A 57671-nucleotide genomic window follows, 5' to 3' on the forward strand; every position below is an offset into this window, starting at 1 on the left:
TTTTTCTATTGGTTTTCATTTGTTGTTAAGCTTTCTTATATTATTTATGCAAAAGATGGTTGTGCGTCTCTTTTAATAAAATTAAAAGCAGAAATAAGTATAATTCAAGGGTAAGGGCTGGTTTAAAATGATTGTCATGCAAGAATAACGAATTGAGGAAATGAATATCTTTAATGAGCGCTTTCTGCCTTTCACATTTTCATGACCATTGCGCCGGGCAACAGGTTTGCAAAGCGGTCAATCTGTCTCGTAATGTTTCACCGTCCGGAAACGCCAGTTCCGGCGCAATCTCAAACAGTGGCCACAGCATAAATCCACGATTCTTCATATCGTAGTGCGGAACTGTCAGACGCTCGGTGTGAATCACTGCATCGCCAAACAGCATGATATCGAGATCGAGTGTGCGTGGCCCCCAGCGTTCCGCTTTACGGACGCGGCCCTGCTGCAGTTCAATACGTTGAGTATGGTCGAGAAGCTCTTCAGGAGTAAGCATGGTTTCCAGCGCCACAGCGGCGTTGAGGTAGTCTGGCTGATCCTGCGGCCCCAACGGCGGGGTACGGTAAAAAGAGGAGAGCGCGACAATCCGGCTTTGTGGGATTTCACCCAGCGCCTGAATTGCCGCATTGACCTGCTCCAGCGGAGAGGCCAGATTGCTGCCGATTGCGATATACGCAAGGGTCATGCGTTGTTGCTCTCGCGACGCGGCGCGCGTTTACGCGGGCGACGGTGGCGACGGCGGGTATCCGGCTCGTCACCCAGATTGGTGAGCATATCTTTCTGTGCCGGCGGCGCGGCCACCTGAAACTCGCCCCACCATTGGGTAAGACGTTGCAGCTCGGTGTTGCGTTCCGCTTCGGCGCGCAGCGCCAGCAGATCGTAGGCAGCACGGAATTTTGGATGCTCCATTAACTTCCACGCGCGTTTGCCCTGACGGCGAGACATGCGCAGTTGTAGTTGCCAGATATCGCGAATCAGCGAGGTAATGCGTTTTGGAATGGCAAGCGATCGGCAGGCTTCATCCAGCACGTCGTTCATCGCCAGTGCGAAAGCATCATGATACGTCAGGCCGCTTTCCTGGGTAATTTTCTGCGCCATCTCCAGCAGTGGATACCAGAACATTGCCGAGAACAGGAACGCCGGGTTCACGCGCATATCGTTACGAATGCGGTTATCGGTGTTTTTAAAGACCTGGCTGATAATCCGTTCCATCGCGCTGTCGCCTTCTTCGGTGAAGTAGCGGGTGATGGTCGGGAAAAGCGGCTGGAACAGGTTGTATTCGCGCAGCAGCTTATAGGTATCGTAACCGTAGCCTGCCTGCAGCAGTTTCAGCGACTCTTCAAACAGGCGTGCTGGCGGGACGTCGTTGATCAGTGTCGCCAGACGAGGAATAGGTTCTGCGGTCTCTTCGCTGATGCGCATGCTTAATTTGGCGGCGAAACGCACGGCGCGCAGCATTCGCACCGGATCTTCGCGATAACGCGTTTCCGGGTCGCCAATCAGACGAATTACGCCTTCTTCGAGGTCCTGCATGCCGCCGACGTAATCACGCACGGTGAAATCGGCCACGCTGTAATACAGGCTGTTAATGGTGAAGTCGCGGCGCTGGGCATCTTCTTCGATAGAGCCGAAGATATTATCGCGCAGCAGCATGCCGTTTTGCCCGCGCTGAGAGGTGGTTCGGTCAGATTGCGCCTCTTCGTGGTGCCCGCGGAAGGTGGCAACTTCTATAATTTCCGGGCCAAACATGACGTGGGCCAGACGGAAGCGACGACCGACCAGACGGCAGTTGCGGAACAGTTTGCGCACTTGTTCCGGCGTCGCGCTGGTGGTGACATCGAAATCTTTTGGTTTTTTGCCCAGCAGCAGGTCGCGAACGCCGCCGCCAACCAGGTAGGCTTCATAACCCGCCTTATTCAGACGATAGAGAACCTTCAGGGCGTTTTCGCTGATATCTTTGCGGGAAATAGCGTGCTGCTCGCGCGGAATGACCGTCATTTGAGGACGGGCGATGGCATTGGCTGCCTCGCTTTCCTCACGGCTTAGCACCTTGCGGCAAAAATTAGCGACTCGGGTAAAAATGGTACACCTCGGTAGTGTCAGTCTTATGGACTAAAAAAATAGCGGCTAATCATAGCTCAGCATCATGCATTTGAGAATGGCGGATTTACAATCGCCCTTTCCGGCACGGTGTCAAGCGTCCAGTTATCTACAGCATTTTTCAGTAATTCGGCAAGCGTAAGATCCTGCCACGGTATCACAACGTCCTGCCCTAAAAAGCGTAGCGCCTGGGTTAATACGGGGCGAGGATCGCCTTGTGGCAAGGCAGGCGCATGATTTTGCTTGGAAAGTTTAGCGCCTTCTGCGTTGAGCGCCAGCGGAAGATGAATATAGCCGGGCTCGGGCCAGGCAAAATGACGATAGAGAGAAATCTGGCGCACCGTCGGTTCGATTAAGTCTGCGCCGCGGACAATTTCCGTTACGCCCTGGAAGTGGTCGTCGACCACAACAGCAAGATTATAGGCAAACAGACCATCACGGCGATGGATAATAAAATCTTCCGTGGCCAGACGTGGGTCGGCAGTAATTTCACCGCGCAGGTTATCGTGGAATGCCAGTACAGGCTCATTCTGGCGAATACGCAGCGCGGCGTTTGCCGCACCAGGGGATAAATCCCGGCAGTGCCCGTCATACATGCCGCCAATACTCTGAATGCGCGCGCGGGTGCAGGTGCAGTAATAGCTGAGCCCTTGTTGATGCAGCCAGGCCAGCGCCTCGCGATAAGCGTCATGACGTTGCGATTGCCACAGCACGTCACCATCCCACTCCAGTCCATAATGTTCCAGCTGGCGCAAAATTGTGGTTGCGGCACCGGGAACTTCACGAGGAGGGTCGATATCTTCAATGCGAACCAGCCAGCGACCCTGCAGAGCGCGAGCCTGGAGATAGCTGCCGAGTGCGGCGACCAGCGAACCAAAATGCAGCTCACCAGAGGGGGAGGGGGCAAATCGCCCGATGTAAGGTTGTGATGACATGATTGACTGATTATAGAAACGGCAAGGCGGGAATCGCTCCCGCCTTGAGAATAGTAATGATCATTGGCGCTTGATTAGCCAGCCATCTGTTTTTCGCGGATTTCCGCCAGCGTCTTGCAATCAATGCACAGATCGGCAGTTGGACGCGCTTCCAGACGACGGATGCCAATTTCGACACCGCACGATTCGCAGAAGCCAAAATCTTCGTCTTCTACTTTCTTCAGCGTTTTCTCGATCTTTTTAATCAGCTTACGCTCGCGATCGCGGTTACGCAGTTCGAGGCTGAACTCTTCTTCCTGGGCTGCACGGTCTACCGGATCCGGGAAGTTGGCCGCTTCATCCTGCATGTGTGTAACGGTGCGATCGACTTCATCCCGAAGTTGATTACGCCATGCTTCCAGAATACGACGGAAGTGTGCCAGCTGGGCTTCGTTCATATACTCTTCGCCCGGCTTCTCCTGGTACGGCTCCACCCCAGCGATGGCGAGAATACTCAGGGACGATGTTTTACGGTTTTGCCCTTCTTGCATGTTGCTTCTCCTTAACACGCACTATCGATCCCCGTGTTCGGGGGAAAAATCAGGCCGCTATAAATAGCAGATGCGATTCCGTATGGCAATTATCTAAACGTAACACTTGACAATGCTGTGAGGAAAAGCGTATTTGCGACGCAGCCCGAACACTAAATATCCAGATCACACCCGTGGTAACGTGACGGGCAACGGTGATCTCAGAGTGATGTTATTGGCAGAAAGTTCCGCTTTATAAGCCAGAATCTCCACCCCCCGTTTATGTGCTTCCGCTAATAATTGTGCGTATTGAGCATCAATATGGTGTGCAGGTGCGAAATATTCAATGGCTGAGTGTAAAACAGTGAACAATAACACCGCCCGATCGCCCGCTGCGACAACGCCCATCAGCTCGCGTAAATGCTTCTGCCCGCGCAAGGTAACTGCATCCGGGAAGTAACCGTACTCCTTTTCCGCCAGCGTGACCGATTTCACTTCAATATAGCATCGCGGGCGATCATCTGCCTGTAACATAAGGTCAATTCTGCTGCCCTCTGCACCATATTTCACTTCACTTTTCAGCGAACTATAGCCTGTAAGGGCTGGGATCGTTTCAGAGAGTATCGCCTCTTTGGCAAGCTGATTAGCGCGTTGGGTGTTCACACAAATGAATGCACCGTTTTGGGTTTGCGTAATTTCCCAAGTGTGCGGATATTTGCGTTTAGTATTTTCTGATGTGGAATACCACACGGTATCGCCAGGCGTGGCACAACCGGTCATCGCACCGGTATTTGGGCAATGAAGGGTGAGGGTTTCACCTTCCGGCGTGACCACATCGGCGAGGAACCGTTTATAGCGTTGAATCAGCGTGGCATGCTGGAGAGCGGGCGTAAAATCCATAAGGCGTCCTTGATTATTCTGAAAGTGTCCAGCGCTGGAGCGGGGTATAACGCGTTCGACCATTGATGAAGTTCGACTCATAGAGCACAAACTCGCTCACCGGAATTTCCCAGTGAAATCCCGGCGCCGGAATTGGCACCGCATGCGCCGTATTGCGCAGCAGCGTTAAATGCGGGTGAAACGGCTGCGGGCTCTGATAACAGCCGCTGCGTGCCGCCTGAGCACGCAGCATATTAGCCAGCTGTAACATCCCGCGCGGCGGTTGACGGGTTCCCAGCCATACTACGCGTGAACGCAACCATTGTCCGGCATCGTCCAGGTGCAGGGTAAAGCCCGGCTGGCGGATGCGCCCCGCGAGTTTTGCCAGCGCGGCCTGCTTTTCAGCGCTCACTTCTCCCAGGAACGCCAGAGTGATGTGCATATTCGCCGCCGCCACCGGCCTTCCGGCATCATCCGGAAAGTTTTCCGCTCGCCAGCGCACAATCTGGCGCTGGATTTTGGTCGGGATCTCAATGGCGAAAAAGACTCTTTTCGACTCAGACATAGTGGGTACTCGGTAATGAATTGTGGCGATGCTACAATGTCCGCCTTTCAATGTTAACCCTTTGGAGCCAAACGTGTCGCAGTTGCCGGTCGCCGCTGTTCTTCCCGATCTTCTTTCTGCCCTGGCGAACGCGCCTGCCGTACTGCTTAACGCGCCGACGGGGGCGGGAAAATCGACGTGGCTACCGCTGCAAATTTTACGCGAAGGCAATATTAGCGGGCGGGTTATCCTGCTTGAGCCGCGCAGGCTGGCGGCGCGTAATGTCGCGCAGCGGCTGGCGGAACTGCTCGGTGAAAAGCCCGGTGAAACCGTTGGTTACCGGATGCGCGCTGAAACCTGCGTCGGGCCGGCTACGCGTCTTGAAGTGGTGACTGAAGGCATTCTGACGCGCATGATCCAGCACGATCCTGAACTGTCGGACGTGGGGCTGGTGATCCTCGATGAGTTCCATGAGCGTAGTTTACAGGCGGACCTCGCGCTGGCATTGCTGCTCGACGTTCAGCAGGGGCTGCGTGACGACCTGAAGCTGCTGATTATGTCTGCCACGCTGGACAACGATAAGTTGCAGCGCTTGCTGCCTGATGCGCCGGTCATCATCTCCGAAGGGCGTGCGTTCCCGGTGGAACGTCGCTATCAGGCGCTGCCCGCCCACCAACGTTTTGATGAAGCTGTGGCTATCGCCACGGCGGAACTACTCCGCGCAGAGCCTGGCTCGCTGCTGCTGTTTTTACCCGGTGTGGGTGAAATCCAGCGTGTTCAGGAACATCTGGCCACGCGTGTAGCGTCTGACGTTCTGCTTTGCCCGCTTTATGGCGCGTTGTCGCTTGGCGAGCAGCGTCAGGCTATTCTTCCTGCGCCTGTCGGCAAGCGTAAAGTCGTGCTCGCCACCAATATCGCTGAAACCAGTCTGACTATCGAAGGTATCCGTCTGGTGGTCGATTGCGCGCAGGAGCGGGTTGCGCGATTTGATGTGCGCTCCGGGTTGACCCGGCTGGTGACTCAACGTGTCAGCCAGGCATCGATGACCCAGCGCGCAGGCCGCGCAGGGCGACTGGAGCCCGGTATCTGTTTACATCTGCTGGGAAAAGAGCAGGCGGAACGCGCGGCGGCGCAAAGCGATGCGGAAATTCTGCAAAGCGATCTCTCTTCGCTTCAACTGGAGCTGTTGCAGTGGGGCTGCTATGACCCACTGCAGTTAAACTGGCTGGATGCGCCACCGCCGGTCAATCTGGCTGCGGCAAGGCGCTTACTGACGCAGCTTCAGGCGCTGGACGGCGAACGTCTGACGGCACAGGGACAGAAAATGGCGGCACTGGGTAACGACCCGCGTCTGGCGGCGATGTTGATTGCCGCGAAAAGTGATGATGAGGCTGCCACGGCGGCCCGGCTGGCGGCGATTCTGGAAGAGCCGCCGCGCGGTGCGGGTAGCGATCTGGGACACGCGTTTTCGCGCAATCAATCGAACTGGCAACAGCGTAGCCAGCAGTTGCTCAGACGTTTGAACCGGCAGGGCGGAAAACCGGATAGCGACGCCATTCCCGCGTTGCTGGCGCAAGGTTTTCCTGACCGTATCGCCCGTCGACGCGGGCTGGATGGGCGCTATCAACTGGTGAACGGCATGGGTGCAATGCTTGATAGCGATGATGCGCTAAGCCGCCATGAGTGGCTGATTGTGCCGCTGCTGTTACAGGGCAATGCATCGCCCGATGCGCGTATTTTACAGGCTTACGCGCTGGATATAGACGCACTGGCGGCGCACTGCCCGCAGTTAATTGAACAGTCCGATACTATCGAATGGGACGACGCGCAGGGTACGCTGAAAGCCTTGCGCCGTAGCCGCGTTGGGCAACTGACGATAAAAGTTCAGCCGCTGGCGAAACCGTCGGAGGACGAGCTGCATCAGGCGATGCTCAACGGTATTCGCGATAAAGGCTTAAACGTTCTGAACTGGACAGAAGACGCTGAGCAGCTACGCTTGCGTCTGCAATGCGCCGCGCGCTGGTTGCCGGAAGAAGCCTGGCCTTCAGTCGATGAGGCGTCGTTGCTGGCGGAGCTCGAAGCCTGGCTGCTGCCGCATATGAGTGGCGTGAAATCGCTACGTGCGCTGAAAAATGTCAATGTCAGGGAGGCGTTACAGGCCTGGCTTCCGTGGTCATTACGACAACGTCTGGATAGTGAGCTACCAACTCATTACACTGTGCCCACCGGCAGCCGAATTGCAATTCGCTACGATGATGAAAACCCGCCCGCGCTGGCGGTGCGAATGCAGGAGATGTTTGGTGAGGCGAGCACGCCAACTATCGCTCAGGGGCGGGTGCCGCTGGTGCTGGAGTTGCTCTCCCCGGCGCAGCGTCCTTTGCAGATTACGCGCGATTTAAGTGCGTTCTGGCAGGGGGCGTACCGGGAGGTGCAAAAAGAGATGAAAGGGCGCTATCCGAAACACGTCTGGCCGGACGACCCGGCGAACACCGCGCCGACGCGGCGGACGAAAAAGTATTCGTGAAAGGTTTTCCCCCTCTCCCGTGGGAGAGGGCCGGGGTGAGGGCATCAGTGCGCATGTTTTCCCCCTCACCCTAACCCTCTCCCTCAAGGGAGAGGGGACAGATTGTGCATATTGCTAAGTTCAGTGCATGTTTTTCCCCTCTCCCTGTGGGAGAGGGGATAGAACGAGCGAAATTTGAGAGATATCTTCTTCTGTTCCAAAACAGAAGAACTGAGAATCAGGCCTTTGCGCCTGAATGTTGCGGAGAGAAAGCATGGCGGGGAATGACCGCGAGCCGATTGGACGTAAAGGCAAGCCTGCGCGTCCGGCGAAACAAAAGGTGAGCCGTCGTCGCCTCAGAGATGAGGATTACGACGACGATTATGATGATGACTATGAGGATGATGAGCCAATGCCACCACGTAAAGGAAAGGGCAAGGGCGGCAAGCCTCGTAGAAAACATGGCTGGTTCTGGCTGCTGGTGAAGCTGGCTATCGTTTTTGCTGTTCTGTTGGCGATTTACGGTGTCTATCTTGACCAGAAAATTCGCAGCCGTATTGATGGCAAAGTCTGGCAACTGCCGGCGGCGGTGTATGGCCGCATGGTTAACCTTGAGCCCGATATGCCCATCAGTAAGAAAGAGATGGTGCAACTGCTGACGGCAACACAGTACCGCCAGGTGACCGCGATGACGCGTCCAGGCGAATTTACCGTGCAGGCCAACAGTATTGAGATGATCCGCCGTCCGTTTGATTTCCCGGACAGTAAAGAAGGGCAGGTGCGCGCGCGTCTGACCTTTGATGGCGATCACCTCGAAACCATAGAGAACATGGAGAACAACCGTCAGTTCGGCTTCTTCCGTCTCGATCCGCGTCTGATCACCATGCTCTCTTCGCCAAATGGCGAACAGCGTCTCTTTGTGCCGCGCAGCGGTTTCCCGGATCTGCTGGTGGATACCCTGCTGGCGACCGAAGACCGTCACTTTTACGAGCATGATGGTGTAAGCCTCTACTCGATCGGTCGTGCGGTGCTGGCAAACCTGACGGCGGGCCGTACGGTGCAGGGGGCGAGTACGCTGACGCAGCAGTTGGTGAAAAACCTGTTCCTCTCCAGCGAACGCTCCTACTGGCGTAAAGCCAATGAAGCGTACATGGCTGTGCTGATGGATGCTCGTTACAGCAAGGATCGCATCCTTGAGCTGTATATGAACGAAGTGTACCTCGGCCAGAGCGGCGATAACGAAATTCGCGGTTTCCCGCTGGCGAGCCTGTACTACTTTGGTCGCCCGGTGGAAGAGCTGAGTCTCGATCAGCAGGCGTTGTTGGTCGGGATGGTGAAAGGCGCCTCTATCTACAACCCGTGGCGTAACCCGAAGCTGGCGCTGGAGCGTCGTAACCTGGTGTTGCGTTTACTGCAACAGCAGAACTTTATCGACCAGGAACTGTACGACATGCTCAGCGCCCGTCCTCTGGGTGTGCAGCCGCGCGGCGGGGTGATTTCACCGCAGCCTGCGTTCATGCAGATGGTGCGCCAGGAGCTGCAGGCAAAACTTGGCGATAAAGTGAAAGATCTCTCCGGTGTGAAGATCTTCACCACCTTCGACTCGGTGGCGCAGGATGCGGCAGAAAAAGCGGCGACGGAAGGTATTCCGGTACTGAAGAAACAGCGTAAGCTGAGCGATCTTGAAACGGCGATGGTGGTTGTCGATCGCTTCAGTGGCGAAGTTCGCGCGATGGTTGGGGGCGCAGAGCCACAGTTTGCCGGGTATAACCGCGCAATGCAGGCACGTCGTTCTATCGGCTCGCTGGCAAAACCGGCGACCTATCTGACCGCGTTAAGCCAGCCGAATCAGTATCGTCTGAACACCTGGATTGCAGATGCGCCGATTTCTCTGCGTCAGCCGAATGGTCAGGTGTGGTCGCCGCAGAACGATGATCGTCGCTTTAGCGGTCAGGTGATGCTGGTTGATGCACTGACACGTTCGATGAACGTGCCGACGGTTAACCTCGGTATGGCGCTGGGCTTGCCGGCAATTACCGATACCTGGCAGAAACTGGGCGTGCCGAAAGATCAGCTGCATCCGGTTCCGGCGATGATCCTGGGCGCACTGAACCTGACGCCGATTGAAGTGGCACAGGCGTTCCAGACTATCTCCAGCGGCGGTAACCGCGCGACGCTCTCTGCATTACGTTCGGTGATCGCGGAAGATGGTACGGTGCTGTATCAAAGCTATCCGCAGGCCGAGCGTGCCGTTCCGGCGCAGGCGGCATACATGACGTTATGGACCATGCAGCAGGTTGTTCAGCGTGGTACCGGTCGTCAGCTGGGAGCGAAATATCCGGGCCTGCATCTGGCGGGTAAAACGGGTACCACCAACAACAACGTCGATACCTGGTTTGCCGGCATTGATGGCCGCGAAGTGGTGATCACCTGGGTCGGCCGTGATAACAACCAACCGACGAAACTGTACGGTGCAAGCGGTGCGATGTCGATTTACCAGCGCTATCTGGCGAACCAGTCGCCGATTCCGCTGGTGCTGACGCCGCCGGAAGATATTGTGGATATGGGCGTCGATTACAACGGAAACTTCGTGTGCTCTGGCGGCTCGCGTATGTTGCCGGTGTGGACGACTGACCCGGATGCACTCTGCCAGCAGGGTGAGATGATGCAGCAGCAACAGGAGCAGCAGTCGGGCAATCCGTTCGACCAGTCCTCTCAGCCGCAGCAACAGCAGCAACCACAAGAGCAACCGAAGAAAGAAGAGAAAGACGGCGACGGTGTCGCTGGCTGGATCAAGGATATGTTTGGCGGTAATTAATACCGTTAACGCGCAAAGCCCGCTGAGTAAAGCGGGCTTTTTTATGTGCGATTGTCAGAATCTCGTAATCACTAAAATCAATCTATTAACCCTCTGTTTTCATCTGGTTATTTCTTGAACCTTTAATCCACAACCACCCCTATATTGCTTGCTATATCGCCGCCGTTTGGCCTATTATTCGGCGGTTATAATAATAATTCTCGTTTACGTTATCATTCATCATTCCATCAGAGATATACCAATGGCGCATCTGAAAACTGCTCAGCCAAACCACTCGCTGCGTAAAATCGCAGTCGTAGTAGCCACAGCGGTTAGCGGCATGTCTGTCTATGCACAGGCGGCGGTTCAACCGAAAGAAGAAACCATCACCGTTACTGCGGCACCTGTTTCCCAGGAAAGCGCGTGGGGGCCGGCTCCGACGATCGCGGCGAAACGTTCAGCGACCGCAACCAAGACCGACACGCCGATTGAAAAGACGCCGCAGTCTGTTTCGGTGATCACGCGTCAGGAAATGGAGATTCGTCAGCCGACGACGGTAAAAGAGGCAATGGCCTATACGCCGAGCGTTTTCTCTACCCGTGGTAGCTCTTCCACTTATGATGTTGTTTCTATTCGCGGATTCACTGCGCCGACGACCGTAAACACCAACCAGTATCTGGATGGTATGAAACTTCAGGGCAATAACTATTCTGAAGTCTCGATGGACCCCTATTTCCTGGAACGCGTTGAAGTTATGCGCGGGCCAACCTCAGTGCTGTACGGCAACAGCAACCCAGGCGGCATCGTGAGCATGGTCAGCAAACGCCCGACCACCGAACCCCTGCGTGAAATTCAGTTTAAAATGGGCACAGATAACCTGTGGCAAACCGGCTTTGACTTCAGCGACGCGATCGACGATGCGGGTGTGTGGTCCTACCGTCTGACCGGTTTAGGCCGCAGCCAGGACACCCAGCAGGAGATGGCGAAATCAACCCGCTACGCGATTGCACCTTCCTTCAGCTGGCGTCCGGATGATAAAACCGACTTCACCTTCCTGAGCAATTTCCAGAGCGATCCGGATGCGGGTTACTATGGCTGGTTGCCGCGCGAAGGTACGGTGGTGCCTTATGTTGATGCTAACGGTAACTCGCATAAGCTGCCGACCGATTTCAACGAAGGTGAGAAAGATAACAAGATGCAGCGTCGCCAGCAGATGGTGGGCTACAACTTCTCTCACGTGTTTAACGATACTTTCACCGTGCGCCAGAACCTGCGCTACGACCAGGTGAAAACGCTTTATAAAGCGGTGTACGGTTTTGGCTACGACGGCGCGGGTAAAATTAACCGCAACTACGTTCGTTCTGACGAAGCGCTGAATGCCTTTACCGTTGATACGCAGCTGCAATCCAACTTTGCCACCGGTGATGTTGACCATACGCTGCTGACGGGCGTCGATTATTCACGTATGCGTAATGACGTTGACGCGCTTTATGGTTCCGCCAGCCCGTTAGACATGAGCAACCCGCAGTATGGTAATGCGAATGTGTCCATCAACTTCCCGTACGCGGTACTCAACCGTATGGAACAGACGGGCCTCTACGCACAGGATCAAATCGAGTGGGATAAGTGGGTGCTGACGCTGGGTGGTCGCTACGACTACGCGAAAACCTCAACTCTGACCCGTTCAAGCAATTCGTTAGCTGAGAAGAACGACCAGCAGTTCACCTGGCGTGGTGGCCTGAACTACCTGTTCGATAACGGCATTTCTCCGTACTTCAGCTACAGTGAATCTTTCGAGCCGACCTCTGGCTCAACGAAAGAAGGCACGCCGTTTGATCCGTCTCGCGGTAAGCAGTACGAAGCGGGCGTGAAGTATGTGCCTAATGACAGACCGATCGTGCTGACGGCGGCGCTGTACCAGTTGACGAAGAATAAAAACCTGACGGCGGATCCGAACGATCCCACCGGTCTTTACAGTGTACAGGCGGGTGAAATTCGTTCTCGCGGCGTGGAGCTGGAAGCAAAAGCGGCGCTGAACGCGAACATCAACCTGACGGCGGCCTACAGCTATACCGATGCAGAATATACGGAAGATACCATCTTCAAAGGTAAGCGTCCGGCGGAAGTTCCGCGTAACCAGGCTTCTCTGTGGACGGACTATACCTTCTACGATACCGTCCTGAGCGGGCTGACCTTCGGTGCGGGTGTTCGTTATACAGGCTCAACGGTGAGCTACTACAAAAACGATACCTCCACAGGCAAGAAAAACGATTCGTTCAACGTCGGTAGCTACACCGTGGCGGACGCGATGGTGAAATACGATCTGGCGCGCTTCGGCCTGCCGGGTTCGTCTGTTGCCGTGAACGTCAACAACCTGTTTGACCGCGAATATGTCTCCAGCTGCTATAGCGAATATGCATGCTACTGGGGTGCGGAACGTCAGGTTGTCGCGACAGCGACCTTCCGCTTCTAATCTCTCCTATCGGGCGCGGTTTATCCGCGCCCTTTGACAAGTTGACGGCTATGCAGGACATCACAACCCCTCCAGATACCACCTTTACACTCGATAACGTCTCGTTTCGGGTTCCTGGTCGCACGCTGCTTCATCCTCTCTCGCTCACCTTCCCGGTGGGAAAAGTGACTGGCCTTATCGGCCACAACGGCTCCGGTAAATCGACGCTTTTGAAAATGCTCGGTCGTCATCAGCCACCGTCGGAAGGCGAGATCCTGTTGGATGGTCAACCGCTCGATAGCTGGAACAGCAAAGCGTTTGCCCGTAAAGTCGCCTATCTGCCGCAGCAGTTGCCGCAGGCGGAAGGGATGACGGTGCGCGAACTGGTGGCGATTGGCCGCTATCCGTGGCACGGGGCGTTGGGGCGTTTTGGCGTTGCCGACCGCGAAAAAGTGGAAGAAGCCATTACCCTGGTTGGGTTAAAACCGCTGGCCAATCGGCTGGTGGATAGCCTCTCCGGCGGCGAGCGTCAACGGGCGTGGATTGCCATGCTGGTGGCGCAGGACAGCCGTTGTTTGCTGCTGGATGAACCGACCTCCGCGCTGGATATCGCGCATCAGGTCGATGTATTGGCGCTGGTGCATCGCTTAAGCCAGCAGCGCGGGCTGACGGTTGTGGCCGTACTGCACGATATCAACATGGCCGCGCGCTACTGTGACTATTTAGTAGCGCTGCGCGGTGGCGAGATGATTGCTCAGGGCACGCCTGCCGAGCTGATGCGCAGCGAAACGCTGGAACATATTTACGGTATTCCGATGGGGATACTGCCACACCCGGCAGGTGCTGCGCCGGTAAGTTTTGTCTATTGATGGGTGCCTCCTCTTTGATTAGCCGTCGACGTTTACTGACGGCGATGGCTCTCTCGCCGCTGCTCTGGCAGATGCGCCACGCGCAGGCGGCGACGGTCGATCCTCACCGTATTGTGGCGCTGGAGTGGCTCCCGGTTGAGCTGCTGCTGGCGCTGGGCGTCACGCCTTATGGTATTGCCGATATCCCAAACTATAAGCTGTGGGTGAATGAACCCGCACTGCCGGATTCGGTGATCGACGTTGGCCTGCGCACCGAACCCAACCTCGAACTGCTTACCCAAATGAAACCCTCGTTTCTGGTCTGGTCGGCGGGCTATGGCCCTTCAGCCGAGACGCTGGCGAAAATTGCGCCAGGGCGCGGCTTTGCCTTCAGCGATGGGAAAAAGCCACTGGCGCAGGCGCGTCACTCGCTTGTTGAAATGGCGCAACTGATTGGTCGCGAGCCACAGGCGCAACAGCACCTGCGGGAATATGATGCCTTTGTTGAAAGCCTGAAGCCGCGTTTCACGATGCGCGGCGATCGCCCGTTATTGATGGTCACCCTGTTGGATGCGCGGCATATGCTGGTTTTCGGGCCGAACTGCCTGTTCCAGGAGATGCTCGATACGCTTGGCGTTAAAAATGCCTGGCAGGGCGAAACTAACTTCTGGGGCAGCGTGGCGGTGGGTATCGACCGACTGGCCGCCTACAAAGATGCGGATGTGCTCTGCTTTGACCACGGCAACGACCCGGAAATGCGTAAGCTGATGGCGACGCCGTTGTGGCAGGCCATGCCCTTTGTGCGCGCCAATCGTTTTCAGCGCGTACCGGCGGTCTGGTTCTACGGCGCGACGCTTTCGGCGATGCACTTTGGCCGCGTGCTGAATAATGCGCTGGGAGGCAAAGCGTGAGGAATAAAATCTCCCCGTTTGCTGCCCTGTTGCTGGCGTTGCTGTTTTTCGTCGCGTTGGCGTTAACCTGGTTTAACTTCAATGTCGCGCTGCCGCGAGGGCAGTGGTTACAGGCGCTTCGTCAGCCAGATATCGATTCTATCGACCAGATGTTGTTCCATTACAGCCTGGCGCCGCGTCTGGTGATTTCACTGCTGGTGGGGGCGGGGCTTGGGTTGGTCGGTGTCCTTTTCCAGCAGGTGCTGCGAAATCCACTCGCGGAACCGACGACGCTTGGCGTGGCGACCGGCGCGCAGTTAGGCATGACTGTCACCACGCTGTGGGCGATCCCTGGTGTGTTGGCCTCGCAGTTTGCCGCATTGGCCGGAGCCTGCATTGTGGGGGCGCTGGTGTTTGGCGTGGCGTGGGGTAAACGACTTTCCCCGGTGACGCTGATTCTGGCGGGGCTGGTGGTCAGCCTCTACTGCGGTGCAATCAACCAGCTTATGGTGATTTTCCATCATGACCAGCTACAAAGCATGTTCCTGTGGAGCACCGGCACGCTGACGCAAACTGACTGGAGTATCGTCGAACGCCTGTGGCCGCAGCTGCTGGGTGGGGTGATGCTCACGCTGTTGCTGCTGCGACCGCTGACGCTGATGGGACTGGATGACGGCGTGGCCCGCAACCTGGGGCTGGCGTTATCGCTGGCGCGCCTGGCGGCGTTGACGCTGGCGATTGTCATCAGCGCTTTCCTCGTTAACGCGGTAGGCATTATCGGCTTTATCGGCCTGTTTGCGCCGCTGCTGGCGAAAATGCTCGGCGCGCGCCGCCTGCTGGCGCGATTGATGCTGGCGCCGCTGATTGGTGCGCTCATTCTCTGGCTTTCTGACCAAATTATTATCTGGCTCACTCGCGTATGGATGGAGGTCTCCACCGGCTCGGTCACCGCGCTGATAGGTGCGCCGCTACTGCTTTGGTTGCTACCGCGTCTGCGAAGCATGACCGCACCCTCGATGAATGCCAGCGATAATGTTGCTGAGGAGCGTTACCACGTGCCTGCGTGGGCCATCGCCGGGCTGGTTGTTCTGCTGGTGGCGATTTTTGCCGCGCTGGCGTTTGGCCGTGATGCCGGGGGCTGGCACTGGGCGAGCGGCACGCTACTGGATGAACTGCTGCAATGGCGCTGGCCGCGCGTGCTCTCTGCATTGATCGCCGGGATGATGCTGGCGGTGGCGGGCTGTATTATTCAGCGACTGACGGGCAATCCGATGGCAAGCCCGGAAGTCCTGGGGATTAGCTCCGGTGCGGCGTTTGGCGTGGTGCTGATGCTGTTTATCGTACCGGGTAATGCTTTTGGCTGGCTGCTGCCCGCGGGGAGCATCGGCGCGGCGGTCACGCTGCTGATTATTCTGATCGCCGCCGGACGCGGTGGCTTTTCGCCGCACCGCATGCTGCTCGCGGGGATGGCGCTCAGCACTGCCTTTACCATGTTGTTGATGATGTTGCAGGCGAGCGGCGATCCGCGCATGGCGCAGATCCTGACATGGATTTCGGGTTCAACCTATAACGCAACCGGGACGCAGGTGCTGCAATCGGCGCTGGTGATGGCGGTGCTATTCTTGCTGGTACCGTTGAGCCGCCGTTGGCTGACCATTCTGCCGCTCGGCGGAGATACCGCGCGGTCTGTGGGCATCGCTCTGACGCCTGCGCGAATTGCGCTGTTGTTGTTGGCAGCCAGCCTGACGGCGGCGGCCACGCTCACCATTGGCCCGCTGAGTTTTGTTGGCCTGATGGCGCCGCATATCGCGCGCATGATGGGCTTCCGCCGCACAATGCCGCATATCGTGATGTCTACGCTGGTGGGGGGATTACTGCTGGTGTTCGCCGACTGGTGCGGGCGCATGATGATGTTCCCGTATCAGATCCCGGCAGGGTTGCTGTCGACCTTTATCGGTGCGCCGTACTTTATTTATTTGCTGAGAAAGCAGAGCCGTTAGAAAAGACCCTCACCCCGGCCCTCTCCCTGAGGGAGAGGGGGAAAACTAGCGCCGGTCGGTTCCCTCTCCCGATGGGAGAGGGTTAGGGTGAGGGTGGTTACAGCTTCGCAAACACCTTACGCGCCGCATCAATCGTCTTATTGATATCCTCCGGCGTGTGCGCCACAGACATAAAGCCCGCTTCAAACGCTGACGGCGCCAGGTAAATACCTTCGTCCAGCATCAGATGGAAGAAACGCTTGAAGCGCTCAACGTCGCACTTCAGGACATCCTGATAGCAGGTTACTGTTTTCGCGTCAGTGAAGAAAATCCCGAACATCCCGCCAACGTGGTTAACCACCAGAGGAATGCCTGTCTCTTCAGCGGCTTCCAGCAAACCTTCTGCCAGTTGAGTGGTGAGTTCGTCTAAGGTTTCGTGAACGCCAGGTTGTGCCACCTGCGTCAGGCATGCGTAGCCTGCAGCCATCGCAATTGGGTTACCGGAAAGCGTACCTGCCTGATACACCGGGCCGGTTGGTGCTAGTGCGTCCATTACGTCCCGGCGTCCGCCGAATGCGCCCACTGGCATACCGCCGCCGATGATTTTGCCAAGGCAGGTCAGGTCTGGGACGACATTATAGTAAGACTGCGCACCCGCCAGGGCGACGCGGAAGCCGGTCATCACTTCATCGATGATCAACAGCGCGCCAAATTCATCGCACAGTGCGCGCAGGCCCGGCAGGAATTCCGGCAGCGGCGGCACACAGTTCATGTTGCCCGCGACCGGTTCCACGATGATGCAGGCGATCTCCTGAGGGAACTGCTCGAACGCCTCGCGCACGGAGGCGAGATCGTTATAGGTACAGGTCAGCGTGTGTTTAGCGAAATCTGCCGGGACGCCTGGGGAATTGGGCTGGCCGAGGGTCAGTGCACCGGAACCGGCTTTTACCAGCAGGTGGTCGGCGTGCCCGTGGTAGCAGCCTTCGAATTTGATGATTTTATCGCGGCCTGTGAAGCCACGCGCCAGGCGAATGGCGCTCATGGTTGCTTCCGTACCGGAATTCACCATGCGTACCATGTCCATGGTCGGCACCAGTTCGGTCACCAGTTCCGCCATTTTCACTTCCATTTCGGTTGGCGCACCGAAGCTCAGGCCTCGCTCGGCGGCTTCAATCACCGCGTTACGAATGGTCGGGTTGTTGTGTCCCAGCACCATCGGCCCCCAGGAACCAACGTAGTCCACATAGGCTTTGCCGTCCGCATCATACAGGTAAGCCCCATCCGCACGTTCGATAAACAGCGGTGTGCCACCTACGCCGGTGAAGGCGCGTACCGGTGAGTTGACGCCGCCGGGAATAAGTTTCCGCGCTGCGTTGTAGAGGTTTTCCGATTTGCTCATGAAACGGCTCCTGATTCGGGGGAGGAAAATGATTAACGGGCTATTCTAATTATTCCAGGAAGGTTATGAAAGTTTTGCCGAAATGAAACACCTGGCGATTCAGGGGAATTTTTACGCGACGAGGGGCGAGAGGCCCGCTAGAATGCCCCCTTCGGATTTGTATTACCAATTAATGATAAGCAGATGAAAGCAGATTCTTCCTCTTTTGAGTCACAGCAAGTCGCGCGCTTACGTCGTGGCGATACGATACGGCAGTTGTTGAACCGCGATAAAACGCCGTTAAAAATTTTGTTGATGGCCGCGCTGGTCGGCACCGTCGCGGGGTTCGTTGGCGTGGCGTTCGAAAAAGCGGTGAATTGGGTGTCGAACCTCCGGATGGCGTCGATTGCCCACGTTGCTGATCACTGGTTTATCGTCTGGCCGCTGGCCTTTATTCTTTCCGGGCTGCTGGCGATGGTGGGCTACCTGTTGGTGAGGCGCTTTGCGCCGGAGGCAGGCGGTTCGGGCATTCCTGAAATTGAGGGCGCGCTGGAAGAGTTGCGTCCGGTGCGCTGGTGGCGCGTGCTGCCGGTGAAATTTATCGGCGGGATGGGGACGCTTGGGGCCGGAATGGTACTCGGGCGCGAAGGGCCGACGGTACAAATCGGCGGTAACATCGGGCGCATGATTGGCGATATCTTCCGTATGCGCAGTGCCGAAGCCCGCCATACGCTATTAGCAACCGGCGCGGCGGCGGGGCTGTCGGCGGCGTTTAATGCCCCGCTGGCGGGCATTCTGTTCATCATTGAAGAGATGCGTTCGCAGTTCCGCTATAACCTGGTCTCTATTAAAGCGGTGTTCACCGGCGTCATCATGTCGAGCATCGTGTTCCGCATCTTTAACGGCGAGACGCCGGTTATTGAGGTGGGCAAACTGACCAACGCGCCAGTGGACACACTGTGGCTTTATCTGGTGCTGGGGATGATTTTTGGCATCGTCGGCCCCATTTTTAATACGCTGGTGCTGAGAACGCAGGATATGTTTCAGCGCATTCACGGCGGCGAAATCAAAAAATGGGTGTTAATTGGGGGCCTGATAGGCGGCCTGTGCGGCGTGCTGGGGTTGATTGAACCTGCGGCGGCGGGCGGTGGTTTTAACCTGATTCCCATTGCGGCGGCAGGCAACTATAGCGTAGGTTTGCTGCTGTTTATCTTCGTCGCGCGCGTGCTGACTACGTTGCTGTGTTTTTCCTCCGGTGCGCCGGGTGGGATTTTCGCCCCGATGCTGGCGCTTGGCACGCTGCTGGGCACCGCGTTTGGTATGGCGGCCATGAATGTTTTTCCGGGCTACCATCTTGAAGCGGGCACGTTTGCTATCGCTGGTATGGGCGCATTGATGGCCGCGTCGGTGCGTGCGCCGCTGACCGGTATTGTGCTGGTGCTGGAGATGACCGACAATTATCAGCTCATTTTGCCAATGATTATTACCTGCTTAGGTGCCACGCTATTAGCGCAGTTCCTGGGTGGAAAGCCGCTCTACGCCACGATCCTGGCGCGAACGCTGGCGAAACAGGAAGCAGAGCAGGCGGCAAAAGCGCAGGCAGCGGCAGGGCAGAATACTTGAACGAATTACCAGGGTATTAGATAATGACCAAAAGAATCGGGTTATTATTTGCCCAGATTACAGTATCAATGGGAGCAAAAAATGAGTGATGACGTAGCGCTGCCGCTGGAGTTTACCGACGCCGCAGCCTCTAAAGTAAAAAACCTGATTGCGGATGAAGACAATCCGAACCTGAAACTGCGTGTCTACATCACCGGTGGTGGTTGCAGCGGCTTCCAGTACGGCTTTACCTTTGACGATCAAATCAACGAAGGCGATATGACCATCGAAAAACAGGGCGTTGGCCTGGTCGTTGACCCGATGAGCCTGCAGTACCTGGTCGGCGGTTCTGTTGATTACACCGAAGGTCTGGAAGGTTCCCGTTTCATCGTGACCAACCCGAACGCGACCAGCACCTGCGGCTGCGGTTCTTCGTTCAGTATCTGATGATTACCGGATGGCGTGCGCGCTATCCGGTTAAATCACATCATTTCCCCGGTTCATCCAGCGCAAAGGTTGGCAGCTTCAGATGCCAGTGAATCGCCGCCAGACGAATCACCAGCGTCACTACCATGCCAATCATACTGGCGCTCTCCAGCGGAACGTTGAACGTATAAAACGCCGTGGCGTGTACGATACCGCCGATGATACAGGCGGTGGCGTAAATTTCCGTTCGCAGGATCATCGGCACTTCGCGCGCCAGCACGTCGCGGATAATCCCGCCGCCGACGCCCGTGATCACCCCCATACAAACGGCGACCAGCGGCCCGGTTTCGGCAAGAAACGCTTTATTCACGCCAATGCCGACAAACACCGCGAGGCCGACGGCATCCAGCACCGGTAATACCCACTTTGGCAGGCGGCGTGGTTGACGCACCAGCACGATAGTGAGCATACAGGTGACCATCGCCACGACCAGATCGGTAGGATCTTTTACCCAAAAGACCGGGCCGTGATCGAGCGCCATATCGCGGATCGTTCCGCCACCGACGGCGGTGACTACGCCCAGCACCAGCACGCCAAACGGGTCCATCCGCAGTTTACCGGCGAGCAGAACGCCGGAAACGGCAAAGACAATTGTGCCAAGAATATCCAGCCAGTAGACGAGCATATTCCGAATTAACCTATCAATTAACCTGCGCGAGGGCAGTACAGAGTTGTTTCGCGGCGAGGATAATACGTGGGCTTGCACGTTCAAACCAGTCGCTATTGAGAGGAATCACCGGGATTGTGAGCTGACTGCCCCAATACTGCTCGATTTTAGGAATTTGACTCGTACCGCCGGCGACCACAATCGCCTGTGGCTGGCGTGTAAGCACCTGCTCTCGGCTCACCTGAGGCCAGGGAACGCGGCTGTCGGCGAAGATGTTTTCACCCCCGCACATTTCCAGCACCTGATTCTGAATCGCGGCTTTGTTGCTGGTAAAGATAGGATTGAAACCGAACTGCAGAAATACCCGTTTTTTGGGCTGATTCGCATAGCGGGATTTGAGTTCGTTGTAGTCGCGCAGCAGCTGGCTGGCGGCCTGTTCCGCTTTTTCGGGGTGTGGGCTCCACTGGGCGATTTCGCGCAGCGTAGCGGCAATGCTTTCCACCGTATGGTTGTCTACCCACACGACTTTAATGCCCAGAGAGCTCAACTGGTTAACCTGTCGCTCGGCGTTCCCTTCACGCCAGGCAAGCACGACATCGGGCTTTAGCGCCACAATACGTTCCAGGTTAATTCCCTGCCATGAAGCGACCTGTTCAATATGCCTGGCCTCGTCAGGATAATCAGAGTAGCTGCTGACGCCAATCGGCGTGATCCCGGCGGCAAAAGCCAGTTCGGTATTGGCAGGGGAGAGAGTAATCACCCGCGGCGCGGCGCAAAGCCACGCCGGGGCAACCAGTGCGAGGGCAAGAAGCCCCGCAAGCCACGGCTTAACCATGCGCCAGCTTCTGCACCAGGGCTTCCACCATCAGGGTGGATTGTTTTGCCGCAACCGCCAGGAACTCATCAAAACTCAGGTGAGACTGCTGGTCAGCGACATCGGAGATGGCGCGAACCACCACGAACGGGACGTTGAAGTTGTGACAAACGTGCGCGATGGCGGTCGCTTCCATCTCAACGGCAACTGCCTGCGGGAAGTTGTGACGGATCTTCGCCAGGCCTACAGAGCCGTTGATGAAGGCGTCGCCGCTGACGATCAGGCCGCGTACCGCATTCAGATTTAATGCCTGAATGCACTCTTGCGCCGCAGAGATCAGTTTTTCGTCAGCTTTAAACCCTGCCGGGCAGCCTGGAAGCTGACCAAACTCGTAGCCGAACGCGGTTACATCTGCGTCGTGATAGCGCGCTTCATCGGAAACGACGATATCGCCCACCTTCAGCGTCGGTGCCAGGCCGCCTGCAGAGCCGGTGTTGATAATCACGTCCGGCTGGCAACGTTCCAGCAGCAGGGTTGCGCCCATCGCGGCAGCGACTTTACCGATACCGGATTTCAGTAACGCGACATCCACCCCGTTAAGCTGACCGGTATAAATTTCACTTCCGCCGATGGAGAGCGTTTTACGGTTTTCGATTTTGTCACGCAGCAGCGTAACTTCTTCTTCCATTGCGCCAATGATGCCGATTTTCATAGATTTACTCGCGATATGCCCTATTTGGATGCATAGTCTACCATGGGGTTCAGGGGAAGCGCATTTCTCGCGATGGAGAGGCTATGGCAAAGATTGATTTTCGCAACAAAATTAACTGGGGTCGGCGCTACCGCTCGCCAGAAGGCGTCAGCTCTGAGCATGAAATTCTGCAAATATTCGAAAGCGATCGCGGGCGCATCATTAACTCCCCGGCGATTCGTCGTTTACAGCAGAAAACCCAGGTTTTTCCACTGGAGCGCAACGCTGCCGTGCGTACGCGCCTGACTCACTCACTGGAAGTGCAGCAGGTGGGGCGTTATATCGCGAAAGAAGTGCTCAGCCGTCTGAAAGAGAAAAAGCTGCTGGGGGCTTACGGGCTGGATGAGCTGACCGGGCCGTTCGAAAGCATCGTAGAGATGGCCTGCCTGATGCACGACATTGGTAACCCGCCGTTTGGTCATTTTGGCGAGGCGGCAATCAATGACTGGTTCCGCCAACGGCTGGTTCCGGCTGATGCCACCCAACAGCCGCTAAGCCACGATCGCTGCGTGGTTACTACTTTGCGCTTACTGGAAGGCGATGAGACGCTGAATGATTTGCGGCGAAAGGTACGTCAGGATCTCTGTCATTTCGAAGGTAATGCGCAGGGGATTCGTATGGTGCATACGTTAATGCGCATGAATCTTACCTGGGCGCAGGTCGGTTGTATTTTAAAATATACTCGCCCCGCCTGGTGGGCCAGCGATGTGCCGGCAAGCCACAGCTATTTAATGAAAAAACCTGGCTATTATTTGGCCGAAGAGCACTATATTGCGCGCTTACGTAAAGAACTGGATTTAGCTCCTTACAATCGTTTTCCCTTAACCTGGATTATGGAAGCAGCGGATGATATCTCCTATTGTGTAGCAGATCTTGAGGATGCGGTGGAAAAACGTATCTTTAGCGTCGAGCAGCTTTATCAACATTTACATGATGCCTGGCCTGAACATGGTAAAGGTTCTTTGTTCGCGCAGGTGGTCGAAAATGCCTGGGATAAATCGCGATCCAATTCATTAAGTCGCAGTACGGTCGATCAATTCTTTATGTATTTGCGCGTCAATACATTAAATAAGCTGGTGCCCTTCGCCGCCCAACGTTTTATTGATAATTTGCCAGAAATCTACCGCGGCGACTTTAATCATGCGCTGCTGGAAGATGAAAGCGATTATAGTCAGTTACTCGATCTTTATAAAAAAGTCGCTATAAAACATGTATTTAGTCATTCTGATGTCGAGATGCTTGAGCTTCAGGGTTACCGGGTGATTAGCGGGTTGCTGGAAATCTATTCTCCCCTGTTGAAATTATCGCAAAGTGACTTCACGTTGTTGGTTGAGAAAGAGCGTATCGTTTCACTGCCGATAGAATCGCGCCTGTTCCAGAAACTCTCGCGTAACCATCGACTGGCGTATATCGAGGCCGTAAATAAAGTCGCGCGTGACGCAGCAGAATTCCCGGTGATGGAATACTATTATCGCTGCCGGCTGATTCAGGACTATATCAGTGGGATGACCGATCTCTACGCGTGGGATGAATATCGGCGTCTGATGGCGGTGGAATAACCACGAGTTTTGTAAAGATGAACAATAAATTTTTACTTTTTCCAGCGTGTTAAGCGCGGAACTTAGCGTTAGAAAATGACTCTGATAGTCACGTACACAGCAACTTTGCATAATCTGAAATTGAGATTGAAACACATGAAAAAAACCACGTTAGCAATGAGTGCACTGGCTCTTAGTTTAAGTTTGGCATTGTCTCCGTTGTCCGCTAGCGCGGCTGAGACGGCGTCATCCGCCACTACCGCACAGCAAATGCCAAGCCTGGCGCCAATGCTGGAAAAAGTGATGCCGTCCGTAGTCAGTATCAACGTTGAAGGCAGCACGACCGTGAATACCCCACGTATGGGGCGTAATTTCCAGCAGTTCTTTGGCGACAATTCACCGTTCTGCCAGGACGGCTCTCCGTTCCAGAACTCGCCATTCTGCCAGGGCGGTGGGCCTGATGGTGGACAGGGTGGTGGCCAGCAGCAGAAATTCCAGGCGCTGGGTTCGGGCGTCGTGATTGACGCGGCGAAGGGCTATGTTGTGACTAACAACCATGTCGTCGATAACGCGACGACCATTAAGGTGCAACTGAGCGATGGGCGTAAATTTGACGCCAAAATCGTCGGCAAAGATCCGCGCTCCGATATTGCGCTGATCCAGATTCAGGATCCGAAAAACCTGACGGCAATTAAGATGGCAGATTCCGACGCGCTGCGCGTGGGGGACTATACCGTCGCTATCGGTAACCCGTTCGGTCTGGGTGAAACCGTGACCTCCGGTATCGTTTCGGCGCTGGGTCGTAGCGGCCTGAACGTTGAAAACTATGAAAACTTTATCCAGACCGATGCGGCGATTAACCGCGGTAACTCCGGCGGCGCACTGGTGAACCTGAACGGGGAACTGATCGGTATCAACACCGCGATTCTGGCACCTGACGGCGGCAACATTGGTATTGGTTTCGCTATCCCGAGCAATATGGTGAAAAACCTGACCTCGCAGATGGTGGAATTCGGCCAGGTGAAACGCGGCGAACTGGGTATCATGGGAACCGAGCTGAACTCCGAGCTGGCGAAAGCGATGAAAGTTGACGCTCAGCGCGGCGCATTCGTAAGCCAGGTGATGCCGAACTCTTCCGCAGCAAAAGCGGGGATTAAAGCGGGTGATGTGATCACCTCCCTGAACGGTAAACCAATCAGCAGCTTCGCGGCACTGCGCGCGCAGGTTGGCACCATGCCAATCGGCAGCAAAATCAGCCTCGGCCTGCTGCGCGACGGCAAACCGGTCACCGTGAGCCTGGAACTGCAACAGAGCAGCCAGAATCAGGTTGATTCCAGCTCCATCTTCAGCGGTATCGAAGGGGCGGAAATGAGCAATAAAGGCCAGGAAAAAGGCGTTGTGGTTAACACGGTGAAAGCCGGTTCCCCTGCGGCGCAGATTGGCCTGAAAAAAGGTGATGTCATTGTGGGGGCGAACCAGCAAGCGGTGAAAAATATCGCTGAGCTGCGCAAAATCCTCGACAGCAAACCGTCCGTACTGGCGCTGAACATTCAGCGTGGTGATAGCTCTATCTACCTGTTGATGCAGTAATCCCCTCTGCCAACCCTTTCCCTTTTCGGGGAAAGGGTTTTCTTATTGTTCTGTGAAGCCTTCCACAACTCCATATTTCTCACCCAGGCTTTGTGCATTTGCACAGTGCGGCGGTTAGCCATCTTTCTTATGCTGTAACCTGCTCACAGGAGGATTACATGGCTGGCTGGCATCTTGATACCAAAATGGCGCAGGATATCGTGGCGCGAACCATGCGCATTATCGACACCAACATCAACGTCATGGACGCCCGTGGTCGCATCATCGGTAGCGGCGATCGCGAGCGTATTGGTGAATTGCACGAAGGGGCGCTGTTGGTGCTTTCTCAGGGCCGCGTGGTGGACATTGACGATGCGGTCGCCAGGCATCTGCACGGCGTGCGTCAGGGGATCAACTTGCCGCTGCGACTGGAGGGCGAGATTGTTGGCGTTATCGGCCTGACTGGCGAGCCGGAGACGCTGCGTAAATATGGCGAACTGGTTTGCATGACCGCCGAAATGATGCTCGAACAGTCACGTCTGATGCACCTGCTGGCGCAGGATAGCCGTCTGCGTGAAGAGCTGGTCATGAACCTGATTCAGGCGGAGGAGAATACGCCCGCGTTAACCGAATGGGCGCAACGTCTGGGTATCGACTTGAACCAGCCGCGCGTGGTGGCGGTGGTGGAAGTGGACAGCGGGCAGCTTGGCGTGGATAGCGCAATGGCCGAGCTTCAGCAGTTGCAAAATGCGCTAACGACGCCTGAGCGTAATAACCTGATCGCGATTGTTTCACTGACTGAAATGGTGGTGCTGAAACCGGCACTGAACTCGTTTGGCCGCTGGGATGCGGAAGATCACCGCAAACGCGTCGAGCAACTCATCACGCGGATGAAAGAGAACGGACAGCTGCGTTTTCGTGTTTCGCTGGGTAACTATTTCACCGGGCCGGGCAGCATTGCGCGTTCTTACCGCACGGCGCGCACTACTATGATGGTGGGAAAACAGCGCATGCCGGAAAGCCGCAGCTATTTTTATCAGGATCTGATGCTACCCGTGCTGCTCGATAGTCTGCGGGGTGGGTGGCAGGCCAATGAGCTGGCCCGCCCGTTAACGCGTCTAAAAGCGATGGATAATAATGGATTACTCAGACGAACCCTGACGGCGTGGTTTCGCCATAATGTGCAGCCACTGGCGACATCGAAGGCGCTGTTTATACACCGTAATACGCTGGAGTATCGTCTGAATCGTATCTCGGAATTAACGGGGCTGGATTTGAGTAATTTTGACGATAGGTTGTTGTTGTATGTGGCGTTGCAGCTCGATGAGCAGCCGTAGCGGAACCGCGACCCCCCCTCACCCTGAGGGAGAGGGGTGCGACGGTGCCATGGGTTAAATGTGTGCGGTTTTCTCCCTCTCCCTGTGGGAGAGGGCCGGGGTGAGGGGCTATTTATTCCGCGTCAGTTTTTCCAGATCCGCTTCAATCTCGCTGATCTTATTCGTCACCACTGATTCCAGGTGACGCAGATCGTCCAGGATCTTACGCTTAAGATCCACCTCGGTGCGATCGCGCTGACAAATCTGATCCAGTTCATCAATCACATAGCGCAGGTTAGGGCTAATCTCCTGCACCTCTTTGTATCCCTGTCCAACGCCGTCGGCAGCAACGGTTTTGCGCTGGCGCGGATACTTAAACTTCACGCTTTTGGCGAAAAACTCACCCTTATCCTTCTGGAAGTAGATTTTCAGGATATCGTTGTTGGCTTCCTGCCGGAGGCTGTAACGATCGATTTCATCAGGATTGGTAATGCCCAAACTTTTCAGATTATCGTACATAGCGGTACCCTTGCTGTAATTTACCTATTGAATAATCAGTGAAAAAACCGTTTTCCGCCAGTTTGGAACGAAAAAAAAGCGGGGTAGCCCCCGCTTTAGCCTCTATCTTAATCGATAGTTCGCAGCAGTTCGTTGATGCCCACTTTGCCACGAGTTTTGGCGTCGACTTTCTTCACGATGACCGCGCAGTACAGGCTGTATTTGCCATCTTTTGATGGCAGGTTGCCGGAGACGACAACGGAGCCCGCCGGAACGCGACCATAGAAGACTTCGCCGGTTTCGCGGTCGTAGATTTTGGTGCTCTGGCCCAGGTATACGCCCATGGAGATAACAGAGCCTTCTTCCACAATCACGCCTTCAACGACTTCAGAGCGTGCGCCGATGAAGCAGTTGTCTTCGATGATGGTTGGGTTAGCCTGCAGCGGTTCCAGTACGCCGCCGATGCCGACGCCGCCAGACAGGTGAACGTTTTTACCGATTTGCGCGCAAGAGCCAACGGTTGCCCAGGTGTCAACCATGGAACCTTCGTCAACGTATGCGCCGATGTTAACGTAGGACGGCATCAGCACGGTGTTGCGCGCGATGTACGCACCCTGACGAACGGCCGCAGGTGGAACCACGCGGAAGCCTTCTTTCTGGAAGCGCGCTTCGTCGTAGTCCGCGAATTTCATCGGCACTTTATCGAAGTAGCGGCTTTCCGCACCATCGATAACCTGGTTATCGTTAATACGGAAAGAGAGCAGAACCGCTTTCTTCAACCACTGGTGAGTGACCCACTGGCCGTCAATTTTTTCAGCGACACGCAGCGCGCCGGAATCCAGTAATGAAATAACCTGGTTTACCGCTTCGCGGGTTACGGTGTCGACATTGTTTGGGGTAATGTCGGCGCGACGCTCGAAAGCGGACTCAATAACGTTCTGTAATTGCTGCATTGTTACTCTTTCCATCTGTGTAAAAAAAATGATTACCCTTTATCGTTTGGATTGAGGGCTGCTGTCAACCGTTGTTGTACCTCTAATTGCAGCGCATTATTAAGCGCACGCCGGTCGGCGGTGGCGATTATAAATAAATCTTCTACTCGTTCACCAATTGTCGTAATTCTGGCCCCGTGAAGGGAAATTCCGAGGTCGGCGAACACTTTCCCGACACGTGCCAATAGCCCTGGCTGATCGAGCGCAATCAGTTCGAGGAAAGATTTCCGGTCAGTATGCGTTGGCAGGAAATTCACCTCGGTATCGACGGAGAAGTGACGCAATTTTGCCGGCTGACGACGCGGCTGCGGTGCCTGCCAACTGCGTTGGGTAATGGCCTGTTCCAGCCCAAGACGAATAGCCTCATGGCGATCGGATGAGAGCGGGCTACCGTCGGGTTCCAGCACGATAAACGTATCCATTGCCATGCCGTCACGGGTGGTGAAAATCTGCGCGTCGTGCACGCTGAGGTTACGTCTGTCCAGCTCTGCACAGACCGCCGCAAAGAGGTAAGGGCGATCCGGGCTCCAGATGAAAATCTCGGTGCCGCCACGGGTGGCCTGCGGGCTTAACAGGATCATCGGTTCTGTGAGATCGTGCTGCAACAGGTGGCGGGCGTGCCAGGCAAGCTGATTTGGCGTGTGACGCACAAAGTAATTGGCGCGACAGCGGTTCCAGATTTGATGCAGCTTCTCTTCGTCAATGTTGTCCATGCGCAGCAGGGCCAGCGCCTGCATCTGGTGATGACGCACGCGTTCGCGCATATCCGGCGTGTTATCCATTCCCCGGCGCAGCTGTTTTTCGGTGGCGAAATAGAGTTCGCGCAACAGGCTTTGCTTCCAGCTGTTCCACAGGGTTTCATTGGTGGCACAAATATCAGCAACCGTCAGACACACCAGATAGCGCAGACGGTTTTCCGTTTGCACCAATTCAGCAAACTGTTTAATGACTTCCGGATCCTGAATATCACGCCGCTGAGCGGTGACGGACATTAGCAGATGATGGCGCACCAGCCAGGCAACCAGTTGCGTTTCGCGAGAATTCAGGCCGTGCAGTTCGGCAAACTTCAGCACGTCTTCCGCACCCAGAATGGAGTGATCCCCCCCGCGTCCTTTGGCGATATCGTGAAACAGTGCGGCTATCAGAATCAGTTCAGGATGGGTAAGACGCGGCCAGAGATCGACGCACAGCGGGTGGCGCGGGCGCGTCGCTTCTTCGGCAAAGCTTTCCAGTTTAAGCAGTACGCGAATGGTGTGTTCATCGACTGTGTAGGCGTGGAACAGGTCAAACTGCATTTGACCGACAATGTGCGACCACTGCGGCATATAGGCCCACAGCACGCTATGGCGATGCATCGGAAGCAGGCCGCGTTTCACTGCGCCGGGATGGCGCAGCATGCTGAGGAAAATCGAGCGGGCTTCCGGGATATAGCACAATGGCTGCGCCAGATGACGACGCGCATGGCGCAGGTGGCGCAGGGTTGTGGAGTAAATCCCGGTAATGGTGCTGTTGCGCACCATAATAAAGAACATGCGCAGAATCGCCTGCGGTTCGCGGATAAATAGCGTGTCATCGCGCAGGTCGATAAGCGTGCCGCGTAGCTGAAAATCATCGTCAATCGGGCGCGGTTTTTCATCTTCCGTCAGGGCGAGAATCGCCTCGTCAAAAAGCTGAAGCAGCATATGATTGAGCTCGCCGACGCGGCGCGTCACGCGGTAGAAATCCTTCATCATGTGTTCAACCGGCTGATTGCCTTCGCCGCCGTAGTTAAGGCGCTGGGCGACGCTAAGCTGGCGGTCGAACAGGAGGCGGTTGTCGTAGCGGTTGAGTTCAAGATGCAGGGCGAAACGGATTCGCCACAGCAGATGCAGACACTCATTGAGTTCGTTACGCTCGGCTTCGGTCAAAAAGCCAAAACCGACCATTTCATCCAGAGAGGTGGCGCCAAAGTGACGGCGAGCGACCCACTGTAAGGTGTGGATATCCCGCAGGCCGCCGGGGCTGCTTTTTATATCCGGCTCAAGATTATAGCTGGTGCCGTGATAGCGCTGGTGACGTGCGTTTTGCTCTTCTACTTTCGCCGGGAAGAATTTTTCTGACGGCCAGAAGCCTTCGCTGAAAATGTGTTTTTGCAGTTCCAGGAACAGGGCGACATCGCCAATCAGCAGGCGTGATTCAATCAGGTTAGTGGCAACGGTCAGATCTGAAAGACCTTCCAGCAGGCACTCTTCCAGCGTTCGTACGCTATGGCCCACTTCCAGCTTGAGATCCCAGAGTAGCGTTAATAGCTCGCCAATTTTCTGCGCCTGTTCATCGGGCAGTTTCTTACGGCTTAAAATCAGGAGATCGATGTCGGAAAGCGGATGTAATTCACCGCGTCCGTACCCGCCAACGGCAACCAGCGCGGCGTCTTCCACTTCACCAAAACCGTATTGAAGCCAGAGGCGCTGCAGGAGCTGGTCGATGAATTCGGTGCGCGCTTCGATGAGCTGTTCGGCGGAAATGCCGCTGTCAAAGGCTTCTCCCAGCCACCGCTGGAAAGCATCAAGATGGGCTTTGATGGTGGCAATGTTCAGCATATCCGCAGGCCAGGCACCGGGATTCTGCGGCTGATTGGGAAGGGTGGGGAGTGCGGTATTCGCGAGCTGTTCAGGAAGAGTTTTCATTGATGTTTGCGCCACCCATATAAAAGCCGGATGACGGCGCAAGCGCCTTATCCGGCCTACTGGAGAGAGCAATTTGTAGGCCTGATAAGATGCGTTGGCATCGCCATCAGGCAAATCAATTATTCGTCGTGCGAGATAACCGCCGGGATGGTGTCATCCTTACGCAGCGTCAGAATTTCGCAGCCGTTAGCCGTTACCACAATAGTATGCTCGTACTGCGCAGACAAGCTGCGGTCTTTGGTTTTTACCGTCCAGCCATCTTTCATGGTACGAATACGGTAATCACCGGCGTTCAGCATCGGTTCGATGGTGAAGGTCATGCCTTCTTTCAGTACCACGCCGCCGTCATCTGCATCATAGTGCAGTACCTGCGGTTCTTCGTGGAAGCCGCGACCGATACCGTGACCACAGTATTCGCGTACCACCGAGAAACCTTCTGCTTCCGCGTACTTCTGAATCGCCGCGCCGATGGTGCGCAGGCGGATGCCCGGTTTTACCATTTTGATGCCCAGATAGAGGCTTTCCTGGGTGACGCGGCACAGGCGCTCGCCCAGAATGGTTGGTTTGCCGACGATGAACATTTTTGAGGTGTCACCGTGGAACTCGTCTTTAATAACGGTTACATCGATGTTAACGATGTCGCCATCTTTCAGATGTTTAGCATCGTCGGGGATCCCGTGGCAGACCACTTCGTTAATAGAGATGCAGACTGATTTTGGATAACCGTGATAGCCGAGGCAGGCGGAGATCGCATGCTGGTGGTTGACGATCCAGTCATCGCAGATGCGATCCAGCTCGCCGGTGCTCACGCCCGGTTTGATGTGCTGCTCGATCATCTCCAGCACTTCGGCTGCCAGACGACCCGCGACGCGCATCTTTTCGATTTCTTCAGGTGTTTTAATAGAAATAGCCATGGAGTTTGTCCATCAGGGTCGAATTTATCGACAATAATTGTGTAAGTGCTATCAATGTTAACAGTCTGAAGCATCCACTACCAGATTGAGAATCAGTTACAGCATAGAGTGCCAACAATTATTGGTGTCTGCGGCGTATTTGTGGTATAAAGCGCGCCGGACTTCCGTTCCATTTGATATACACAGAATGGACTGAAGCGACAATCTCACTTTGTGTAACAACACACACGTATCGACACATGTTCCGGGGTGCCCTTCGGGGTCGGTAATATGGGATACGTGGAGGCATAACCCCAACTTAATCTATAGAGGTTTTAAATCATGGCAACTGTTTCCATGCGCGACATGCTCAAGGCTGGTGTTCACTTTGGTCACCAGACCCGTTACTGGAACCCGAAAATGAAGCCTTTCATCTTCGGCGCACGTAACAAAGTTCACATCATCAACCTTGAGAAAACTGTACCGATGTTCAACGAAGCGCTGGCTGAACTGAACAAGATCTCTGCTCGTAAAGGTAAAATCCTTTTCGTTGGTACTAAACGCGCTGCAAGCGAAGCGGTGAAAGAAGCTGCTAACAGCTGCGACCAGTTCTTCGTGAACCATCGCTGGCTGGGCGGTATGCTGACTAACTGGAAAACCGTTCGTCAGTCCATCAAACGTCTGAAAGACCTGGAAACTCAGTCTCAGGACGGTACTTTCGACAAGCTGACCAAGAAAGAAGCGCTGATGCGTACTCGTGAGCTTGAGAAACTGGAAAACAGCCTGGGCGGTATCAAAGACATGGGCGGCCTGCCGGACGCACTGTTCGTCATCGATGCTGACCACGAACACATCGCTATCAAAGAAGCGAACAACCTGGGTATTCCAGTGTTCTCTATCGTTGATACCAACTCCGATCCAGACGGCGTTGATTTCGTTATCCCGGGTAACGACGATGCAATCCGTGCTGTAACCCTGTACCTGAGCGCTGTAGCGGCTACCGTTCGTGAAGGCCGTTCTTCTGACCTGGCTTCCCAGGCTGAAGAAAGCTTCGTAGAAGCTGAGTAATAAGGCTTGATAACTCCCCCGAAAGTGTCCGAGTTGCAGTAACGAGTAATGTCTACGTGCTGCGGCTCATAACTGGAAGGGGAGAGCCCTTATAGACCAGGTAGTACACGTTTGGTTAGGGGGCCTGTTTATGGCCCCCTTTTTTCACTTTTATATCTGTGCGGATCAACGCCGGGCAGATCAAATCTTCCGAGGATTTTAGAATGGCTGAAATTACCGCATCCCTGGTAAAAGAGCTGCGTGAACGTACCGGCGCAGGCATGATGGATTGCAAAAAAGCACTGACTGAAGCTAATGGCGACATCGAGCTGGCAATCGAAAACATGCGTAAATCTGGCGCGATCAAAGCGGCTAAAAAAGCTGGCAACGTTGCTGCTGACGGCGTGATCAAAACCAAAATCGAAGGCAACTTCGGCGTGATTCTGGAAGTTAACTGCCAGACTGACTTCGTTGCTAAAGACGGTGGTTTCCAGGCGTTCGCAGACAAAGTTCTGGACGCAGCTGTTGCTGGTAAAGTAACTGACGTTGAAGTTCTGAAAGCACAGTTCGAAGAAGAGCGTGTTGCACTGGTTGCTAAAATCGGTGAAAACATCAACATCCGTCGCGTTGCAATCCTGGAAGGCGACGTTCTGGGTAGCTACCAGCACGGTGCGCGCATCGGTGTTCTGGTTGCGGCTAAAGGCGCTGATGAAGAGCTGGTTAAACACCTGGCGATGCACGTTGCTGCAAGCAAACCAGAATTCGTTAAACCAGAAGACGTGTCTGCTGAAGTGGTAGAGAAAGAATACCAGGTACAGCTGGACATCGCGATGCAGTCTGGTAAGCCGAAAGAAATCGCAGAGAAAATGGTTGAAGGCCGCATGAAGAAATTCACCGGCGAAGTTTCTCTGACTGGTCAGCCTTTCGTAATGGACCCGAGCAAAAACGTGGGCCAGCTGCTGAAAGAGCACAACGCTGACGTGACTGGCTTCATCCGCTTTGAAGTGGGCGAAGGCATCGAGAAAGTTGAAGCTGACTTCGCAGCAGAAGTTGCTGCAATGTCTAAACAGTCTTAATTGCACTGTTCGGAGCCGCCTCAGGGCGGCTCCTTTTTGTACCCGTCATGTGAAAATCAGCCAGCTCTTATAGGGGCGAATCGGCAGGAAGCGCATGATGTCACCTGATTTAATTCATCCCATTCGTGACACTCGCAGGAAAGAAAATGGCTACCAACGCAAAACCCGTCTACAAACGCATTCTGCTTAAACTGAGCGGCGAAGCATTGCAGGGGACTGAAGGTTTCGGTATTGACGCAAGCATCCTTGACCGTATGGCGCAAGAGATTAAAGAACTTGTTGAACTGGGCATTCAGGTTGGCGTAGTGATTGGCGGCGGTAACCTGTTCCGCGGTGCAGGTCTGGCGAAAGCGGGTATGAACCGCGTTGTGGGCGACCACATGGGCATGCTGGCCACGGTAATGAATGGCCTGGCAATGCGTGACGCACTGCATCGCGCCTATGTGAACGCTCGCCTGATGTCTGCCATTCCGCTGAACGGCGTGTGCGACAACTACAGCTGGGCAGAGGCGATTAGCCTGCTGCGCAACAACCGCGTGGTGATCCTCTCCGCAGGTACCGGTAACCCATTCTTCACAACTGATTCCGCAGCGTGTCTGCGCGGTATTGAAATTGAAGCCGACGTGGTGCTGAAAGCGACTAAAGTCGACGGTGTGTTTACCGCTGACCCGGCGAAAGATCCTACGGCGACCATGTACGAACAGCTGACTTACAGCGAAGTACTGGATAAAGAACTGAAAGTCATGGATCTGGCGGCGTTTACGCTGGCTCGTGACCACAAATTGCCGATTCGCGTATTCAACATGAACAAACCTGGCGCGCTGCGTCGCGTGGTCATGGGCGAAAAAGAAGGCACTTTAATCACGGAATAATTTCCGTCGAGGCCAAATACGGGTAAGATTCCGCTTTAATCATGCGGGTCACTTACCCGGTGGCATATTTTAAACAGGACTATACTTAGCGCATCTGTGCTACCGTCTGGTCTGACTGAGACAAGTTTTCAAGGATTCGTAACGTGATTAGCGATATCAGAAAAGATGCTGAAGTGCGCATGGACAAATGCGTAGAAGCGTTCAAAAACCAAATCAGCAAAATACGCACGGGTCGTGCTTCTCCCAGCCTGCTGGACGGCATCGTCGTTGAGTATTACGGCACCCCGACTCCGCTGCGTCAGCTGGCGAACGTCACTGTAGAAGATACCCGTACACTGAAAATCAACGTGTTCGACCGTTCTATGGGCCCGGCTGTTGAGAAAGCGATTATGGCGTCTGATCTTGGTCTGAACCCAAGCTCTGCAGGCACCGACATCCGCGTTCCGCTGCCGCCGTTGACTGAAGAGCGCCGTAAAGACCTGATCAAAGTGGTGCGTGGTGAAGCTGAGCAGGGCCGTGTCTCTGTGCGTAACGTCCGTCGCGACGCGAACGACAAAGTGAAAGCGCTGCTGAAAGACAAAGAGATCAGCGAAGATGACGATCGCCGTTCTCAGGACGACGTGCAGAAACTGACCGATGCTGCTATCAAGAAAATTGACGCGGCGCTGGCAGAAAAAGAAGCGGAACTGATGCAGTTCTAATCTGCATTCGTTTGCAGGAAAAAAACGCCGTACAGGAAGCGTATCGCTTTGCTGGCGGCGTTTTGCATTTATACTCTTCACCCTTCAAGTCGCTAAGCTGGACCTTTCATGAAGCAAATAACCGTTCTTGGCTCAACGGGCTCAATTGGCTGTAGCACGCTGGATGTTGTGCGCCATAACGCTGACCATTTCTCCGTAGCCGCGCTGGTTGCCGGTAAAAACGTTGAACGCATAGTAGAGCAGTGTTTGGAGTTTTCCCCGCGTTTCGCGGTGATGGATGACGCCCATAGCGCCGAGGCGGTGAAAATCGCCCTGCGTGAACACGGCAGCCGCACCGACGTCATGTGTGGGCAACAGGCGGCGTGTGAAGTGGCCGCGCTGGATGACGTTGATCAGGTGATGGCCGCCATTGTTGGCGCGGCGGGTCTGGTACCGACACTTGCCGCGATTCATGCCGGCAAAACGGTTTTACTGGCGAACAAAGAGTCGCTGGTGACCTGCGGACGCCTGTTCCTGGAAGCGGTAAAAGCCAGCGGTGCGCAACTTTTACCTGTCGACAGCGAACATAACGCCATCTTTCAGAGTTTGCCGCAAACTTTTCAGCAAGACCTGGGGTACGCTGATCTCGGGCAGCATGGCGTTACGTCCATTCTGCTTACCGGGTCTGGTGGCCCGTTCCGTGAGACGCCAATCAGTGAACTGCGCGCAATGACGCCGGATCAGGCTTGTCGTCATCCGAACTGGTCGATGGGGCGCAAAATTTCCGTCGATTCGGCCACCATGATGAATAAAGGTCTCGAATACATTGAAGCCCGCTGGCTGTTCAACGCCTCTGCCGCACAAATGGAAGTGGTGATTCATCCGCAGTCGGTGATCCACTCGATGGTGCGCTATAAAGACGGTAGCGTCATTGCGCAACTGGGCGAGCCGGATATGCGCACGCCTATCGCCAATGCGATGGCCTGGCCGGGGCGTGCAGATTCCGGCGTTAAACCGCTCGATTTCTGCAAGCTGGGCGCACTGACGTTTAGCGAGCCGGATTACGATCGTTATCCTTGCCTTAAGCTGGCGATGGACGCGTTTGAACAGGGGCAGGCAGCGACCACCGCACTGAATGCGGCGAATGAAATTACCGTTGCCGCGTTCCTGGATTCGCAGATTCGCTTTACTGATATCGCGGCGGCGAACCTGGGTGTGCTCGATGCGATGTCGCTTGCGGAGCCGCAGTCCGTTGATGAGGTGCTGGCGATTGACGCGCGTGCGCGTGATGTGGCGCGAAAACAAGTGATGCGTTTCGCAAGCTGAGGATTATCAGCCTGGGAACTGTCATGGTATTTGTTAGCGTCTGGCTTCAGTGATATAGTCTGCGCCACCGATTGCGCCTCTATTTTCAGGGGCAATCGTGAAAGCCGTGCTTCAACACGGCTTTTTTGCGACAGAAATATCAGTATTCCGGGGTACCGCTCATTCCTTTTCATGGACTAAAAACGCGTTATGTTGTCTGCTAATCAACCAATCAGCGAAAATGTGCCTGCCCACGGGTGTCGCCATGTGGCTATCATCATGGACGGCAATGGTCGCTGGGCGAAGAGACAAGGGAAGATTCGCGCCTTTGGACATAAAGCCGGGGCGAAGTCTGTTCGCCGCGCCGTGTCGTATGCGGCGAATAATGGCATTGAAGCATTAACCCTTTATGCGTTCAGCAGTGAAAACTGGAACCGCCCCGAGCAAGAAGTTAGCGCATTGATGGAGCTTTTCGTGTGGGCGCTGGATAGCGAAGTCAAAAGCCTGCATCGCCACAATGTGCGGTTGCGTATCATCGGTGATACCAGCCGGTTTAACGCCCGCCTGCAGGAGCGCATCCGAAAGGCGGAAGCGATAACCGAAAATAATACCGGGCTGACGTTGAATATCGCCGCTAATTATGGTGGCCGTTGGGATATTATTCAGGGAGTTCAGCGATTGGCTGAACAGGTTCAGGAAGGGTTACTCCGTCCCGATCACATCAGTGAAGATCTGCTGAGTCAGCAAATCTGCATGCATGAACTGGCTCCCGTAGATTTAGTAATTAGGACAGGGGGAGAACATCGAATCAGTAATTTTCTTATCTGGCAAATCGCCTATGCTGAACTTTACTTTACCGATGTTCTTTGGCCCGATTTCGATGAACAAGACTTTGAGGGTGCGCTGCATGCTTTTGCGAATCGCGAGCGTCGTTTCGGCGGCACCGAGCCTGGTGGCGAAAAGGCCTGATGGGGGTAGCTTTTGCTGAAGTATCGCCTGATTTCTGCATTAATTTTAATACCCGTTGTTATTGCGGCGCTGTTTTTGCTGCCGCCAGTCGGGTTCGCCATTGTTACGCTGGTCGTCTGTATGCTGGCCGCGTGGGAATGGGGACAACTGAGCGGATTTAGCTCGCGTACGCAGCGGGTATGGCTGGCGGTACTTTGCGGCCTGTTGTTGGCGGTGATGCTCTTCTTGCTTCCTGAGTATCATCATAACCTTCATCAACCGGTTGTAGAGATTTCGCTGTGGGCCTCACTGGCGTGGTGGGTTGTGGCGCTGGTACTGGTGTTGACCTATCCGGGTTCAGCGGCGTCATGGCGTCATTCAAAAACGCTGCGTCTGCTGTTTGGCCTCCTGACTATCGTGCCGTTCTTCTGGGGTATGGTCGCGTTACGCGCATGGCACTATGACGACAACCACTACAGCGGCGCGCTGTGGCTGCTGTATGTCATGATCCTCGTCTGGGGGGCGGATTCCGGTGCGTATATGTTTGGCAAGCTGTTTGGCAAGCATAAGCTGGCACCGAAGGTTTCTCCGGGGAAAACCTGGCAAGGATTTATCGGTGGCCTGATTACAGCCGCAGTCATTTCCTGGGCCTATGGATTGTGGGCAAATCTGGACGTAGCCCCCTCAACGCTATTAATATGCTCCATTGTCGCCGCGCTGGCTTCTGTGCTGGGCGATTTGACCGAGAGCATGTTTAAACGTGAAGCCGGTATCAAGGACAGTGGACATTTGATCCCCGGTCACGGCGGAATTCTGGACCGAATTGATAGCCTGACGGCGGCGGTTCCCGTATTCGCGTGCTTGCTGTTGTTAGTTTTCAGGACGATTTAACGGATGGGTCTATGCTGAGCATACTCTGGAATCTGGCGGCATTTATTGTTGCCCTGGGTGTATTGATCACCGTCCATGAATTTGGTCACTTCTGGGTTGCTCGCCGCTGTGGCGTTCGCGTGGAGCGTTTTTCTATTGGTTTTGGGAAATCGCTCTGGCGTCGCGTTGATAAACACGGCACCGAATTTGTTATCGCCCTTATCCCCCTGGGCGGTTACGTCAAAATGCTGGATGAGCGCGTCGAGCCGGTTGCGCCGGAGATGCGTCATTTCGCATTCAACAACAAAACGGTCGGCCAGCGTGCCGCCGTTATTGCTGCCGGCCCTGTCGCTAACTTCCTTTTTGCTATCTTCGCTTACTGGCTGGTGTTTATCATTGGCGTTCCTGGCGTGCGTCCGGTTGTCGGTGAAATAACCCCCAATTCGATTGCGGCAGAAGCACAAATTGCACCAGGCACGGAACTAAAAGCCGTAGATGGTATCGAAACGCCTGATTGGGATGCAGTGCGTTTGGCGATGGTCGCGAAAATTGGCGACGAGCGTGCCACCCTCACTGTTGCTCCTTTCGGGAGTGAACAGCGTCAGGATAAAATCCTGAATTTGCAGCACTGGGCGTTCGAACCGGATAAAGAAGATCCTATCGCTTCACTCGGTATTCGTCCGCGCGGTGCGCAGATTGAACCTGTTCTCGCTGAGATTCAGGCCGACTCTGCTGCCAGCAAAGCCGGTTTGCAAGCTGGCGACAGGATCGTTAAAGTCGATGGTCAGCCGCTGGAAAACTGGATGATGTTTGTCACGCTGGTGCGTGATAACCCCGGTAAAGGACTGCGGTTAGATATCGAAAGACAGGGGAGTCCCTTGTCTTTGACGCTGATACCGGATACAAAACACGGTAACGGAAAGGCGGAAGGGTTTGCGGGTGTGGTACCAAAAGTTATCCCGCTACCTGACGAATACAAAACAGTGCGCCAGTATGGGCCGTTTAGCGCCATCGCTCAGGCCACGGATAAAACGTGGCAGTTGATGAAGCTGACGGTTAGCATGCTGGGCAAATTGATCACCGGTGACGTCAAACTGAACAACCTCAGTGGGCCGATTTCGATCGCTCAGGGGGCTGGGATGTCAGCGGAGTACGGGTTGATTTACTATCTGATGTTTCTTGCGCTCATCAGTGTAAATCTGGGTATCATCAACCTGTTCCCGCTCCCCGTGTTAGATGGGGGACATCTGCTGTTTTTGGCGATTGAAAAGCTGAAGGGCGGTCCGGTATCCGAGCGAGTTCAAGACTTTAGTTATCGCATTGGCTCAATATTGCTGGTGCTGTTAATGGGGCTTGCACTTTTCAATGATTTCTCTCGGTTATGAGAGTTAGTTAGGAAGAACGCATAATAACGATGGCGATGAAAAAGTTGCTTATAGCGTCGCTGCTGTTTAGCAGCGCGACCGTATACGGTGCTGACGGGTTCGTAGTGAAGGACATTCATTTCGAAGGCTTGCAGCGAGTCGCTGTTGGTGCGGCCCTCCTCAGTATGCCAGTACGTCCTGGTGATACCATAACTGATGACGATATCAGTAATACCATTCGCGCACTGTTTGCCACTGGCAACTTTGAGGACGTTCGCGTTCTGAGAGACGGCGATACGTTACTGGTTCAGGTCAAAGAGCGTCCAACGATTGCCAGCATCACCTTCTCCGGCAACAAGTCGGTGAAAGATGACATGCTGAAGCAGAACCTTGAAGCATCAGGCGTTCGGGTTGGTGAATCTCTTGACCGCACCACCCTTTCGGATATCGAAAAAGGGCTCGAAGACTTCTACTACAGCGTGGGTAAATACAGCGCAAGTGTAAAAGCCGTTGTCACCCCGCTGCCACGTAACCGTGTCGATCTGAAACTGGTCTTCCAGGAAGGCGTCTCCGCGCAAATCCAGCAGATCAACATCGTGGGCAACCACGCGTTCAGTACGGAAGATCTCATCTCAAACTTCCAGTTGCGTGATGAAGTGCCATGGTGGAACGTCGTCGGCGATCGTAAATATCAGAAACAGAAACTGGCGGGCGACCTTGAAACCCTGCGCAGCTACTATCTGGATCGCGGTTACGCACGTTTCAACATCGACTCCACGCAGGTGAGCCTGACGCCAGATAAAAAAGGCATCTACATCACCGTTAACGTGACGGAAGGCGATCAATACAAACTCGATAGCGTGCAGGTGAGCGGTAATCTTGCTGGTCACTCCGCTGAAATCGAAGCGCTGACCAAAATCGAGCCGGGCGAGCTGTATAACGGCACCAAAGTGACCAAAATGGAAGATGACATTAAAAAGCTTCTGGGTCGCTATGGTTACGCCTATCCACGCGTTCAGTCTCAGCCGGAAATCAACGATGCGGATAAAACCGTTAAACTGCATGTGAACGTTGATGCGGGTAACCGTTTCTACGTGCGCAAAATCCGCTTTGAAGGTAACGACACCTCCAAAGATGCCGTTCTGCGTCGCGAAATGCGTCAGATGGAAGGGGCATGGCTGGGTAGCGATCTCGTTGACCAGGGTAAAGAGCGTCTGAACCGTCTGGGTTACTTCGAAACTGTTGATACCGACACCCAACGCGTACCGGGCAGCCCGGACCAGGTGGATGTGGTTTACAAGGTGAAAGAGCGTAACACCGGTAGCTTCAACTTCGGTATCGGTTACGGTACGGAAAGCGGCGTCAGCTTCCAGGTTGGCGTACAGCAGGATAACTGGTTAGGTACGGGCTACTCCGTGGGTATCAACGGCACCAAGAACGACTACCAGACTTATTCTGAGTTTTCTGTGACCAACCCGTACTTTACGGTCGATGGCGTGAGTCTCGGCGGTCGTATCTTCTACAATGACTTTAAAGCGGATGATGCGGACCTCTCCTCCTATACCAACAAAAGTTATGGTGTAGACGGAACGCTGGGCTTCCCGATCAACGAATACAACACGCTGCGTGCGGGTCTGGGCTATGTCCATAACGACCTGTCTAACATGCAGCCGCAGGTAGCGATGAACCGTTATCTGGATTCCATTGGTCAGAATGCCAGCAAAACGTCTGATGATAATAACTTCTCGGCGGATGACTTCACCTTCAACTATGGTTGGACGTATAACAAACTGGACCGCGGTTACTTCCCGACGGACGGTTCGCGCGTTAACCTGAACGGTAAGGTCACCATTCCGGGCTCGGATAACGAGTTCTATAAAGTCACGCTGGATACCGCGTCCTACTTCCCGATTGATGACGACCACAAGTGGGTTGTTCTGGGTCGTACGCGTTGGGGTTACGGTGATGGCCTGGGCGGCAAAGAACTGCCGTTCTATGAAAACTTCTATGCCGGTGGTTCCAGCACCGTACGTGGCTTCCAGTCGAACAACATCGGTCCTAAGGCGGCTTACTATGGCCCGGGCACCGATAACTGTGAAACCACCAAAGACGGTAAACCTGGCATCTGTAATTCAGATGATGCAGTCGGCGGGAACGCCATGGCTGTTGCCAGCATGGAACTGATTGTACCTACGCCGTTCGTGAGTGATAAATACGCGAACTCAATCCGTACGTCCGTCTTCTGGGATGCGGGTACTGTGTGGGATACAAACTGGAAAGACACTGCAGAGACGCGTGCCGCGGGGATCCCTGACTACAGCGATCCAAGCAACATCCGTATGTCTGCGGGTATCGCATTACAATGGATGTCCCCATTGGGGCCGTTGGTCTTCTCCTACGCCCAGCCGTTCAAGAAATACGATGGAGACAAAGCCGAGCAATTCCAGTTTAACATTGGTAAAACCTGGTAATTGCTCACTTGCAAAGGAATGCAGTGCAGTGTAGTGACGCTGTATAGGCATAGCGTTAAGTGGCCTTCGGGCCACACAAAAAACGGTACCTTCGGGTACGCATGGGATGGTAAGGAGTTTTATTGTGAAAAAGTGGTTAGTAGCTGCAGGGTTAGGTTTAGCAATGGCTGCGTCTGCTCAGGCAGCAGATAAAATCGCAATTGTTAACATGGGCAACCTGTTCCAACAAGTTGCACAGAAAACCGGTGTTTCCAGCACGCTGGAAAATGAGTTCAAAGGCCGTGCCAGCGAACTTCAGCGTATGGAAGGCGACCTGCAGTCTAAAATGCAGCGTCTGCAGTCCATGAAAGCCGGTTCAGACCGCACCAAGCTGGAAAAAGACATCACTTCTCAGCGTCAGACTTTCGCACAGAAAGCTCAGGCATTTGAGCAGGATCGCCAGCGTCGTACCAACGAAGAGCGCGGCAAACTGGTTACCCGTATCCAGACTGCTGTGAAATCTGTTGCAAATAGCCAGAGCATCGACCTGGTTGTTGACGCTAACGCCGTTGCATTCAACAGCAGCGATGTGAAAGACATCACCGCTGATGTACTGAAACAGGTTAAATAAGTAATGCCTTCAATTCGACTGGCTGATCTCGCGCAGCAGTTGGATGCGGAATTACACGGTGATGGCGATATCGTCATCACCGCTGTCGCGTCCATGCAATCCGCGACCACAGGCCATATTACGTTCATGGTGAATCCTAAATACCGTGAGCACCTGGCCGCTTGCCAGGCCTCTGCCGTCGTCATGACCGCAGACGATCTTCCTTTTGCCAACAGCGCGGCGCTGGTAGTGAAAAATCCCTACCTGACTTACGCCCGTATGGCCCAAATTTTAGATACTACGCCGCAACCGGCGCAGGATATCGCTCCCAGCGCAGTCATTGACTCTACGGCGACGCTTGGCAAAAACGTCTCTATCGGCGCGAACGCGGTGATTGAATCTGACGTCGTGCTTGGCGATAACGTGGTGATTGGCGCTGGCTGTTTCGTCGGAAAAAAGACGAAAATCGGCGCAGGTTCACGTCTGTGGGCAAACGTAAGCATTTACCACGACATCGAGATCGGTGAGAATTGCCTTATCCAGTCCAGCACCGTGATCGGCGCGGATGGGTTTGGTTATGCCAACGATCGCGGTAACTGGGTTAAGATCCCACAATTAGGTCGCGTGATTATTGGCGATCGCGTGGAGATCGGTGCCTGTACCACCATTGACCGTGGCGCACTTGACGATACGGTGATCGGCAACGGTGTTATCATTGATAACCAGTGCCAGATTGCACATAACGTGGTGATTGGCGACAATACCGCCGTCGCCGGTGGCGTCATTATGGCCGGCAGCCTGAAAATTGGCCGTTACTGCATGATTGGCGGTGCCAGCGTCATTAATGGTCACATGGAAATTTGCGACAAGGTCACAGTAACCGGCATGGGCATGGTGATGCGCCCGATTACTGAGCCTGGCGTCTATTCTTCTGGTATTCCGCTTCAGCCGAATAAGGCGTGGCGTAAGACAGCAGCACTGGTGATGAATATTGATGATATGAGCAAGCGTCTGAAGGCTATAGAGCGCAAGATCAATCAACAAGACTAAACAGTCACCCACATTGGATTGTCGCCGAATTTATTGGGCTAAGCCCTGTGATGACCGAGCGACATTTATCGGCCTGTCGGCTTTCTGAGAATCCGGCAGGCCGTGTTATTATTGCCATTCAGTATATTTTGACAGGAAGAGTATTTTGACTACCGACACTCATACTCTGCACATTGAAGAGATTTTAGAACTTCTGCCGCACCGTTACCCGTTCTTACTGGTTGATCGCGTGCTGGATTTTGAAGAAGGTCGTTTTCTGCGCGCAGTGAAAAACATTTCCGTAAATGAGCCGTTTTTCCAGGGGCACTTCCCTGGTAAGCCGATTTTACCTGGCGTGCTGATTCTGGAAGCGATGGCGCAGGCGACCGGTATTCTGGCGTTCAAAAGCGTGGGTAAACTGGAACCAGGCGAACTTTACTACTTCGCAGGTATCGACGAAGCGCGCTTCAAGCGCCCGGTTGTGCCTGGCGATCAGATGATTATGGAAGTCACCTTCGAGAAAACCCGTCGCGGCCTGACTCGCTTTAAGGGCGTTGCGCTGGTTGACGGCAAGGTTGTTTGCGAAGCGACTATGATGTGTGCGCGTAGCCGGGAGGCCTGATCCGTGATTGATAAAACCGCCTTTATCCATCCTACCGCCATTGTTGAAGACGGTGCCGTAATCGGTGCTAACGTTCACATTGGCCCGTTTTGTATTGTGGGGTCCAACGTCGAAATCGGCGAAGGTACCGTACTGAAGTCTCACGTTGTTGTTAACGGCATTACCAAAATTGGCCGTGATAACGAGATTTATCAGTTCGCCTCCATCGGTGAAGTGAACCAGGATCTGAAATACGCTGGGGAACCGACTCGCGTGGAGATTGGCGATCGCAACCGCATTCGCGAAAGCGTCACCATTCATCGTGGCACAGTACAGGGCGGTGGATTGACGAAGGTGGGTAGCGATAACCTGCTGATGATCAACGCGCACGTCGCGCATGATTGCCAGCTTGGCGATCGCTGTATCCTTGCCAACAACGCCACGTTGGCAGGCCACGTAACGCTCGACGACTATGTGATTATCGGCGGTATGACTGCAGTCCATCAGTTCTGCATTATTGGTGCACACGTGATGGTTGGCGGTTGTTCCGGCGTTGCGCAGGACGTTCCACCGTTCGTGATCGCGCAGGGCAACCATGCCACGCCGTTTGGGGTGAACATCGAAGGTCTGAAACGTCGCGGCTTTAGCCGTGAAGCGATTACTGCTATCCGTAATGCGTACAAAGCCTTGTACCGTAACGGTAAAACGCTGGATGAAGCGAAAGTAGAAATCGCTGAACTGGCTGAGCAGTATCCGGAAGTTAAAGCGTTTACGGAATTCTTCGCGCGTTCAACTCGCGGTTTGATTCGTTAATGACTGAGCAGCGTCCATTAACGATTGCCCTGGTCGCCGGAGAAACTTCCGGCGATATTCTTGGCGCTGGCCTGATCCGTGCCCTCAAGGCGCGGGTTCCCAATGCGCGGTTTGTCGGCGTTGCCGGCCCGCGTATGCAGGCAGAAGGCTGTGAAGCCTGGTATGAAATGGAAGAGCTGGCGGTGATGGGGATTGTCGAAGTCCTCGGACGTTTGCGTCGTCTGTTACATATTCGAGCCGATCTCACAAAGCGTTTTACTGACCTGCAACCCGATGTTTTCGTCGGCATTGATGCCCCAGATTTCAACATCACTCTTGAGGGGAACCTGAAGAAGCAGGGCATTAAAACCATTCACTATGTCAGCCCGTCCGTCTGGGCCTGGCGACAGAAACGCGTTTTCAAAATAGGCAGAGCCACCGATCTGGTGCTCGCATTTCTGCCTTTCGAAAAAGCGTTTTACGACAAATTTAATGTTCCCTGCCGCTTTATTGGCCACACCATGGCCGACGCCATGCCGCTGGATCCCGATAAAAACGCGGCGCGGGATGTGCTGGGTATTCCACATGATGCGCACTGTCTGGCCCTGCTGCCGGGCAGTCGTGGCGCGGAAGTGGAAATGCTCAGCGCTGATTTTCTGAAAACGGCGCAAATTCTGCGTCATCACTATCCGGATCTGGAAGTGGTGGTCCCGCTGGTGAATGCCAAACGCCGTGAACAGTTCGAACGTATTAAAGCCGAGGTTGCGCCGGATCTGCACGTTCACCTGCTGGATGGCATGGGGCGTGAAGCGATGGTTGCCAGCGATGCGGCACTGCTGGCCTCGGGCACGGCGGCACTGGAGTGCATGCTGGCAAAGTGCCCGATGGTGGTGGGTTATCGCATGAAACCGTTCACCTTCTGGCTCGCGGAAAGACTGGTTAAGACGGATTATGTCTCGCTGCCTAACCTGCTCGCCGGACGCGAACTGGTCAAAGAGCTGTTGCAGGATGAATGCCAACCGCAAGCGCTTGCCGATGCGTTGTTGCCGCTATTGGCGAATGGTAAAACCAGCCACGCGATGCACGACACTTTCCGCGAACTGCATATGCAAATCCGCTGTAATGCCGATGAGCAGGCAGCTGACGCGGTTCTGGAGTTAGCACGATGATTGAATTTGTTTATCCGCACACCCACTTAGTGGCTGGTGTGGATGAAGTTGGCCGTGGCCCGTTGGTCGGCGCTGTGGTGACTGCGGCGGTGATCCTCGATCCCGCTCGCCCGATTGTAGGGCTGAATGATTCCAAAAAGCTGAGCGAAAAGCGCCGACTGGCGCTGTTTGATGAAATCAAAGAGAAAGCGCTCTGCTGGAGTTTGGGGCGCGCAGAACCCCATGAAATCGACGAACTGAACATTTTGCATGCCACGATGCTGGCGATGCAGCGCGCCGTTGCGGGCTTGAGCATCGCGCCGGAATATGTGCTGATAGATGGTAACCGTTGCCCTGCATTACCGATGCCCTCAATGGCGGTGGTGAAGGGGGACAGCCGCGTGGCGGAAATTAGCGCCGCGTCTATCATCGCGAAAGTGACGCGCGACGCCGAAATGGCTGCCCTTGATGGTATATTTCCGCAGTACGGCTTTGCCCAGCATAAAGGCTACCCAACCGCTTTCCATCTGGAAAAGCTGGCAGAATATGGTGCCACCGAGCACCACCGACGCAGTTTTGGCCCGGTCAAACGGGCGCTGGGTCTGGTATCCTGACTCTATCTACGCCCTCAGTAAGCAACGCGGGATCTAACAATGGCTGAACCACGTTTCGTACACCTTCGGGTGCACAGTGACTACTCCATGATCGATGGCCTGGCGAAAACGGCGCCGCTGGTGAAAAAGGCGGCGGCGTTAGGCCAGCCGGCACTGGCGATCACCGATTTCACCAACCTCTGTGGTCTGGTGAAGTTTTATGGTGCAGGCCATGGTGCGGGGATCAAACCGATCGTCGGTGCCGATTTCCATGTGCAGTGCGATCTGCTTGGCGATGAACTGACGCAGCTCACCGTGCTGGCCGCCAATAATACGGGCTACCAGAACCTGACGCTGCTGATATCGCGCGCCTATCAGCGTGGCTATGGCGCTGCTGGCCCGTGGATCGATCGCGACTGGTTAGTCGAACTGAAAGAGGGGCTGATCCTGCTCTCCGGTGGTCGCATGGGCGACGTCGGGCGCTGCCTGCTGCGTGGCAATACGCAACTGGTGGAAGAGTGTGTTTCATTCTATGAAGAACACTTTCCGAACTGCTACTTCCTCGAACTTATTCGTACCGGTCGGCCGGATGAAGAACCTTATTTGCATGCTGCCGTTGCGCTGGCGGAAGCACGCGGTCTGCCAGTCGTTGCAACCAATGATGTCCGTTTCCTGGAAAGCGGTGACTTTGACGCCCACGAAATTCGCGTCGCCATCCACGATGGCTTTACGCTTGATGATCCGAAACGTCCGCGCAATTATTCGCCGCAGCAGTATATGCGCAGCGAAGAGGAGATGTGCGAGCTGTTTGCCGACATCCCGGAAGCGCTCGAAAATACCGTCGAAATAGCTAAACGTTGTAACGTCACGGTACGTCTGGGTGAATACTTCCTGCCGCAATTCCCGACCGGGAATATGAGCACCGAAGACTTCCTGATCGCTAAATCACATGAAGGCCTGGAAGAGCGTCTGGCGTTTCTGTTTCCGGATGAAGAAGAGCGTAAAAAGCGTCGGCCTCCGTATGACGAGCGTCTGGAAACGGAACTCAAAGTTATTAACCAGATGGGCTTCCCCGGTTACTTCTTGATCGTAATGGAATTTATCCAGTGGTCAAAAGATAACGGTGTGCCGGTTGGGCCAGGGCGTGGTTCCGGTGCGGGTTCTCTGGTGGCGTACGCGCTGAAAATTACCGACCTCGACCCGCTGGAATTTGACCTGCTGTTCGAACGTTTCCTTAACCCGGAACGTGTCTCAATGCCTGACTTCGACGTTGACTTCTGTATGGAGAAACGCGATCGGGTTATCGATCACGTAGCGGAGATGTACGGTCGTGACGCGGTATCGCAGATCATCACCTTCGGTACGATGGCGGCAAAAGCGGTTATTCGCGACGTAGGTCGCGTGCTCGGTCATCCCTACGGCTTCGTCGATCGCATTTCAAAACTGGTGCCGCCGGATCCCGGGATGACGCTGGCGAAAGCCTTCGAAGCGGAACCTCAACTGCCGGAAATCTACGAAGCGGACGAGGAGGTCAGAGCGCTGATCGACATGGCGCGCAAGCTGGAAGGTGTTACCCGAAACGCCGGTAAGCACGCCGGTGGTGTGGTGATCTCGCCGACAAAAATCACCGATTTTGCGCCACTTTACTGTGATGAAGCGGGTCAGCACCCGGTTACCCAGTTCGATAAAAGTGACGTCGAATATGCGGGGCTGGTGAAGTTTGACTTCCTGGGGTTGCGAACCCTGACCATCATCAACTGGGCGCTGGAGATGATCAACGCCCGCCGCGAGAAAAATGGCGAGCCGCCGCTGGATATCGCCGCCATCCCGCTGGATGACAAAAAAAGCTTCGACATGCTGCAACGCTCGGAAACCACAGCGGTATTCCAGCTTGAATCGCGCGGCATGAAAGACCTGATTAAACGTCTGCAGCCTGACTGCTTCGAAGATATGATTGCTCTCGTGGCCCTGTTCCGTCCGGGCCCGTTGCAATCCGGGATGGTAGATAACTTTATCGACCGTAAGCACGGTCGCGAAGAAATTTCCTATCCGGACGTTCAGTGGCAGCACGAATGCCTGAAACCGGTACTGGAGCCGACCTACGGCATTATCCTGTACCAGGAACAGGTGATGCAGATTGCCCAGGAGCTGTCCGGCTATACCCTCGGCGGCGCGGATATGCTGCGTCGTGCGATGGGTAAGAAAAAGCCCGAAGAGATGGCCAAGCAGCGCGGCGCGTTCGAAGAAGGTGCGAAAAAACGCGGTGTTGATGGCGAACTGGCGATGAAAATCTTTGACCTGGTGGAGAAATTCGCCGGTTACGGGTTTAACAAATCGCACTCCGCCGCCTATGCGCTGGTCTCCTACCAAACGCTTTGGCTAAAAGCGCACTATCCGGCAGAGTTTATGGCAGCGGTAATGACCGCGGATATGGACAACACCGAGAAGGTGGTCGGGCTGGTGGATGAGTGCTGGCGGATGGGGCTAAAAATCCTGCCGCCTGATATTAACTCCGGTTTATATCATTTCCACGTTAATGATGACGGGGAAATCGTGTATGGTATCGGCGCGATTAAAGGCGTGGGTGAAGGGCCGATTGAGGCTATCATCGAGGCGCGTAACAATGGCGGCTATTTCCGCGAACTGTTCGACCTGTGCGCGCGTACAGATACTAAAAAACTGAATCGTCGCGTGCTGGAAAAACTGATCATGTCCGGCGCGTTCGACCGGCTTGGCCCGCACCGTGCGGCGTTGATGAACTCGCTTGGCGATGCGCTGAAAGCCGCGGATCAACACGCGAAAGCGGAAGCCATCGGGCAGGCCGATATGTTTGGCGTGCTGGCGGAAGAGCCGGAACAGATTGAACAATCCTACGCCAACTGCCTGCCGTGGCCGGAACAGGTGGTACTGGATGGTGAACGGGAAACGTTGGGTCTGTACCTGACGGGGCACCCGATAAACCAGTATTTAAAAGAAATTGAGCGCTATGTCGGAGGCTACAGGCTAAAAGACATGCATCCGACAGAACGTGGTAAAGTGACCACGGCTGCGGGGCTCGTCATTGCCGCGCGGGTAATGGTCACCAAGCGCGGCAATCGTATCGGCATCTGCACGCTGGATGACCGTTCCGGACGTCTCGAAGTGATGTTGTTTACCGAGGCGCTGGATAAATACCAGCATTTGCTGGAAAAAGACCGCATACTTATCGTCAGCGGACAGGTCAGCTTTGATGACTTCAGCGGCGGGCTTAAAATGATGGCCCGCGAAGTTATGGATATTGACGAAGCCCGGGAAAAATATGCTCGCGGGCTTGCTATCTCGCTGACGGACAGGCAAATTGATGACCAGCTTTTAAACCGACTCCGTCAGTCTCTGGAACCCCACCGCTCTGGGACAATTCCAGTACATCTCTACTATCAGAGGGCGGATGCACGTGCGCGATTGCGTTTCGGCGCAACGTGGCGTGTCTCTCCGAGCGATCGTTTACTCAACGATCTGCGTGGCCTTATTGGTTCGGAGCAGGTGGAACTGGAGTTTGACTAATACAGGAATACTATGAGTCTGAATTTCCTTGATTTTGAACAGCCGATCGCAGAGCTGGAAGCGAAAATCGATTCTCTGACTGCGGTTAGCCGTCAGGATGAGAAACTGGATATTAACATCGACGAGGAAGTGCATCGTCTGCGCGAAAAAAGCGTAGAGCTGACGCGCAAAATCTTTGCCGATCTCGGCGCATGGCAGGTAGCCCAACTGGCGCGCCATCCGCAGCGCCCGTACACCCTGGATTATGTCCGCCTGGCGTTTGATGAATTTGACGAACTGGCCGGCGACCGCGCTTATGCTGACGATAAAGCTATCGTGGGTGGGATCGCGCGTCTGGATGGACGTCCTGTGATGATCATTGGTCATCAGAAAGGCCGTGAAACCAAAGAGAAAATCCGTCGCAATTTCGGTATGCCAGCACCAGAAGGTTACCGTAAAGCCCTGCGTCTGATGGAGATGGCTGAGCGTTTCAAAATGCCTGTCATCACTTTCATCGACACCCCGGGGGCCTACCCGGGCGTGGGTGCGGAAGAGCGTGGTCAGTCTGAAGCAATTGCTCGCAACCTGCGTGAAATGTCACGCCTGAGCGTGCCGGTTATCTGTACCGTTATCGGTGAAGGTGGCTCCGGCGGCGCGCTGGCGATTGGCGTGGGTGATAAAGTGAATATGCTCCAGTACAGCACCTATTCGGTTATTTCGCCGGAAGGCTGTGCGTCTATTCTGTGGAAAAGCGCGGATAAAGCTCCGCTGGCCGCAGAAGCGATGGGCATCATTGCTCCGCGTCTGAAAGAGCTGAAGCTGATTGACTCTATCATTCCAGAACCGCTGGGTGGCGCCCACCGTAACCCGGAAGCAATGGCGGCATCGCTGAAAGCGCAACTGCTGGAAGACCTGGCCGATCTCGATGTGCTGAGTACCGATGACCTTAAAAATCGTCGCTATCAGCGTCTGATGAGTTACGGCTACGCGTAAGCGTTCTTAAGATATTTGCTAAAAAGGGTCACATTGCGTGACCCTTTTTTTTATCTGCGATTCAGCTGGGCTATCATTAGCTAACATTTCCAGGAGGAGCGCATGAATATAATCGCCATAATGGGGCCGCACGGCGTCTACTACAAAGACGAGCCCATCAAGGAGCTGGAAAGCGCGCTACTCGCGCAGGGCTTCAAAATCATCTGGCCGCAAAACAGCGCTGACCTGCTGAAATTTATTGAGCATAACCCGCGTATCTGTGGCGTTATTTTCGACTGGGACGAATACAACGTTGACCTGTGTAGCGAGATCAATCAGCTAAACGAATATCTCCCGCTTTACGCCTTCATCAACACTCATTCGACGATGGACGTCAGCGTCCACGATTTGCGGATGGCGCTGTGGTTCTTTGAATATGCGCTGGGGCAGTCTGGTGATATCGCCACTCGCATCCGGCAGTACACGGATGAGTATCTGAATAACATTATGCCGCCGTTCACCAAAGCGTTGTTTACCTATGTTAACGAAGGTAAGTACACCTTCTGCACGCCAGGGCATATGGCGGGAACGGCGTATCAAAAAAGCCCGATTGGCTGCTTGTTCTATGACTTTTTTGGCGCTAATACGCTGAAGGCGGATGTCTCGATTTCCGTGACCGAGCTGGGTTCGCTGCTCGATCACACTGGCCCGCATCTGGAAGCGGAAGAGTATATTGCCCGCACCTTTGGCGCTGAACAGAGCTACATGGTGACCAACGGCACCTCGACGTCGAACAAAATTGTCGGCATGTACGCTGCGCCCGCGGGCAGTACGCTGTTGATTGACCGTAACTGCCATAAATCGCTCGCGCATTTGCTGATGATGAGCGATGTGGTGCCGCTGTGGCTGAAGCCGACCCGTAACGCGCTCGGTATTCTCGGCGGTATCCCTCGTCATGAATTTACCCGCGACAGCCTGCAACAGAAAGTTGATGCGACTAAAAACGCACAGTGGCCGGTGCATGCGGTGATCACCAATTCCACCTACGATGGTCTTCTGTATAACACCAACTGGATCAAGCAAACGCTGGATGTGCCGTCAATTCATTTCGACTCTGCATGGGTACCGTATACTCACTTCCACCCAATTTATCAGGGCAAAAGCGGCATGAGCGGCGAGCGCGTACCGGGGAAAGTGTTCTTCGAAACGCAGTCGACGCATAAAATGCTGGCCGCACTGTCACAGGCTTCGCTTATTCACATCAAAGGCGACTACGATGAAGATACCTTCAACGAAGCTTTTATGATGCACACCTCGACATCGCCGAGTTACCCGATTGTCGCCTCGATTGAAACGGCAGCGGCGATGCTGCGCGGCAATCCAGGCAAGCGCCTGATTACCCGTTCAGTCGAGCGTGCGCTGCATTTCCGCAAAGAGGTTCAGCGACTGCGTGAAGAGTCGGACAGCTGGTTCTTTGACATCTGGCAGCCGGAGGAGATTGACGAAGCGGAATGCTGGCCAGTTTCGCCTGGCGCGGACTGGCATGGTTTTACCGACGCCGACAGTGACCATATGTTCCTCGACCCGGTCAAAGTGACCATCCTGACGCCGGGTATGGATGAGCAGGGTAACATGAGCGACGAAGGTATTCCTGCGGCGCTGGTGGCGAAATATCTCGATGAGCACGGCGTGGTAGTGGAGAAAACCGGGCCCTATAATCTGCTATTCCTCTTCAGTATCGGTATCGATAAAACCCGTGCGATGGGCCTGCTACGCGGGCTGACGGAGTTCAAACGCGCCTACGATCTTAATCTGCGGGTAAAAAACATGCTGCCGGATCTCTACGCGGAAGATCCGGATTTCTACCGGAATATGCGCATACAGGATCTGGCACAGGGGATCCATAAACTGATCCGCCAGCACGATCTGCCGCGCTTGATGCTGCGCGCGTTCGACGTGCTGCCCGAAATGAAAATGACGCCGCATCAGGCATGGCAACGTCAGATCAAAGGCGATGTTGAAACGGTGGCGCTGGAAGAGGTGGTGGGGCGCGTTTCGGCCAATATGATCCTGCCTTATCCGCCGGGCGTGCCGTTGCTGATGCCGGGTGAGATGATCACCGAAGAGAGCCGCTCGGTGCTCGATTTCCTGCTGATGCTATGTTCCGTTGGACGTCACTATCCGGGCTTCGAGACGGATATACACGGCGCGAAGCGTGATGAGAGCGGTGTTTACCGGGTTCGAGTCTTAAAAAATGGCGAAGGGGTTGCGCATTAAGCCCTGGCACAGGTAACGTGCTGAAAACGATAAAGGAGAATAAGAATGCTGGGTTTAAAACAGATTCACCATATTGCCATTATTGCGACCGATTACGCGAAGAGTAAGGCATTCTACTGCGACATTCTGGGGTTTACTCTGCAGAGCGAGTTTTATCGCGAAGAGCGCGATTCCTGGAAGGGCGATCTGGCGCTGAACGGGCAGTATGTGATTGAGCTGTTTTCATTTCCGTTCCCGCCCGCGCGTCCAAGCCGCCCGGAGGCCTGTGGCCTGCGTCATCTGGCCTTCAGCGTTGAGGATATTGATGCGGCGGTCGCGCATTTGCAGACGCACGGCGTAACGTGCGAAGCGATTCGTGTTGATCCCTTTACGGATAAACGCTTTACCTTTTTTAATGACCCCGACGGCCTGCCGCTGGAACTGTATCAGCAGTAGGGCTTGCAACTCTGAGCCCGGCCCGGTAACGTGCCGGGCCAATCCTGGCCTTCTAATGACAACATCATGACGACGCCTGCATTTACTTTATCCCTTGAGCCTCACCGCCAGTTTCTGGTGGCCTTCAGCGGTGGCCTGGACTCCACGGTATTGCTGCATCAACTGGTATGCTGGCGGCAGGAAAATCCATCCGTCATGCTACGGGCAATCCATATTCACCACGGCCTGAGCCAGCACGCGGATGCCTGGGTTGCGCATTGCCAGCAGCAATGCACTGCGTGGAACGTCCCGTTACAGGTTGTGCGCGTGACGCTGGCCCAGGATGGCCTGGGGATTGAAGCGCAGGCCCGGCAGGCGCGGTATCAGGCGTTCAGTGAGGCGTTGCATGCAGGTGAGGCGTTGGTCACAGCGCAGCATCTGGACGATCAATGTGAAACCTTCCTGCTGGCGCTCAAGCGCGGAAGCGGGCCGGCGGGGCTTTCCGCCATGCCTGCCCGCATGCCGTTTGCGAAGGGGCTTCTGCTTCGCCCTTTGCTGAATGCATCGCGCGCTTCACTGCTGGCGTGGGCGCAAGCGCACCAGCTCTCGTGGATTGAAGATGAGAGCAATCAGGACGATGCCTACGACCGGAATTTCCTGCGTCTGCGCGTTGTACCTGTGCTAAGCGAGCGCTGGCCTCATTTTGCGCAAGCCACTGCCCGCAGCGCGGCGCTTTGTGCCGAACAGGAGCAACTGCTGGATGAGCTGCTGGCCGGGGAACTGACCCGCCTGGTGACACCGGAAGGCGCGCTGAATCTGCCGCCGATGCTGGCCATGAGTGCCCCTAGGCGTGCCGCGCTGATACGCCGTTGGCTGGCGTTGCATCATGCCGCTATGCCATCGCGCGATATGCTGACGCGTATCTGGGAGGAAATTGTCGAAGCGCGAGAGGATGCGGCCCCGTGTCTGCGTCATGGCGATCATGAAATTCGTCGCTACCAGCAACAACTTTGGTGGGTAAAAACGATTGTATCGCCGGGGGATAAAACGTTTCTTTGGCCTGATATTATCCAGTGCCTGAATTTACCCGTCGGAAGTGTCCGTTTGGCCTCAGGCGGCGACATCCGTCCCCCTTATGAAAATGAAACTGTTTCTATCCGCTTTAAAGCCCCAGGCTCGCTGCATATAGTGGGACGAAACGGGGGGCGCAAGCTGAAGAAAATCTGGCAGGAACTGGGCGTCCCGCCGTGGCAGCGCGACACCACGCCGCTGCTGTTTTATAACGATGTGTTGATAGCAGCGGCGGGGCGGTTTGTGACGCAGGACGGGGCGATAACGCCAGGAACCGGTTTACAGCTGGAATGGAAAAAAACGGGCAGCTAAGCTGCCCGTTGTTTACTCAAGATTCGCTCACCACGACGGTGCCGATTTGCGGATGGCTGAAGCTGGTAATGCGGTCGAGGCGCACTTCGCGGCTCTCTCCGCCGGCTTCAAGTACCAGATACTCTACGTTTTTACGCGAGAGCAGGTCGCTGGCTTTCGCTTGCAGCACTTCGCCATCTTTAAGTTCCAGCGTCAGCACGAGGTGATGCTGGCAGGCGAGCTCGAGATTGTCATAGTCATCACAATTGATAGGTTGATAGGTCTCATTCATTGACATAATCGCTCACCAGTAAGTTTGCCGCCGCATAGGCCGCTTTTTCCCTGATCGACTCTGAAAGGGCGCTATCCGCCGCAACTTCATTCAATACTTTCAGTACACAACCCAGCGCATCCGGGATGTACCCTAAATCTCCGCTGGCAATTTCCGCATAGCGTTGACGAATCAACTCACAATAATTGTCCACATGCCCTCCTGTCAGCATTCTGACTCAACCGTGGATGCAAGTTAAGCCTACGAAGATAAACTCTGTTTAGCAAGGTGACTATATCATACTCATTTAAGCATTATCAGCAGGATGAATGTCGGCTCCTGTAAATCCCGACAGCCTTTTACCGTTGATTTCGTTACAATGAGCGCCATTTTGACAGGAGCTACTCTATGGCACTGAAAGCGACAATTTACAAGGCGGTGGTCAATGTGGCTGACATCGACCGCAACCAGTTTCTCGATGCGTCCCTGACGCTCGCACAGCATCCGTCCGAAACGCAGGAGCGCATGATGCTGCGCTTGCTGGCGTGGATTAAATATGCCGATGAACGTCTCCAGTTTACTCGTGGCCTGAGCGCCGATGATGAGCCGGAAATCTGGCTGCGTAACGACCATCTGGGCATCGATCTGTGGATTGAACTCGGCCTGCCGGACGAGCGCCGCATTAAGAAAGCGTGCAGCCTGGCGAAGGAAGTGGCGCTGTTCACCTATAACAGCCGCGCCGCCGAAATCTGGTGGCAACAAAACCAGAGCAAACTGGCGTCATTCGACAAACTGAGCATCTGGTATCTGGATGATGAACAACTGGCGAAGCTCAGCGCCTTTGCCTCGCGCACCATGACGCTTCAGGCCACGTTGCAGGAAGGTGCGATTTGGTTATCGGACGCTCAGAATAATCTGGAAATTCATTTTACGCCGTGGCAGCAACTGGCATGATCGTTCTCTCACGCGCGGTCACTATCCCGGATGAAGAGATAACCATTACCGCTATCCGGGCGCAGGGGGCGGGGGGCCAGCACGTCAATAAGGCATCGACGGCAATCCATTTGCGCTTCGATATCCGCGCTTCCAGCCTGCCGGACTATTATAAAGAGAAGCTGCTGGCAGCCAGTCACCACTTAATTTCTGCCGACGGTGTGTTTATCATTAAAGCGCAGGAGTACCGCAGTCAGGAAATGAATCGCGAAGCGGCGATTGCGCGGCTGATTGCTGTCATTAAGGAATTAACGGCAGAACAAAAAAGTCGGCGTGCAACCCGACCTACGCGCGCATCCAAAGAGCGCAGGCTGAATGCCAAGGCGCAAAAATCGAATGTAAAAACATTGCGTGGCAAGGTGAACTACTAACGACTGCGGACGTAATAAGAAATCTAAGAGGGATTTGAGGGTGAAAAAAGCAATATTGTCGATAGCTGCCGCCGGTATGCTGTTTGCACTGTTTGGGTGTAACAATCGTGCGGAAGTGGAAACGCTGGCCCCGGCGCAAATGGCTGAGTTGAAACCGATGCAACAAAGCTGGCGTGGCATTTTGCCTTGCGCCGATTGCGAAGGGATCGAAACTTCGCTGTTCCTTGCCAAAGACGGTACCTGGGTAATGAATGAACGCTATCAGGGCGTGACGAAAGAGCCGTCGTCGTTTGCCAGCTATGGTACCTGGGCGCGTACCGCCGGGAAGTTGGTTTTAACCGACAGTAAAGGCGAGAAGTCCTGGTATCGGGTGAAAGGTGATAACCTGGAAATGCTCGATCAGGAAGGTAATCCGATTGAGTCCACGCTCAACTACACGCTGGCACCAGTGAAGGCGAGCCTGCCGACGACGCCAATGGCGATGCGCGGGATGTATTTCTACATGGCGGATGCGGCAATCTTTACCGATTGCGCGACCGGCAAACAGATGGCGGTCGCCAG

General features: G+C 54.7%; 50 protein-coding genes (1 of these 50 running past the window's edge). 34 read left to right on the top strand and 16 right to left on the bottom strand.

Annotated elements, in window-relative coordinates:
• Nucleotides 1–199 precede the first annotated feature (199 nt).
• The 6 genes from folK to thpR all read right to left on the bottom strand — a co-directional run bounded on the left by folK (nt 200) and on the right by thpR (nt 4985).
• On the bottom strand, nt 200–682 hold the full coding sequence (gene folK / locus DBY68_RS19935; RefSeq protein WP_108476990.1) for a 2-amino-4-hydroxy-6-hydroxymethyldihydropteridine diphosphokinase: 483 nt from the start codon (nt 680–682) through the stop codon (nt 200–202).
• On the bottom strand, nt 679–2079 hold the full coding sequence (gene pcnB, locus DBY68_RS19940) for a polynucleotide adenylyltransferase PcnB (RefSeq protein WP_233503911.1): 1401 nt from the start codon (nt 2077–2079) through the stop codon (nt 679–681). Before pcnB ends, folK begins: the two co-directional genes overlap by 4 nt.
• Nucleotides 2080–2141: 62 nt before the next feature.
• Nucleotides 2142–3032, bottom strand: coding sequence for a tRNA glutamyl-Q(34) synthetase GluQRS (gene gluQRS, locus DBY68_RS19945; RefSeq protein WP_108476988.1), 891 nt, complete (start codon nt 3030–3032; stop codon nt 2142–2144).
• 74 nt (nt 3033–3106) lie between these two features.
• On the bottom strand, nt 3107–3562 hold the full coding sequence (gene dksA, locus DBY68_RS19950; protein WP_002463986.1) for an RNA polymerase-binding protein DksA: 456 nt from the start codon (nt 3560–3562) through the stop codon (nt 3107–3109).
• 165 nt (nt 3563–3727) lie between these two features.
• Complete coding sequence (gene sfsA, locus DBY68_RS19960) at nt 3728–4441, bottom strand: DNA/RNA nuclease SfsA (protein ID WP_108476987.1); 714 nt, start codon at nt 4439–4441, stop codon at nt 3728–3730.
• Nucleotides 4442–4454: 13 nt separating this feature from the next.
• Entirely contained in the window at nt 4455–4985 is a 531-nt protein-coding gene (gene thpR, locus DBY68_RS19965; protein ID WP_108476986.1) for an RNA 2',3'-cyclic phosphodiesterase, read from the bottom strand.
• A 73-nt stretch (nt 4986–5058) separates the two neighbouring features.
• Between thpR and hrpB the strand changes: the two genes are divergently transcribed.
• The 6 genes from hrpB to fhuB all read left to right on the top strand — a co-directional run bounded on the left by hrpB (nt 5059) and on the right by fhuB (nt 16454).
• Nucleotides 5059–7488: an ATP-dependent helicase HrpB gene (gene hrpB, locus DBY68_RS19970; protein ID WP_108476985.1), complete on the top strand. Its 2430-nt coding sequence runs from the start codon at nt 5059–5061 to the stop codon at nt 7486–7488.
• Between the two features lie 253 nt (nt 7489–7741).
• Entirely contained in the window at nt 7742–10285 is a 2544-nt protein-coding gene (gene mrcB, locus DBY68_RS19975) for a bifunctional glycosyl transferase/transpeptidase (protein WP_108476984.1), read from the top strand.
• A 241-nt stretch (nt 10286–10526) separates the two neighbouring features.
• Nucleotides 10527–12737, top strand: a complete 2211-nt coding sequence (gene fhuA, locus DBY68_RS19980) for a ferrichrome porin FhuA (RefSeq protein WP_108476983.1) — start codon at nt 10527–10529, stop codon at nt 12735–12737.
• Between the two features lie 50 nt (nt 12738–12787).
• A complete protein-coding gene (gene fhuC / locus DBY68_RS19985) occupies nt 12788–13585 on the top strand; it encodes a Fe3+-hydroxamate ABC transporter ATP-binding protein FhuC (RefSeq protein WP_108476982.1) in 798 nt (265 codons plus the stop codon).
• Nucleotides 13585–14475, top strand: a complete 891-nt coding sequence (gene fhuD / locus DBY68_RS19990; RefSeq protein WP_108476981.1) for a Fe(3+)-hydroxamate ABC transporter substrate-binding protein FhuD — start codon at nt 13585–13587, stop codon at nt 14473–14475. Before fhuC ends, fhuD begins: the two co-directional genes overlap by 1 nt.
• Nucleotides 14472–16454 carry a Fe(3+)-hydroxamate ABC transporter permease FhuB gene (gene fhuB, locus DBY68_RS19995; protein WP_108476980.1) on the top strand — a complete coding sequence of 661 codons (1983 nt, stop codon included), beginning with the start codon at nt 14472–14474 and terminating at the stop codon, nt 16452–16454. The genes fhuD and fhuB overlap by 4 nt, the downstream gene beginning before the upstream one ends.
• 97 nt (nt 16455–16551) lie before the next feature.
• Here fhuB and hemL read toward each other — a convergent pair whose 3' ends face one another.
• Nucleotides 16552–17832, bottom strand: coding sequence for a glutamate-1-semialdehyde 2,1-aminomutase (hemL, locus tag DBY68_RS20000; protein WP_108476979.1), 1281 nt, complete (start codon nt 17830–17832; stop codon nt 16552–16554).
• Nucleotides 17833–18015: 183 nt separating this feature from the next.
• Here hemL and clcA point away from each other — a divergent pair, with 183 nt between their 5' ends.
• Together clcA and erpA are read left to right on the top strand one after the other, a co-directional pair.
• Nucleotides 18016–19434 (top strand): H(+)/Cl(-) exchange transporter ClcA, encoded by a 1419-nt coding sequence (clcA, locus tag DBY68_RS20005; protein ID WP_108476978.1) that lies wholly within the window; start codon nt 18016–18018, stop codon nt 19432–19434.
• Nucleotides 19435–19515: 81 nt separating this feature from the next.
• The gene (gene erpA / locus DBY68_RS20010) at nt 19516–19860 is read left to right on the top strand and encodes an iron-sulfur cluster insertion protein ErpA (protein ID WP_108476977.1); all 345 of its coding nucleotides are present in this window, start codon (nt 19516–19518) and stop codon (nt 19858–19860) included.
• 40 nt (nt 19861–19900) lie between these two features.
• Here the strand turns inward: erpA and DBY68_RS20015 are convergent, their stop codons facing one another.
• The 3 genes from DBY68_RS20015 to mtnN are packed head-to-tail and all read right to left on the bottom strand — an operon-like array spanning nt 19901 to nt 22032.
• On the bottom strand, nt 19901–20524 hold the full coding sequence (locus DBY68_RS20015; RefSeq protein WP_108476976.1) for a TRIC cation channel family protein: 624 nt from the start codon (nt 20522–20524) through the stop codon (nt 19901–19903).
• 16 nt (nt 20525–20540) lie between these two features.
• Complete coding sequence (gene btuF, locus DBY68_RS20020; RefSeq protein ID WP_108476975.1) at nt 20541–21341, bottom strand: vitamin B12 ABC transporter substrate-binding protein BtuF; 801 nt, start codon at nt 21339–21341, stop codon at nt 20541–20543.
• The gene (gene mtnN / locus DBY68_RS20025; RefSeq protein WP_108476974.1) at nt 21334–22032 is read right to left on the bottom strand and encodes a 5'-methylthioadenosine/S-adenosylhomocysteine nucleosidase; all 699 of its coding nucleotides are present in this window, start codon (nt 22030–22032) and stop codon (nt 21334–21336) included. The genes btuF and mtnN overlap by 8 nt, the downstream gene beginning before the upstream one ends.
• 83 nt (nt 22033–22115) lie before the next feature.
• Here mtnN and dgt point away from each other — a divergent pair, with 83 nt between their 5' ends.
• From dgt to cdaR, 3 genes are all read left to right on the top strand, one after another.
• Nucleotides 22116–23630: a dGTPase gene (dgt, locus tag DBY68_RS20030; RefSeq protein ID WP_108476973.1), complete on the top strand. Its 1515-nt coding sequence runs from the start codon at nt 22116–22118 to the stop codon at nt 23628–23630.
• Between the two features lie 135 nt (nt 23631–23765).
• A complete protein-coding gene (degP, locus tag DBY68_RS20035) occupies nt 23766–25199 on the top strand; it encodes a serine endoprotease DegP (RefSeq protein ID WP_108476972.1) in 1434 nt (477 codons plus the stop codon).
• Between the two features lie 158 nt (nt 25200–25357).
• Nucleotides 25358–26515 (top strand): DNA-binding transcriptional regulator CdaR, encoded by a 1158-nt coding sequence (cdaR, locus tag DBY68_RS20040; protein ID WP_108476971.1) that lies wholly within the window; start codon nt 25358–25360, stop codon nt 26513–26515.
• Between the two features lie 108 nt (nt 26516–26623).
• Here cdaR and DBY68_RS20045 read toward each other — a convergent pair whose 3' ends face one another.
• The 4 genes from DBY68_RS20045 to map all read right to left on the bottom strand — a co-directional run bounded on the left by DBY68_RS20045 (nt 26624) and on the right by map (nt 31564).
• A complete protein-coding gene (locus DBY68_RS20045; RefSeq protein ID WP_015965851.1) occupies nt 26624–27013 on the bottom strand; it encodes a DUF3461 family protein in 390 nt (129 codons plus the stop codon).
• Between the two features lie 107 nt (nt 27014–27120).
• Nucleotides 27121–27945 carry a 2,3,4,5-tetrahydropyridine-2,6-dicarboxylate N-succinyltransferase gene (gene dapD, locus DBY68_RS20050; RefSeq protein ID WP_108476970.1) on the bottom strand — a complete coding sequence of 275 codons (825 nt, stop codon included), beginning with the start codon at nt 27943–27945 and terminating at the stop codon, nt 27121–27123.
• A gap of 32 nt (nt 27946–27977) precedes the next feature.
• Nucleotides 27978–30650, bottom strand: a complete 2673-nt coding sequence (gene glnD, locus DBY68_RS20055) for a bifunctional uridylyltransferase/uridylyl-removing protein GlnD (RefSeq protein ID WP_108476969.1) — start codon at nt 30648–30650, stop codon at nt 27978–27980.
• Nucleotides 30651–30769: 119 nt separating this feature from the next.
• Nucleotides 30770–31564, bottom strand: coding sequence for a type I methionyl aminopeptidase (map, locus tag DBY68_RS20060; RefSeq protein WP_108476968.1), 795 nt, complete (start codon nt 31562–31564; stop codon nt 30770–30772).
• A gap of 321 nt (nt 31565–31885) precedes the next feature.
• On the opposite strand from map, the gene rpsB reads away from it, so the two are divergent.
• From rpsB to tilS, 20 genes are all read left to right on the top strand, one after another.
• Nucleotides 31886–32611 carry a 30S ribosomal protein S2 gene (gene rpsB / locus DBY68_RS20065; RefSeq protein ID WP_015965847.1) on the top strand — a complete coding sequence of 242 codons (726 nt, stop codon included), beginning with the start codon at nt 31886–31888 and terminating at the stop codon, nt 32609–32611.
• 203 nt (nt 32612–32814) lie between these two features.
• Nucleotides 32815–33666 (top strand): translation elongation factor Ts, encoded by an 852-nt coding sequence (tsf, locus tag DBY68_RS20070; protein ID WP_015965846.1) that lies wholly within the window; start codon nt 32815–32817, stop codon nt 33664–33666.
• Nucleotides 33667–33812: 146 nt separating this feature from the next.
• On the top strand, nt 33813–34538 hold the full coding sequence (gene pyrH / locus DBY68_RS20075) for a UMP kinase (protein ID WP_015965845.1): 726 nt from the start codon (nt 33813–33815) through the stop codon (nt 34536–34538).
• A gap of 143 nt (nt 34539–34681) precedes the next feature.
• Nucleotides 34682–35239, top strand: a complete 558-nt coding sequence (gene frr, locus DBY68_RS20080; RefSeq protein WP_015965844.1) for a ribosome recycling factor — start codon at nt 34682–34684, stop codon at nt 35237–35239.
• Between the two features lie 108 nt (nt 35240–35347).
• On the top strand, nt 35348–36544 hold the full coding sequence (ispC, locus tag DBY68_RS20085) for a 1-deoxy-D-xylulose-5-phosphate reductoisomerase (RefSeq protein ID WP_108476967.1): 1197 nt from the start codon (nt 35348–35350) through the stop codon (nt 36542–36544).
• A gap of 189 nt (nt 36545–36733) precedes the next feature.
• Nucleotides 36734–37492 carry a (2E,6E)-farnesyl-diphosphate-specific ditrans,polycis-undecaprenyl-diphosphate synthase gene (gene ispU / locus DBY68_RS20090; protein WP_108476966.1) on the top strand — a complete coding sequence of 253 codons (759 nt, stop codon included), beginning with the start codon at nt 36734–36736 and terminating at the stop codon, nt 37490–37492.
• 12 nt (nt 37493–37504) lie between these two features.
• Complete coding sequence (cdsA, locus tag DBY68_RS20095; protein ID WP_108476965.1) at nt 37505–38362, top strand: phosphatidate cytidylyltransferase; 858 nt, start codon at nt 37505–37507, stop codon at nt 38360–38362.
• An 11-nt stretch (nt 38363–38373) separates the two neighbouring features.
• Nucleotides 38374–39726, top strand: coding sequence for a sigma E protease regulator RseP (gene rseP / locus DBY68_RS20100; RefSeq protein ID WP_015965840.1), 1353 nt, complete (start codon nt 38374–38376; stop codon nt 39724–39726).
• A gap of 29 nt (nt 39727–39755) precedes the next feature.
• The gene (bamA, locus tag DBY68_RS20105) at nt 39756–42176 is read left to right on the top strand and encodes an outer membrane protein assembly factor BamA (RefSeq protein ID WP_108476964.1); all 2421 of its coding nucleotides are present in this window, start codon (nt 39756–39758) and stop codon (nt 42174–42176) included.
• Between the two features lie 124 nt (nt 42177–42300).
• Nucleotides 42301–42786 (top strand): molecular chaperone Skp, encoded by a 486-nt coding sequence (gene skp, locus DBY68_RS20110; protein WP_108476963.1) that lies wholly within the window; start codon nt 42301–42303, stop codon nt 42784–42786.
• Nucleotides 42787–42789: 3 nt separating this feature from the next.
• On the top strand, nt 42790–43815 hold the full coding sequence (lpxD, locus tag DBY68_RS20115) for a UDP-3-O-(3-hydroxymyristoyl)glucosamine N-acyltransferase (RefSeq protein WP_108476962.1): 1026 nt from the start codon (nt 42790–42792) through the stop codon (nt 43813–43815).
• Between the two features lie 145 nt (nt 43816–43960).
• Nucleotides 43961–44416 (top strand): 3-hydroxyacyl-ACP dehydratase FabZ, encoded by a 456-nt coding sequence (gene fabZ, locus DBY68_RS20120; RefSeq protein ID WP_015965836.1) that lies wholly within the window; start codon nt 43961–43963, stop codon nt 44414–44416.
• Nucleotides 44417–44419: 3 nt separating this feature from the next.
• Nucleotides 44420–45208 carry an acyl-ACP--UDP-N-acetylglucosamine O-acyltransferase gene (lpxA, locus tag DBY68_RS20125; RefSeq protein WP_108476961.1) on the top strand — a complete coding sequence of 263 codons (789 nt, stop codon included), beginning with the start codon at nt 44420–44422 and terminating at the stop codon, nt 45206–45208.
• Nucleotides 45208–46356 (top strand): lipid-A-disaccharide synthase, encoded by a 1149-nt coding sequence (lpxB, locus tag DBY68_RS20130; protein WP_108476960.1) that lies wholly within the window; start codon nt 45208–45210, stop codon nt 46354–46356. The genes lpxA and lpxB overlap by 1 nt, the downstream gene beginning before the upstream one ends.
• Nucleotides 46353–46949 carry a ribonuclease HII gene (gene rnhB / locus DBY68_RS20135; protein ID WP_108476959.1) on the top strand — a complete coding sequence of 199 codons (597 nt, stop codon included), beginning with the start codon at nt 46353–46355 and terminating at the stop codon, nt 46947–46949. Before lpxB ends, rnhB begins: the two co-directional genes overlap by 4 nt.
• A gap of 39 nt (nt 46950–46988) precedes the next feature.
• A complete protein-coding gene (gene dnaE, locus DBY68_RS20140; RefSeq protein ID WP_108476958.1) occupies nt 46989–50471 on the top strand; it encodes a DNA polymerase III subunit alpha in 3483 nt (1160 codons plus the stop codon).
• 12 nt (nt 50472–50483) lie between these two features.
• Nucleotides 50484–51443 carry an acetyl-CoA carboxylase carboxyl transferase subunit alpha gene (accA, locus tag DBY68_RS20145; RefSeq protein WP_108476957.1) on the top strand — a complete coding sequence of 320 codons (960 nt, stop codon included), beginning with the start codon at nt 50484–50486 and terminating at the stop codon, nt 51441–51443.
• 102 nt (nt 51444–51545) lie between these two features.
• The gene (gene ldcC, locus DBY68_RS20150) at nt 51546–53699 is read left to right on the top strand and encodes a lysine decarboxylase LdcC (protein ID WP_108476956.1); all 2154 of its coding nucleotides are present in this window, start codon (nt 51546–51548) and stop codon (nt 53697–53699) included.
• Between the two features lie 45 nt (nt 53700–53744).
• Entirely contained in the window at nt 53745–54134 is a 390-nt protein-coding gene (locus DBY68_RS20155; RefSeq protein ID WP_108476955.1) for a VOC family protein, read from the top strand.
• A 66-nt stretch (nt 54135–54200) separates the two neighbouring features.
• Nucleotides 54201–55496: a tRNA lysidine(34) synthetase TilS gene (tilS, locus tag DBY68_RS20160; protein WP_108476954.1), complete on the top strand. Its 1296-nt coding sequence runs from the start codon at nt 54201–54203 to the stop codon at nt 55494–55496.
• A 16-nt stretch (nt 55497–55512) separates the two neighbouring features.
• On the opposite strand, the gene rof is transcribed toward tilS, so the two are convergent.
• Nucleotides 55513–55773 carry a Rho-binding antiterminator gene (gene rof, locus DBY68_RS20165; RefSeq protein WP_015965827.1) on the bottom strand — a complete coding sequence of 87 codons (261 nt, stop codon included), beginning with the start codon at nt 55771–55773 and terminating at the stop codon, nt 55513–55515.
• Nucleotides 55760–55960, bottom strand: a complete 201-nt coding sequence (locus DBY68_RS20170; protein ID WP_015965826.1) for a YaeP family protein — start codon at nt 55958–55960, stop codon at nt 55760–55762. The genes rof and DBY68_RS20170 overlap by 14 nt, the downstream gene beginning before the upstream one ends.
• 194 nt (nt 55961–56154) lie before the next feature.
• Here DBY68_RS20170 and DBY68_RS20175 point away from each other — a divergent pair, with 194 nt between their 5' ends.
• The 3 genes in view from DBY68_RS20175 to nlpE are tightly spaced (at most 40 nt apart) and all read left to right on the top strand, a layout consistent with a single transcriptional unit that may run on beyond the window.
• Nucleotides 56155–56700, top strand: a complete 546-nt coding sequence (locus DBY68_RS20175) for a YaeQ family protein (protein WP_108476952.1) — start codon at nt 56155–56157, stop codon at nt 56698–56700.
• Nucleotides 56697–57110, top strand: a complete 414-nt coding sequence (arfB, locus tag DBY68_RS20180) for an alternative ribosome rescue aminoacyl-tRNA hydrolase ArfB (RefSeq protein ID WP_108476951.1) — start codon at nt 56697–56699, stop codon at nt 57108–57110. The genes DBY68_RS20175 and arfB overlap by 4 nt, the downstream gene beginning before the upstream one ends.
• 40 nt (nt 57111–57150) lie before the next feature.
• Nucleotides 57151–57671, top strand: partial view of an envelope stress response activation lipoprotein NlpE gene (nlpE, locus tag DBY68_RS20185; RefSeq protein ID WP_108476950.1) — the 5' portion only. The gene runs 175 nt beyond the window's last position; 521 of the gene's 696 nt are visible here — the first part of the coding sequence; the start codon lies at nt 57151–57153; its stop codon lies off the right edge, out of view.

It is taken from the genome of Pseudocitrobacter sp. RIT415, from assembly GCF_003057695.2.
Taxonomy (GTDB): Bacteria; Pseudomonadota; Gammaproteobacteria; order Enterobacterales; family Enterobacteriaceae; genus Pseudocitrobacter; species Pseudocitrobacter faecalis.

What these genes read in the sequence shown, in the direction of transcription:
- folK (WP_108476990.1), bottom strand. Translation starts at nt 682, where the DNA reads ATGACCCTTGCGTATATCGCAATCGGCAGCAATCTGGCCTCTCCGCTG.
- gluQRS (WP_108476988.1), bottom strand. Translation starts at nt 3,032, where the DNA reads ATGTCATCACAACCTTACATCGGGCGATTTGCCCCCTCCCCCTCTGGT.
- dksA (WP_002463986.1), bottom strand. Translation starts at nt 3,562, where the DNA reads ATGCAAGAAGGGCAAAACCGTAAAACATCGTCCCTGAGTATTCTCGCC.
- sfsA (WP_108476987.1), bottom strand. Translation starts at nt 4,441, where the DNA reads ATGGATTTTACGCCCGCTCTCCAGCATGCCACGCTGATTCAACGCTAT.
- thpR (WP_108476986.1), bottom strand. Translation starts at nt 4,985, where the DNA reads ATGTCTGAGTCGAAAAGAGTCTTTTTCGCCATTGAGATCCCGACCAAA.
- mrcB (WP_108476984.1), top strand. Translation starts at nt 7,742, where the DNA reads ATGGCGGGGAATGACCGCGAGCCGATTGGACGTAAAGGCAAGCCTGCG.
- fhuA (WP_108476983.1), top strand. Translation starts at nt 10,527, where the DNA reads ATGGCGCATCTGAAAACTGCTCAGCCAAACCACTCGCTGCGTAAAATC.
- fhuC (WP_108476982.1), top strand. Translation starts at nt 12,788, where the DNA reads ATGCAGGACATCACAACCCCTCCAGATACCACCTTTACACTCGATAAC.
- fhuD (WP_108476981.1), top strand. Translation starts at nt 13,585, where the DNA reads ATGGGTGCCTCCTCTTTGATTAGCCGTCGACGTTTACTGACGGCGATG.
- hemL (WP_108476979.1), bottom strand. Translation starts at nt 17,832, where the DNA reads ATGAGCAAATCGGAAAACCTCTACAACGCAGCGCGGAAACTTATTCCC.
- clcA (WP_108476978.1), top strand. Translation starts at nt 18,016, where the DNA reads ATGAAAGCAGATTCTTCCTCTTTTGAGTCACAGCAAGTCGCGCGCTTA.
- erpA (WP_108476977.1), top strand. Translation starts at nt 19,516, where the DNA reads ATGAGTGATGACGTAGCGCTGCCGCTGGAGTTTACCGACGCCGCAGCC.
- DBY68_RS20015 (WP_108476976.1), bottom strand. Translation starts at nt 20,524, where the DNA reads ATGCTCGTCTACTGGCTGGATATTCTTGGCACAATTGTCTTTGCCGTT.
- btuF (WP_108476975.1), bottom strand. Translation starts at nt 21,341, where the DNA reads ATGGTTAAGCCGTGGCTTGCGGGGCTTCTTGCCCTCGCACTGGTTGCC.
- mtnN (WP_108476974.1), bottom strand. Translation starts at nt 22,032, where the DNA reads ATGAAAATCGGCATCATTGGCGCAATGGAAGAAGAAGTTACGCTGCTG.
- dgt (WP_108476973.1), top strand. Translation starts at nt 22,116, where the DNA reads ATGGCAAAGATTGATTTTCGCAACAAAATTAACTGGGGTCGGCGCTAC.
- degP (WP_108476972.1), top strand. Translation starts at nt 23,766, where the DNA reads ATGAAAAAAACCACGTTAGCAATGAGTGCACTGGCTCTTAGTTTAAGT.
- cdaR (WP_108476971.1), top strand. Translation starts at nt 25,358, where the DNA reads ATGGCTGGCTGGCATCTTGATACCAAAATGGCGCAGGATATCGTGGCG.
- DBY68_RS20045 (WP_015965851.1), bottom strand. Translation starts at nt 27,013, where the DNA reads ATGTACGATAATCTGAAAAGTTTGGGCATTACCAATCCTGATGAAATC.
- dapD (WP_108476970.1), bottom strand. Translation starts at nt 27,945, where the DNA reads ATGCAGCAATTACAGAACGTTATTGAGTCCGCTTTCGAGCGTCGCGCC.
- glnD (WP_108476969.1), bottom strand. Translation starts at nt 30,650, where the DNA reads ATGAAAACTCTTCCTGAACAGCTCGCGAATACCGCACTCCCCACCCTT.
- map (WP_108476968.1), bottom strand. Translation starts at nt 31,564, where the DNA reads ATGGCTATTTCTATTAAAACACCTGAAGAAATCGAAAAGATGCGCGTC.
- rpsB (WP_015965847.1), top strand. Translation starts at nt 31,886, where the DNA reads ATGGCAACTGTTTCCATGCGCGACATGCTCAAGGCTGGTGTTCACTTT.
- tsf (WP_015965846.1), top strand. Translation starts at nt 32,815, where the DNA reads ATGGCTGAAATTACCGCATCCCTGGTAAAAGAGCTGCGTGAACGTACC.
- pyrH (WP_015965845.1), top strand. Translation starts at nt 33,813, where the DNA reads ATGGCTACCAACGCAAAACCCGTCTACAAACGCATTCTGCTTAAACTG.
- ispC (WP_108476967.1), top strand. Translation starts at nt 35,348, where the DNA reads ATGAAGCAAATAACCGTTCTTGGCTCAACGGGCTCAATTGGCTGTAGC.
- ispU (WP_108476966.1), top strand. Translation starts at nt 36,734, where the DNA reads ATGTTGTCTGCTAATCAACCAATCAGCGAAAATGTGCCTGCCCACGGG.
- rseP (WP_015965840.1), top strand. Translation starts at nt 38,374, where the DNA reads ATGCTGAGCATACTCTGGAATCTGGCGGCATTTATTGTTGCCCTGGGT.
- bamA (WP_108476964.1), top strand. Translation starts at nt 39,756, where the DNA reads ATGGCGATGAAAAAGTTGCTTATAGCGTCGCTGCTGTTTAGCAGCGCG.
- lpxD (WP_108476962.1), top strand. Translation starts at nt 42,790, where the DNA reads ATGCCTTCAATTCGACTGGCTGATCTCGCGCAGCAGTTGGATGCGGAA.
- lpxB (WP_108476960.1), top strand. Translation starts at nt 45,208, where the DNA reads ATGACTGAGCAGCGTCCATTAACGATTGCCCTGGTCGCCGGAGAAACT.
- rnhB (WP_108476959.1), top strand. Translation starts at nt 46,353, where the DNA reads ATGATTGAATTTGTTTATCCGCACACCCACTTAGTGGCTGGTGTGGAT.
- dnaE (WP_108476958.1), top strand. Translation starts at nt 46,989, where the DNA reads ATGGCTGAACCACGTTTCGTACACCTTCGGGTGCACAGTGACTACTCC.
- accA (WP_108476957.1), top strand. Translation starts at nt 50,484, where the DNA reads ATGAGTCTGAATTTCCTTGATTTTGAACAGCCGATCGCAGAGCTGGAA.
- ldcC (WP_108476956.1), top strand. Translation starts at nt 51,546, where the DNA reads ATGAATATAATCGCCATAATGGGGCCGCACGGCGTCTACTACAAAGAC.
- DBY68_RS20155 (WP_108476955.1), top strand. Translation starts at nt 53,745, where the DNA reads ATGCTGGGTTTAAAACAGATTCACCATATTGCCATTATTGCGACCGAT.
- tilS (WP_108476954.1), top strand. Translation starts at nt 54,201, where the DNA reads ATGACGACGCCTGCATTTACTTTATCCCTTGAGCCTCACCGCCAGTTT.
- rof (WP_015965827.1), bottom strand. Translation starts at nt 55,773, where the DNA reads ATGTCAATGAATGAGACCTATCAACCTATCAATTGTGATGACTATGAC.
- DBY68_RS20175 (WP_108476952.1), top strand. Translation starts at nt 56,155, where the DNA reads ATGGCACTGAAAGCGACAATTTACAAGGCGGTGGTCAATGTGGCTGAC.
- arfB (WP_108476951.1), top strand. Translation starts at nt 56,697, where the DNA reads ATGATCGTTCTCTCACGCGCGGTCACTATCCCGGATGAAGAGATAACC.